Origin of the sequence: Pontibacter amylolyticus (assembly GCF_014638845.1) — a bacterium.
Lineage (GTDB): Bacteria > Bacteroidota > Bacteroidia > Cytophagales > Hymenobacteraceae > Pontibacter > Pontibacter amylolyticus.
Genome location: NZ_BMFP01000001.1, coordinates 1036681 through 1094351, shown reverse-complemented (window position 1 = coordinate 1094351; position 57671 = coordinate 1036681). Strand labels below are relative to the sequence as shown.

Sequence of the window (57671 nt, the reverse complement as noted above, 5' to 3'; positions counted from 1 at the left end):
GAGGCCATCATTGTGTGGCTGATCGAAAACCAGAGGATCGTGTCGAAAAACCGGATGTTTGAGATATACCTCAACATCATTGAGTGGGGGCCGGACGTGTACGGTGCCAAGGATGCCTCGCGGTTTTACTTTGGCAAGCAGCCCTCTGAGCTCAACCTGGCAGAGTCTATCTTCCTGACCAGTATTATACCTAGTCCCAAACGCTATAGGTCCTCCTTTGACAGTTACGGGAACCTGCGCAGCTGGAAGTCGGGCTACTATCGTCTGATCGGGGGGATTATGGCCCGGCGCGGCCTTATATCCCAGGCGGAGTACGAAAACCTGCAGCCGAACGTGCGACTGTATGGCCGCGCCCGCGACCTGATCGTGACGGCGCCGGACGCAGAGTATGAAGACACTACTGAGTTTGAACTGGAAACAATCGATATGCTGGGCTTTTAGGCCAGGACTATACCTGAAACAACGGCCGGCGCTTGTAAATGCGCCGGCCGTTGTTTTGTTTTGGGGCTGGCTATACCTGGACTTCTCAATCAACTAAGCAAAACATACCTGTGAGCACAACCCAAACACCCCTTCCTGACGATCCTAACCGCCAAGTGAACAAGCCCCGGTTCGGGGTACGGAGTGTGCAGGAACTACTCGTTCGTGCCGGGTTCGACTGGTTTTTGCTGGCGCTGATCGGCATGATCGTGTTGGCTTGGCTCTGGCCCGAAGGCGGCATAGACCGGGAGCCAGTCTCGTTGAGTGATGTGGCAGGTATAGGAGTTTCGCTGATCTTCTTCTTTTACGGGCTGCGCCTGAGCCCCGAAAAGCTTCGGGCGGGCCTGGGCAGCTGGCGACTCCACCTGGTGGTGCAGGCCTCCACCTTTCTGCTCTTTCCACTGCTCATCATGCCCCTGCGCGGCTTTTTTGAAGGCACTCCGTATGAACTGCTCTGGCTCGGGACTTTCTACCTGGCGGCTTTACCTTCCACGGTGTCTTCGTCGGTGGTGATGGTGTCAATAGCCGGGGGAAATATTCCGGCGGCTATTTTCAATGCCAGCATTTCGAGTCTGGTAGGTGTTTTTGTCACACCGCTGTGGATGGGGCTATACCTGACGGCCGGCTCCGGCGACTTCGATATGGGGCAGGTGATGGGCAAACTGGTCCTACAGGTGCTGCTGCCGGTTGCACTGGGCATTGTGCTGCACCGCTACTGGGGGGCATTTGCAGAGCGCAACCGAAAGCAGCTGCGCTTATCCGATCAAATCATCATTCTGCTCATCGTCTATACCTCTTTCTGCGAGTCTTTCGCCCGTGATATGTTCAGTGGGTATAGTATCGGAAACCTGCTATTGCTCGGCCTGGCCATGATCGGCCTGTTCTTTTTAGTGTATGGTATCGTGCATGTCATCAGCCGCCTGATGGGGTTCAGTCCAGCCGATAGAATTACTGCTATTTTCTGTGGCTCCAAAAAGTCGCTGGTGCACGGTACGGTCATGGCCAAAGTGCTTTTCCCCGATGCCAACATGGTGGGCCTGATGCTTTTGCCTATTATGATCTACCACGCCCTGCAGCTTCTGGCCTCCAGCGTGATCGCGCAGTCCATTGCCCGCAGGTATGGCTTGTCTGTAAAAGGGGAGTAAGACATAAAAAAAGGGCTGCCCTAAGTGGACAGCCCTTTTTGATACTATTGGCTAAATAGTTGAGGGTTGCTGTTATGCGACCTGCTTGACAGGTTTTTCCTTTCTGTTTTCCTCTTCTTTCAGTAGTTTCTTATCCAAAATGAACGGTCCGAACGGCAGGAGCGATGCGACTACGGCAGCTGCTACTTTCTTAATGGACCAGTTATGCGTCAGCGTCACTTCCAGTACCGACATCATATACAGCACAAACAGTACACCGTGTGCCCAGCCTGTATACTTCACCACCTCAGGTATACCTGCCATATACTTGATGGGCATCGCAATGCCAAGTAGTAGCAGGTAAGAGATTCCTTCGTAAATACCGATCGTGCGAAGTCTTGAAATAGGGGTTCTCATATGGTAATGCTTTTGTTCTGCTGCAATTTAGCACTTAACAGCCGAGTAACCCTAATCGTGCCATTGGAATGCAGAAAATTACGACAGACAGCAGGTATGGAAGTGTTATAGTTCAAATTAAAAGAAAAAAGGCTGCTCTAAAAGCAGCCTTTTCTAATGATGTATGTGACTATCTCCGATTACTCAGCTGGATCGAAATAAGCCCCCTCTGTAGAGGCTACCATAAATCCGTCAGGAGTTTTGGCTGACCAATTACCAGTAACCGTCTCAGCACCTTTAATTTCTTTTTCAAAAGTTACATAGTAGGTCTTTGTGCCTTTTGCAAGAGAAGTTTCATCCCAAAAAATAGTATAGTTATCGTTGTTGGTATGCTTTCTAACATTACCGTTCTCGCTTACACTCACGTTAGATACTTTTGCAGTCAGGCCGCCTTGGATGTGTACATTTGAATAAGCCTCACAGGTAGTTAGTGTGAACGCAACTTTCAATCTATACATGTTACCTCCAATGAGTTCTTTCTCAACAACAGTAGCTGTCATACCTTGAACACAGTCTGCTGTAAAAGTTACAGTGCCAGATTTGAAAGTGTTACTGAAACCATTATTTCCATTTGGAATGTAGTGAGCTCTGAATTCAAATGTTCCGGCTACATTAGATGTGAATTCGTGGGTATAGACACCTCCAGCTGTTACTGGATACTCATTTACCTTGGTCCAGATAGTTTTGCCTTCAGAATCAACACCTGTTGCCTGCTCTAGATGTAATTTACCATCTTTAGGTGCACTGGTACCAAAACTGATAGTGATTGTCACAGCATTGCCAATCATTTGTGTTGTTGGCGAGAAGCTTAGATTGATGTCAGCCTCTACTCTTGGAGTATTGCTTCCATTAGTAGCACCAACTTCTTTCTTAGCCGCATCAATAGACGTAGCGTTCATTCCTACTTCGTCAAGCTCCTTTGTGCAGCTTGTGAAAGTACCGGCTAACATGAGTAGCGCTGTGGTGAAAATGTACATTTTCTTCATTTTGATTTTTATAAAGGGTTAGTATTTGTGTATGGTTATATATTGATCTTTGATACTTTAACTTATGTTATTGTAAAATTGTTTCATTAAATTTTATTATTCAAATATCTAAGTAAAAATATTTTTATATAAACATCATATATTTATAATAGCGAGTGCTGGAATAGGATGGAAAACCTGCGGCTTCCGTGCGGCTTAGCGGCTGATTATTGGGTTGGATTAGTAGAATATGAAAAGCTGATCACTAGCAATTGCACAAAAAAAAAACAGCCTGACAGGTCTTCAATAAAAGAAGCTGTCAGGCTGTTTTAATCATCAAAAACCAGACTACGAACTCAGGCCGTAGTTGTAGAGGTGGGTACGGGCATATTGCGATCGCACTTCCTGGAAAATAGTCTTTACAAAGGCCTGGTCTATACCTGCGCTGCTGGCTTGGTGCAGGAGGTTTTCCAATACCAGGTCCCAACGCACCGGGTCCGGTGTCTCGGCACTCTTTTCAACCGGCTTGCTGTAGTCGCCGAGCTGTGCTGTGACTTTGGTGCGGCGCGATAACAAGGTCAGCAACTCGTCGTCGAGGTGCTCTATTTCCTTGCGGAGCTTTTCCATTTGTGTGTTTTGCTTCAGCTTTTCGCCTGGCGTATGCTGCTGTTTCAGTGCCTGCAGGAGCATGTGCAATTCCTGCGGCATGATCTGCTGCTGGGCATCGCTCAAAGCGGCGGCCGGGTTGTGGTGCGACTCTATCATCAGGCCATCGTAACCCAGATCGAGGGCGCGCTGGCTTACCGGGCGCAGCAGACTGCGGCGACCCGCTATGTGGCTGGCATCGCAGTACATGGCCAGGCCGGGCACCTGCTGGCGCAGCTCCAGGGCATGCTCCCACTTCGGGTGGTTGCGGTAAGGGGCGCTGTCGAGGGTAGAGAAGCCGCGGTGCATGGCGCCAAGATCCGTGATGCCGCTGATGTGCAAACGCTCCAGGGCACCCAGCCACAGGGCCAGATCCGGGTTAACCGGGTTCTTCACCAGTACAGCCACCTGCACCCCTTTCAGGGCATCGGCTATTTCCTGCACCAGAAACGGATTTACGGTGGTGTGAGCACCAATCAGCAGAATGTCCACACCCTGTTGCAGGGCTTGCTCGGTTTGTGTGGCGTTGGCAACTTCGCAGGCGGTGCGCAGCCCTGTTTCCTGTTTTACGGTGCGCAGCCACTCCAGCCCGATAGTGCCTACGCCCTGGAAATTGCCCGGGCGGGTGCGCGGCTTCCAGATGCCCGCTCTGAACACCGACACGCCTCTTACCTTTTTCAGGCCAAGGGCGGTTTGCAACATTTGCTCTTCACTCTCAGCGCTGCACGGGCCTGCAATCACAATTGGTCGCTTGCTGCTTACCAACTGGCTCTGTTGTCCTGCTAATTTCTTGCTGCTGTGTGCTGCTGTACTCATGGGTATTTGTGATTTAGAATATGCCTTAAAACAAAAAAGCCCCGCTTGTGGCGGGGCTCCTGTGGTACCTGTGTATGTTGATGTTTTACCTAACGCACAAAGTTCTACCAGGGAGCCCCGTTGGAGGCACCAGCTTAGAATTTGTAAAAATGGAGGCGTTAGCGAAAATCATTTCTTCTCAATTATTCTGCAATTGAAAGCAATTAAACTTACAAAAGCAAATATGTGGCGCTAATTTTAGTCAAAAAAATTAAGTGTCCGGATTAAGAAACGTCTGCATTAGGCGGCTGTGGAAGCTCGTCGTCCTTTTTCGGGAAGAGGAGCGAGGCCACAATGGATATCGTCAAAATACTGGCAACTACCAGCAGGGCGTAGCGCATATCCATGTGGTAAATGTCGCTCAGCAGTAGCTTGGCCCCGATGAAAACGAGGATCAGTGACAGGCCATAGTGCAGGTAATGGAACAACTGCATGATACCGGCTAGGGCAAAGTATAGCGCGCGCAAGCCGAGCAGGGCAAATACGTTAGAGGTATAGACGATGAACGGATCTTTTGAGATTGCCAGAATAGCAGGTATGGAATCGGCCGCGAACACCACATCCGTACTCTCCACCATAATCAGCACCAGAAAGAGCGGGGTGGCATACAGCTTTCCGTCTATTCGGGTGAAGAACTTGCCGCCCACGGCTGTCTTCGTAAAGCGCAACTTCTGGCTGGCCCACACAATTAGGGGGTTTTGCTCCGGGTGAAGCTCATCATCACTTTTGGTGAAGGCCATCTTGATGCCCGTATACACCAGGAAAGCCCCAAGTATGTAGATGATGAAGTGGAACTTGGCAATAAGCGCCACACCCACCAGTATGAAAACGCCTCGCAACACCAAGGCGCCGATGATACCCCAGAACAGAATTTTGTGCTGATACTGTTGCGGTACCTTAAAGAAGTTGAAGATCAGGATAAAGACGAAGAGGTTGTCGACGCTCAGCGATTTCTCGATCAGGTAGGCGGTCAGGAACTCCATGGCAGGGCCAGAGCCCTTCCAGTAGTAAATGCCCACATTGAAGAGAAGCGAGAGCGCGATCCAGAAAGCGCTCCAAAGCAACGCCTCCTTTATCTTCACCACATGCTCTTTGCGATGAAACACAAACAGGTCTAGCCCCAGCAGCAGCAGGATAAACGCGTTGAATATGACCCAGAAAAGAATATCGTTCATAGGAGTAAGTGTTTAGCATGTTGGCCTACAAACATAAGTGGGCACAGCTATACCTAATCCGTAAAGTTAATTTATTTAGCGCGGGATGCACTGCTTTGCGGTGAGAATATATTTCCAAAAAGAGAGAAAGCCAGCATGGTATAGCCTGCGACTAGTAGCGATCGAAATGGCGGAAAAAGCTGTTCACCTTCATCCGGATCACCCCCAGCACCGCTTCCTTGAAGATGCCTTTCGACATCTTGGACTGGCCTTTGGTGCGGTCGGTGAAAATGATGGGCACCTCCTTGATCTTGAAACCATACTTAAAGGTGAGGAACTTCATCTCGATCTGGAACGCGTAGCCCACGAAGCGGATCTTGTTGAGCTGGATGGTCTCGAGCACTTTGCGGCGATAGCACACAAATCCAGCGGTGGTATCGGCGATGGGCATGCCGGTGATCAGGCGCACGTACAGACTGGCAAACCACGACATCAGTACGCGGCTCATCGGCCAGTTCACTACGTTCACGCCCTGCACATAGCGGCTGCCGATGGACATATCATACCCGTCTTCGGCGCATGCCTGATAAAGGCGCACCAAATCATCAGGATTGTGCGAGAAGTCGGCGTCCATCTCAAAAATCAATTCGTAACCTTGGCGAAGCGCATACTTGAAACCGTGAATGTAAGCGGTGCCCAGACCTAATTTGCCGGTGCGAGACTCCAGGTGCAAACGCTCGCTGAACTCCTGCTGCAGGCTGCGTACAATATCGGCGGTACCATCGGGTGAACTGTCATCCACGACCAGGAGATCAAAGGGGTGGGGAAGTGACATCACCTTCCTGATAATAGCCTCAATGTTTTCCTTTTCGTTGTAGGTCGGTACGATCACCAGCGAGTCATTCATACCGCAAATATAGCTATTAGGCTATTGAGCGGGAAGAGGGGCGTGTATTAATTTTAGTGGCGATGGCTTTGGCCTCGCTAACGCAGTCCGGTACCGAGACGCCGGCATACCAGTTTGCCGAGATAAACAGACCGTCCTGCTCTAGCACTTCTGCCATGTGGTGGGCATCCTCAATATACAGATCAAACTGCGGAAGCGCGTGCGGCCACAGATGCAGGTGCTGGTACACAGGGGCCAGCGCCTTGATCTGATAGGTATCCCGGAGCTCCTGGTGCACCTGCTCAAGCAGGGCGCGCTCGTCGAGCTGGGTATGCCCGGCGAAGCGGGCGCCGCCAACATAGGAGGTCATCATAACCTCATGCGGACGGCAGCGGTTCTCGAACAGAGAGCTCGTCCAGATAGAGCCCGAGGTGAAAGATTGCTCTTCCCAAGGGTGCAGCGCTCCGAAACCTTTTAGCGGGTGCCCTACTTCGGCGCGATTGTATACCGTGTGCACGACGGCCATAGGCGGGTAGTTGATGTTCTGCAGCGCCGCCGACATACCCGGGTAGGTAAACTCGATCAGTTCGGCAGCCTGATGGGCAGGCAGCGCAAGCACCAGGATGTCATACTCCTCGTTGTCGTGGTCGCCGTTGGCGGCGCAGCTGATAATGTACTTCCCCTTGATGCGGGTGATGAACTCAACCTTGTGGTCCAGGTGCAGCGAGATCAGCTTGTCGGCAATGGCCTGTGGCAGCGTGGACATGCCATTACGGAAAGAAAAGGCACGCTGAAACACGCCCCGCTTTTTTTTCTGCACCATACCTTCCAATACAGAACCATACTCGGTCTCAAGTCCTTTGAGCTCCGGATGTGCCTTGTTGACCAGCAGCTGTCGGGGGTCTCCTCCGTAAAGTCCGCTGATCAGAGGAGCGGCCAGGTAATCCATTTGCTTGACCCCGAAGCGGCGCTCAAAAAAATCTGATACGGTCTCATTTTCTACTTCGGCAGGCGGCTGTTTTCTTTCCTGCAGGATTCTGTATTTATCTTCCTTCGAAAACAGGTCGTTGACCAGAAAAGACTTGGGGCAGGAAGGGACGGCGTGCAGCTTGCCTTGGTGCAGTACATACCTTTTGTTATTGCGCGGGGTTAGCGGCTGTAGTTCGGTCTCCAGTTTGAGTTCTGTGATGAGCTGCAGGAGCTCCTCGTTCATTTGCAGGGTATTAGGTCCCAGCTCGAAGGTATAGCCGTTTTTGTGCAGGGTGCGCATGTTGCCGCCCACCTCGCTGCCGGCTTCAAACAGGTCGTACGCCACACCCTGCCGCTGCAGGTAATAGGCCAAAGACAGACCCGAAATTCCCGCCCCAATTATCGCTACTCTCATTTTTTCTTGCCTGTAAGCTCTAGTTATCTGTGCCTTAGTGGAGCAATATTGCTGCCAGGACATGCATATCCAACGTAATAATTCTAATTTTAGCGCCTGAACCTATAGATGAACAATGCAGCGAAAGTGCATATTCCTGGACCGTGACGGTGTGCTCAACCGCGAACGAGGAGACTATACCTATACCCTGGAAGATTTTGAGGTGCTGCCGGGCGTGCCGGAGGCTTTGGCGCTTTTGAAGCAAAACGGCTATTTGCTGATTGTGGTTACGAACCAGGGCGGCATTGCTAAGGGTCTGTATACCAAGGCCGATGTGATGGCCTGCCACCGGAAACTGCAGGAAAGCTGTGGCCATTTGATTGACGCGATCTACTACGCCCCGTCGCACCCCCGCTACTCCGAGTCCCTCTCCCGCAAACCCGACAGCCTCATGCTGGAGCGCGCAATAGCCAGGTATAGCATCGACCCCGACCAGAGCTGGATGGTAGGCGACTCCCACCGCGACCTGGAAGCTGCCGAGAAAGTAGGTATACGCTCAATCATAGTAGGCGATAAGTATGCTGCCGAGAGCTATACCTGGCAGGTAAAGGATTTGTTGGAAGCAGTGGAGCTTATACTTGGGGAGTGCTGAAGCCGACTCATGAAGCAGGTCTGCAGTTTGTCGGTTACTCGTTTTGGACTCTTAGCATTAACCCGTTCAAGGAAGGCTTACTTGTAAACCCGATTTTCATCGATAATTAAATATTGTCTATATTTAATGTATGATTTACTTACGTCTTATACCTAAGGGTTCACTGGTTTGCCTATTGTTAGTGTGCCTGGTATTTAGTGGGTGCAGCAAAAAGGGCTATGTCAATTTAGATTACCCACTGGCGCCAGAGGTATACCTGCCTGACGGTGTGAGAAAGATCGCGCTGGTGAACAGATCGCTCACGAGACCGGAGCATAAGCAGGGGAAAGTGCTGGAGGCCATTGTGACGGGAGAAATCCTGGGCTCTGACCGATTGGCCTCCGACGAGAGCCTGAAGGGAGTGTTCGACAGGATCAACGGGTATATCGGCATACAGGCTGTTATACCGCCCCAAACCAGGCTATACGGAACGGGCACCCGCGAGACGCCCGAACTGCTTGACTGGCAGTTGGTACGGGACATCTGTGCTGCCAGCAACGCGGACGCGCTACTCGTGCTCGAAACCTTCGACTCCAACTCCGATCTGTTGCTATCGACGGTTGGCAACCGCGTGACGGCGGCGCTGGGAAATAATGTTCCTATACCTGCTGTTCCAAACCAGGTCAGGGTGAATGTGCTCACTTTCTGGCGGTTGTATGATCCTGTCTCCAAAACCATCATCGATCAGCAGCAGGCAAGGAGCTTCCTGACGTTCAATGGTGTTGGCAGCAGCAATCTGATGTTACCCCCGCCTGAAGCGCTACACAGCACGGCCTACGAGGCCGGGCGCAACTACATCGGACGTTTTCTGCCACGATATTATACCGTTAAGCGGGAGCTTTACAAAAAAGGAAAAGGGTCCAGCAAACAGGCATTCAGGGCGGCGTTCAGGAGCTCCGAAGTCGCAAATTGGCAGGGGGCTATGGAAAGCTGGAGTGCCATCTTGAACCAGGCCAGTCGCAAGAACGCCGGGAAAGCCTGCCTCAACATGGCCGTTGCGCACGAAGTGCTGGGGAATACAGATCAGGCCCTGCAGTGGGCTAAAAAGTCGTACGAGGTTTATGGCAACAAGCTCGGAAGAGACTACGCAAACATATTGCTCAACAGGAAAAGGCTGGAATAGCTTTATCCGAATGCAAAGCGAATTCCTTATAAATTATTGACGAAGCTTAACTATAGCATCCATGACAGAACTGACAGCAAAAGCCACGATTCAAATCCAAAAGCCGGTTGAAGAAGTTTTTGAAGGAATTGTAAATCCCGAAAAAATGACGAACTATTTCATTTCGGAGAGCAGTGGGCGAATGGAGACGGGAGCGGAACTGACCTGGAAATTTCCTGAGTTCCCGGATGTGTTTCCGGTGAAGGTGAATAAGGCCGAAGCCAACCGTTTGGTTTCCTTCACCTGGGACGAAGAAACCACCGTGAACATTGTACTGGAAGCACAGCCTGACCAAAGCACGGTAGTAAAAGTGACCGAAGGCGCAAAAGCATTCAATGAAGAAAATCTGAAATGGGCGATTGGAAATACCGAGGGCTGGGCAAATTTCCTGGCCTGTATGAAGGCTTACCTGGAGTATGGCATACAACTACGGAAAGGAGCATTCGACTTCATGAGAAACGGTTAGCACCCCTTGAAGAGGGTAAACTGTGCTGACAGCCAGATTGCTAACCGGTAAATGAAGGTTTAAGCAGGAAGGGCTGAAAGCCAGTAGGTTATCAGCAGTTTGTAGAACCAAATTTGGGATGGGAGAAATACTGTGCAAAGTTGACCAGAAACAAAAAAACCGGCCTTCAAGCCGGTTTTTTTATATCCAGAGGCAATCGCGCGGATTAGCCTTTGATCACTTCAGTTGCCTGCACAAGGTCAGTTGCGGGGGCGTTCTGCTCGGACACCTCCACACTGGCAAAGTTGTAGGCTGGGCAGTAGGTCTTGCAGGAAGTCATACCCAGAGCCAGGATGAATGCGCCGAATGCTGCTAATTTCTTCATGGTAAAATATTTAAATAAACGATGGTAAACCAAAAATACAATTTTTACTATAAATGCAAAACAGTATACGCAAATTTAACGACCGCAGCCTTAAATTTCGTATCCCAGTATGTTCAGCATCGACTCATAGGTCTGCTCCGGGGCAAATTGCCAGCTTTTGAGCGTACCGTCTTCCTCGCGATCCACCAGTATGTGCTGTGGTGAAGGGATCAGGCAGTGCTTGATGCCGCCGTACCCACTCAGTTGCTCCTGGTAGGCGCCTGTATGGAAGAAGCCGATGTACAGCGGCTTATTATCCTTTGGTACTTTTGGCAGGAACACCTGGAACGAGTGCATCTCTGAGTTATAGTAATCCTGGCTGTCGCAGGTCATGCCGCCCAGCTGTATTTTGCGGTACTCCTTGTCCCAATGGTTGATGGCCAAAAGCGGCCAGCGCTGGTTCAGTGCCCAGGCGTCCGGCAGGTTTGTGATAAACGAACCATCGATCATGTACCATAGTTCCTTGTCGTTCTGGAGCTTCTCATCCAGGATGGAGTAAATGTTGGCCGCGCTTTCGCCTACGGTAAAGATACCGAACTCCGTGAAAATGTTAGGCTCCGGCACACCCTCCTCCTGGCAGATGCGCTTGATCGTGCGCAGGATCTCCTCAGTCATGTACTGGTAGTTGTAGTCCGCCTGAATGGAGGTTTTGATCGGGAAGCCGCCACCGATGTCGATGGTGTCCAGCTCTGGGCATACCTTCTTGAGCTCACAGTACTTGTGCACAAAGCGGCTCAACTCCGACCAGTAGTAAGAAGTGTCTTTTATACCTGTACTGATGAAGTAGTGCAGCATTTTGAGCTCGAAGCGGTCGTCTGGCTTGATCTGCTGCTCATACAGGTCGATCACGTCGTTGTAGCGCACACCCAGGCGCGAGGTATAGAACTGAAACTTCGGCTCTTCGTCAGAGGCGAGGCGCATGCCTACCTTGGTCTTCACTTTTACGTGCTCCTTGTAATAGTCAATCTCGCCGATGTGGTCGAGTATCGGCATACAGTTCACAAAGCCGTCGTTGATGAATTCCGTGATCCACTCGCGGTAGCGCTGGCGTTTAAAGCCATTGCAGATGATGTAAGTGTTCTTATCGATTTTGCCCTTTTTGTAAAGTGCCTTCACGATCTGCATATCGTAACCAGAAGAGGTTTCGATGTGGATGTCGTTTTTGAGCGCCTCCTCCATTACAAAAGAGAAGTGCGAGGCCTTGGTGCAGTAGCAGTAGGTATAAGTACCCTTGTAGTCAAGCTTCTGGATGCCGTCGTTGAACAGACGTTTCGCCTTCTGTATCTGCGAACTAATCTTGGGCAGGTATGTTAATTTTAATGGAGTGCCATACTGTTTGATCAGGTCCATCAGCGGGATGCCATTGAAAAACAATTCGTTGTTCTCTACGGTAAACTCGTCTGTAGGAAAGTCAAAAGTCTGGTGAATCAGGTCGGTGTATTTATCCATTCTGGTGCTTGTGGGCTTAAGAAAACATGCAATATTGTTCGTTATTTACCATCTTTGCAAAAACTTTGTTTAAATTATAAGAATCGTTCAGTTATTTATTCCTATCACGCTCTTTAAAGCGGGAAAATAAATAGAGTGGAAGAGCGGTGCGTGTGCATATTTATTTTGCGCGCCTCAGCATGGGCAGGTCCGTTGCATGCTACTTGCTTTGCCATCCTGAAATGATTCTTGTAACGAGCGGAGAGGGCGTCTTCATTTGACTGTGAAGTATCCTTCCAAAAGCGAGGATACACGAACTTGATTCAGGAGTAGTAGAGAGAAGGCAGCCAGGGGAAGAAAATGCTGCGGAGACCCGGCCGAATAACTTTAGACCACCAATTGCCTATGAAAAAGATTAAGCTGATAGAAGTACGCTCAGAACTCGGCGCAGGCACGCGCGGAGCCAATATGGGGATAGACGCGTTGCGGGTAGCTTGTTGGGACAAGGGTTGCGATTATTTCAAGCGCTTCAACTCTATCAGTGTGCCTGACCTCAACTATACCCTGTTCGATAAGGACGTGTTCCCGAATGCGCACCGCATCGACAGCATCCTGACCGTGCAGAAAAACATTGCCAGTGCCGTCGTGCAAACGCTGGAGCTGGACATGTTCCCCTTGGTGCTTTCCGGTGACCACTCCAATGCGCACGGTACCATAGCAGGTATAAAAGCCGCTTACCCCGACAAGACCCTGGGTGTGATCTGGATAGACGCACACGCCGATATCCATTCGCCGTATACCTCGCCGTCCGGCAACGTGCACGGCATGCCAGTGGCCATGGCCCTGAACATCGACAACCTGGAGCGCCAGATAAACGACCCCGAGCAGGAGACGATCTTCTTCTGGAACTCGCTGAAGAAACTGGGCTTTGACGGCCCGAAACTCAAGCCGGAGCACCTGGTCTACATTGTGGTGCGCGACACGGAGGAGCCGGAGGATTTTCTGATCAAAAAGCACGGCATCAAGAATTTTACCTATGCCGAGTTTACCCAGAAAGGGCCGGAGCAAGTGGCTGCCGAGGCGCTGGATCGCCTCCGTGACTGCGACATCATCTACGTGTCCTTTGACGTGGACAGCCTCGACTCGAAGTTTTCGAAAGGAACGGGTACGCCAGTGGAAGTGGGTTTAACTGTAGAAGAAGCGAAATTGCTGAACTACCACCTGCTGCAGGACCCGCGCATCGTTTGCTACGAGATGACTGAGATCAACCCGACGCTCGACACCGAAAACACCATGGCCGAGAACGCCTTCGATATACTGGAGACCGCCACCGACGCCATTTTACACCGGGAATTTAATAAAACAGCTATACATTAATCTACTTAATGCAACTTCAAAACGCCATCAGCCAGCGCATCAGCCAAGCATTGGAGGCTTTGTTCGGCCTTACCGTTGACGCTTCTACCATCAGTCTGCAGCCTACCCGCAAGGAGTTTGCCGGCAGCTTCACCTTCGTAACTTTCCCATACACCAAGCAGGCCGGCAAAGGCCCGGAGCAGATCGGGGAGGCGCTGGGTGCCTACCTGAAAGAACATGCAGACGAGGTGAAGAACTACAACGTGGTAAAAGGCTTCCTGAACCTCGAGATTGAAGAGCAGGTATGGGTGCGCCTCTTCCGCGACCTGATGACCAACCCGAGCCACGGACAGGCAGCCGACTCCGGCAAAAAGGTGATGTTGGAATACTCTTCGCCCAACACGAACAAGCCGCTGCACCTGGGCCACCTGCGCAATAACTTCCTGGGCTACTCCGTGTCGGAGATCATGAAGGCCAATGGCCATAACGTGATGAAAGCGAACCTGGTGAACGACCGCGGTATCCACATTTGCAAGTCCATGCTGGCGTACCAGCTGTTTGGCAACGGCGAAACACCGCAAAGCAGCGGCATCAAAGGCGACCACCTGGCCGGCAAGTACTATGTGCTGTTCGACAAGGCCTACAAAGAGCAGATCGACGAACTGATAGCGCAAGGTATGGACAAAGAGGAAGCCAAGAAAAAGGCCCCTTTGATTCTGGAAGCTCAAACCATGCTGCAAAAGTGGGAACAGGGCGACGAGGAAGTAGTGTCGCTTTGGAAGACCATGAACGGCTGGGTATACGAAGGCTTCGATGCGACCTACCGCAACATCGGCGTTGATTTCGATAAATTCTATTACGAGTCCGAGACCTATACCTTAGGAAAAGAGCGCGTGGAAGAAGGACTGCAGAAAGGCGTGTTCTTCAAAAAGCCAGACGGTTCTGTGTGGGTGGACCTCACCGACGAAGGACTGGACGAGAAGCTGTTGCTTCGATCTGACGGCACATCGGTATACATCACGCAGGACATGGGTACGGCCGAGTTGAAGCACAAAGACTTCCCCTACGATCAGTCTATCTACGTGGTGGCCGACGAGCAGAACTACCATTTCCAGGTACTCAAAGCGGTGCTCAAAAAACTGGGCAAGCCCTACGCCGAAGGCATCTATCACCTGTCGTACGGCATGGTGGATTTGCCATCAGGCAAAATGAAATCCCGTGAAGGCACTGTGGTAGACGCAGACGAACTAGTGCAGGAGATGATCGACACGGCTCGTCAGCAGACTGAGGAATTGGGTAAGATAGAAGGTTTCACGCCGGAAGAAGCGCAGAAGCTGTACCATACCCTGGCAATGGGCGCCCTGAAGTACTTCCTGCTTAAAGTGGACCCGAAGAAGCGCATGCTCTTCAATCCGCAGGAGTCCATCGACTTCCGTGGCAACACCGGTCCGTTTGTGCAGTATACGCACGCCCGTATCTCGGCTATTCTGCGCAAGGCTACTGAAATGGGTATAGCCGTAGATGCGACTGCCTTTAGCGACTTCAAAAACCTGCACGAAGCGGAGCAGGAGGTAATCACGCTACTGGTGAGCTATCCGGAAGTAGTGCAGGAGGCAGGCAAGCTGTATGCGCCTTCCGTGATCGCGAACTATGCTTATGAATTGGCGAAGGCCTACAACCGTTTCTACCAGGAGATCTCAATCTTCAACGAAACCGACGAGCAGGCCCGCAATTTCCGCATCGCCCTCTCCTCCATGGTCGCCCGCTTCGTGCGCGAAAGCATGAGCCTGCTGGGTATTGAAGTGCCGGAGCGAATGTAAGGGTCATAAGTATACAGGTATGGCGCGAGCGTCCTCGCTCGTGCCCATTATAGTGAGGCCTCTGGCCCATAGTGCTGTACCTGGATTATACCGCCAGTTTGGGCTTATTAGTAACTGCTGGTTGAGCTGGCCACTAACTAACCACAAGTTGCGCTAGTGCTGAACTTGCGGTATGGAAAACTTTGAATGGGCCAGAGGCCCCATGATAGTAGACACGAGCGAGGACGCTCGCGCCATAGTGAGTAGAAACAAATACAAGATTTTCCGGTTAAGCCGCATATACGTATACCTTAAGCAAAACAAAAATGAAGCGCATCGCACAACTTTTGACAGTAGGCCTTGTATTAGGTGTATCAACAGCCTGCACAGGCGGATCATCCAACACAAACCAGAAAAACGATATGGCAACAGAGACCAACCAGCCGGCGCAGGCCAACGGTTTCTACTCTTTCAAAATTGAGAGCCTGGAGGGGAAGGAAATTGACTTTTCGAAGTTCAAAGGCAAAAAGGTGCTGGTTGTGAACACCGCGTCGGAGTGCGGCTATACCCCGCAGTACGCCGACCTGCAGAAGCTGCACGAGACGCATGGCGATAAGGTGGTGATCCTAGGTTTTCCGGCCAACAACTTCGGTGGTCAGGAGCCAGGTTCTCAAGAAGAGATCGCAGCCTTCTGCCAGAAAAACTACGGGGTGACGTTCCAGATGATGGAGAAGGTGTCGGTGAAAGGCGATGACCAGCACCCGCTTTACCAGTGGCTGGCCAAAAACAGCCCGAACCACGAGGAGCCGGGCTGGAACTTCAGCAAATACCTGATCGATGAGAACGGCAAAGTAGTGGCCTTTTACCCATCCAAAGTGAAGCCGATGGGAGAGGAGATCCTGGCGGCCATTCAGAAGTAATGTGACAGGTATAGCTATACCTGATTTTAGAGAGATACCTTGAATACAACACATCACATGCCGCAGAATCCAGGTCTGGTCAAGGCCTGGATTTCCGCTTTTAGGCCGCGCACGCTGCCCCTGGCTTTTTCCTGCATCGGTATGGGCGGTTTTATGGCCGCTGCCTACGGGGCTTTCGACGCCGTGGTGGTAGGCCTCTGCGTGCTCACGACGCTCTTTCTGCAGATCCTCTCCAACCTGGCTAACGACTACGGCGACTCCATACACGGGGCCGACAGCGAGCACCGGGAGGGACCGAAGCGGGCGGTGCAGGCAGGCATTATCAAAGCCGAGCACATGAAAAAGGGGATGGCCGTGTTCAGCCTACTCTCGCTGGTGACGGGTTTGCTGCTGTTGTGGGTGGCATTTGGAAAGGAGGGAATCTACCTGTTTTTGATCTTCCTGGGTCTTGGCCTGGCCTCTATCTGGGCAGCCATCAGCTACACGGCTGGCTCCAACCCTTATGGCTACGCCGGGCTGGGTGACGTGTTTGTGTTCATCTTCTTTGGCTTGGTAGGCGTGCTGGGTACTTTTTTCCTGCAGACGCGGGAGTTGGAGCCGCTGGTGATACTGCCGGCCATGGTCTGCGGCTTCTTCTCGATGGCGGTGCTCAACGTAAACAACATCCGTGACATCAACTCCGATGTGCTGGCCGGCAAGCGCTCTATACCTGTTCGGATCGGCCCGAAGCGTGCGCGCATTTACCATATTATTTTGCTGATGTGCGGCGTGACGTGTGCTTTTGCCTACGTGCTGCTCCACTTCTACAGTGCCTGGCAGTTCCTATTCGTGCTGGCGCTGCCGCTCGTGATCTCAAACGGGGTGAATGTATGGCGCAAAAAGACTTCCGTCGAGCTCGATCCATACCTGAAGCAGATGGCCATCACGACCATGCTCTTTGTGCTGCTCTTCGGCATCGGGCAGGTGCTCTAGCCGAAATGCATTGGCGGCTATACCTGCCATACCCTGCGCGCACTGCTTCCGTAAGAAGGTATTTACCTTTTTAATCTTGATGACATGGAAAAACGCAAGCTTGGTAATTCTGGCCTGGAGATAGCATCCCTGGTTTTTGGCGGAAACGTGTTTGGCTGGACAGCCGATGAGCCAACCTCCTCCCAGCTGCTGGATGCCTTTGTGGAGGCCGGTTTTAACTGCATCGATACGGCCAACTCATACTCTTCCTGGGTGCCCGGCAACAAGGGCGGTGAGTCAGAAACCATCATCGGCAACTGGTTGAAGCAGCGTGGAGGGCGGGAAAAGATCATTATTGCCACCAAAGTGGGGGCCAAGTTGGAAGGCAAGGGTGGCCTGGGCAAGGACTACATCCGGCAGCAGGTAGAGGCCTCCCTCAAACGACTCCAGACCGATTACATAGACCTGTACCAATCGCACTACGACGACCCGGAAACCCCCATCGAAGAAACCCTGGAGGCTTACGCCAAACTGATAGAGGAGGGGAAAGTACGGGCTATCGGGGCCTCCAACTTCAGCGGCGAGCGCCTGGAGCAGGCCCTGAAGGCAAGCGAACAGAATAACCTGCCGCGTTACGAGAGCTTTCAACCGGAGTACAACCTCTACGACCGCGAAGCCTACGAAAAAGAAATAGAGCCGATCTGCACTAGGTATGGCCTTGGCGTGATCAACTATTACGCGCTGGCCAGCGGCTTCCTGACAGGCAAGTACCGATCCGAGGCGGATCTGGGGCAGAGCCCACGAGGTCATGGCGTGAAAAATTATCTCAATGAACGCGGATTCCGCATTCTGCAGGCGCTGGATGAAGTGGCCGAGCAGTACAGCACTTCGCCAGCCAGTGTTTCGCTTGCCTGGCTGATGGCGCGGCCTAGCATTACGGCTCCCATCGCCAGCGCCACAAAACTTAAACAGCTAGAAGATTTGGTAAAAGCCGCCAGCCTCAGACTGGACCAGGCTGCCATTAATAGATTGGACGAGGCGAGTGCTTATTAAACGAATGCACTAGGTATCGCACTAATTGACAAGAGCCGCTCTATTAGCAGCTCTTGTTGTTTTATGGCGCTATCGGCTAGATAACTACCAACACCGCTATACCTGCTTGTTTCCTATAGACGATGCAGGAAGCAGGTATAGCTTAAAATCAGATATGGATCAGCGGGGCAATAAGTCACTGCTCTGAATGCGCCTGCCGCCTTTTTCAAGCAGGTCCTTTCGGGCCGCTTCGTAGCTTTCCGGGCTGATGGCGCGAATGGCGTTCTCCAGCACAAACGTTTCAAAGCCTTCGTCCAGGGCATCTATGGCGGAGTAGTACACGCAGTAGTCGGCGGCCAGGCCTGCCAGGTATAGCTGCGTCACGCCTTTGCCGCGCAGGTAGTCGGCCAGCCCGGTGGACTTGAGCCGCCCGTTGTCATAAAAACCGCTGTAGCTGTCAATTTCGGGGTTGGTGCCTTTCCGGAAAATCGCTTCTATTTTATTTACTTCGAGGGCAGGGGCTAGGTCGGCGCCAGGTGTACCTTGCAGGCAGTGGTCAGGCCAGAGCACCTGCGGCAGCCCGAGCAACTCGGTTGTCTCAAATGGGTTTTTGCCTTCGTGGTTGGAGGCAAAGCTCTTGTGATCGGTCGGATGCCAGTCCTGTGTCGCCACAATTAAGTCAAAATGGTCCTGGATCTGGTTCACGATCGGGATGATCTGATCCCCTTCTGGCACACCCAGCGCACCGCCGGGAAGAAAATCGTTTTGTATGTCGATGAGCAGTAGTGCTTTCATTGTATTGAGAAGGTATAAGTAGAAACCTAAAGGTATAGGCTAAGTTAAGCAATTGCCATCAAACCTGCACCCACATATACCTGTTCTCAGGTCTTTTGTCTTTTGTCAAAAACTCCTTTGTCCATCAAATCAAAGCCCTTCCGTCAGGTTAGCCAGCGGCGGTGAGTGGTCTTCCTGGTAAATCTCGAAGTAAACGGTGTCGCCGACTGACTCCACCACATTTGCTTGTTGGATGACGCTCTGGTAAGTATCATAACAGCTTAGCGCCTTTTTCATGATCTCCACATCCTCGGGCCGGAGTTTTACCACACAGTCGATCAGGGCGGGGGCACTGTGCTTCAGCAGGAATTTGCCGGACTGCAGCGGTTGTTCTGTTTTGTTGGGAAGGGTCAGGAAAGCGAGTCGCTTCAGGTAATCAGCGCCACTGTCCTTCAGCTCCAGGTAGACGCGCTTAACCACGGCGTGCATCACCAGGTGGTCGTGAAAACCGCTCACACCATGCACCGGGTATGACACGATCACCTGCGGTTCTATCTGACGGATGTGCGTCTCCACCACCTTTTCAATCTCGCGCGGGTCCATCTCGGCCAGTTTACCGTCGGGCATGTCAAGCACCGTCATACCTGTGAGTCCCAGCACCCGCTCCACGGCCAGCATCTCCTTATACCTGACATCCCCCATCGCCTCCACGCTCAGGCCCAGCTCGATCCGCACCTTGGTAGCTCCGCCCCTGGTGAGGGTGAGCAGGTATACCTGGTGGCCTTGCTGCAGCTGCTGCCACATGACAGGGGCGGGACCGAACGAATCGTCGTCCGGATGCGGGAAAATGTAAAGGATGCGCATGGTGTTGATTCTCAGGTATAAGCTCGTGTATTTTAACGAGCAGATGCGCAGGAATGGTTCGGAATAGCAAGAGCCCCTACCGGAACCAGCTTTTAGTAGTTCGGGTAGGGGCTCCTGCGTTATCCTGGGGCCTAGTTGGCACCGCCGCCTTGCTGCTCGCCGGCTTTCACGTCGTCGTTTTTGATGCCGCGCTTCTTGCGGGCAATGTCTCCCTTCAGCTTACCGAAGCGGTAGTTAAAGCCCAGGCTGTAACGACGCATTAAGAAGATATTCTCCTGGTTCTGGGTGAAGCGCGGGTCGTTGATCTCGTTCAGGGAGCGGCGGTTTTTCTGGAACGGGCTGTTCACCGAGAAGCTGATCGTCGCCTTGTTGTCTTTCAGGAACTGCTTGTTCACCGAAATACTGTTCCACACATACCCGGCAGAGCGGCCCTGCAGCAGGATGCGCGAAGAGTAGTAGCCAATGTTGCCGCTGGCACGCCAGCCTTTCTCGAAGCGGTAGCTCGTGTAGCCGAACACATTGTAAGTGAAGCCCTCGTTGTTCTGAGGCAAGCCGCCGATCACGCTGGTCAGCTTCACATAGTTAGTAGTGGAGTTCAGGTTGATGCTCAGTTTCTTAAACAGCGTGGTGTTTCCGCTCAAAGAGAAACCGTAGGTCTGGTTACGGCCGATGTTGCCATACGTAGTGCGGGCCACCGTATCAGCGCCAAGCGTGGTATAGCCTTGGATAGAGTTGTTCGTAAAGTTGTGGAAGACACTCGCATTGATGGAGGTTCCCTTCACAAAGGTGTTATAGGCCAGGTTAAACACATTGTTCGTAGCCGGTTTTAGCCTTGGATTACCGAAGCTGATGTTGAGCGGGTCGATCTGGTTCACGTACGGGTTCAGGTAGTAGAGGCTCGGCCGCTCGATGCGCTGGGTATAGGACAAACGCATGGTGCTCGTTCCCTTCAACTTGCGTGACAGGGTGATGTTCGGGATCAGGTTGAAATAGTCCGGGGTGGCCACCGTGCCGGATGACTTGAAGTTGGCGTCCAGCTTGGTCTCTTCCAGACGAGCACCGGTTTTCAGGCCCCAGTCGCCTTTTTTGAGGCTCAGCGAGGTATAGGCCGCGTAGATATCCTGGCGGTACTCAAAGTTATTGCTCAGGTTCGGGTCGATCACAAAGTTGCCCGTTTCAGGGTCGCGGTTGCTGTAAAAGTAGTCGCTGCTGTTCAGGCGGAAGATCGTTTTCACACCCAGTTCAAGCGTGTGATTTTTGATCGGCTGCACATAGTCCGCCTGCATGGTGTGCTCCACAGAGCTGCCGTCATTATCCGTCTGGCTTATCTGGCCGTTGAAGTTAAGCACCGGATCCAGGATGAAATCAGAGCCGCTGCCATTGCCGCTGTTGCTTAGTCGGTAAGAAAGCGTGAACAGCTGGTCTTTGCTTTTCTTGAACGTGCGCTGGTAGTCTGCTCCGAAGTCGCTGCCCTTCCATGTGAAATCACCGTTGTTCAGACGGGTATAGGCCTGTGTCAGCGCGCCGGTGGCATCGTACAGGTCAACACGCTGCGTCAGGAGGCTATTGCCTCTGTTCAGGTTCATGCCAAAGTTAGCGGTGAACAGGTTAAGCGTGTCCATTTCGTAGCTGAACTCCCCGCTGGCGTACTGATAGGTGTTATCGTTGCGGCTCTCACCCATCTGCTCCAGTACGGTCTGGCGTATTTTGTCTTCCCGGTACAGGTTGTTGCTATTGGCAGGGCTGTTATAAGTGCCCGTTCCAAAGTAACCGGAAAAGCCCGCCTTGCCAGCTTTGACCGTCAGGTAGCCGCCAACGTTCGTTCCCTTCGGGGTAGAGGCCTGCACATTCACCGAGCCGTTATACCCGGCGATGTTTTTCTTGTGCGTGATGATGTTGATGATACCGCCCACGCCTTCAGCCTCGTACTTGGACGGCGGGTTGGTGATCACTTCGATGCTTTTAATAGAGCTGGCCGGCATGCTTCGGAACACATCCTTTGGGCTGCGCACGAACAGCGAGGAGGTTTTGCCGTTGACGAGTACGCGGTAGTTGCTGTTGCCGTTCAGCTTGATGTTGTCTTCCGCGTCCATACTCAGCAGCGGCACCTTACGCAGCATGTCCAGCGCCGTCATGGTCTGGCTTTCGGGGTCAGCGTCCACATTGTAGGTAATCTTGTCGATGTCCTGCTCTACCAGCAGCTTCTCCGTCACGACCTGCACTTCCTTCAGTTGCTTGGCCGATGACACGAGCGACAGTTTGCCCAGATCGATGGTGGTGCCGGTAAAGGCCGGGAGTGGCAGCACTTTAGTTTTATAGCCTACATAGGAGAGCACCAACTGGTACTGCTTTAGCTCAAGGCCGGTCAGCTCAAAGGCCCCGTTGTCTTTTGTGAAAGTGCTCTTGATGGCCTGGTTTTTCCCCGCTTCCTGCACCACCACTGTCACATAGTCCAGCTTAGCTTGCGTAGCAGAGTCGGCTACTATACCTTTGATAGTGCCTGTCGGCATTGGTGACTGGGCAAAAGCCGAGGATGTCAGGCACCAGAGCAGCGCCAGCAGTAAAGTTTGCTTCATGTTAGATTAAAATTAGTTAAGTGACACGATCATTACCATCAGGCTGTAGCGGCCCCGACTCCACACCTCACTTTAACCAGAACTGTCAACAGATGCTGTGGAACATAACAGTAACGATCAGGAAGGTATAAAATAATATATATTAATCTCTGAATATTATACAAAAGCCCGTTTTCTATAGATGAAAACAAGCGGTGCTACTGACAGAGCAGCGCCTTAAACAGAAAGGGCCACCCCGGTAGGAGTGGCCCTTTCTGTTTAGTTATTGTCTTGCGGAACCGGTGGGTTGCTGTTCTGCGGGTTTGTATTACCCGGCTTTTTGCGGTTTCGGTTCCTGCTGCGATTGCGGTTTGGTTTCTGGCCGCCTTCCTGCCCCTCGGCTCTCGGAGCGCCTTGCTCCGCTCTAGGCTGTGGAGAGGCTGCTTTTATCGGGCGGCTGTTTCCGTCAGGTCGCGGGGCAGTGCCTTCCGGCTTTGGTCCTCTGCGTCGGTTGCGATCTCCACCGCCACCTGCGCCGGAACGCTGGCCGCCGCCCTGTCTGCCACCACTGGCTCTTCCGCCGCCCTTGCCTCCGCGACCAAAATCACGGCGTGTCGGATCGAAAACCGGAGCCGGGCCAAAGCCCTCCGGAAGCGGCAGTTTCGGCAGGTCGCGCTCTATGAGCTGCTCCACTTTGCGCACCCGGTACATGTCGTTCTCGTTTACAAACGTGATCGCCATACCTGTAGAGGCGGCACGAGCCGTACGGCCCACACGGTGCACATAGTCCTCCGCATCCTGTGGCATGTCGAAGTTAAGCACATGGCTCAGGCTGTCGATGTCTATACCTCTGGAGAGGATATCGGTAGCCACCAGAATCTTATATTTTTTGTTCTTGAAGCCCTGGAGTGCCTTCTCGCGCTCTTCCTGGGTCAGGTCAGACATAATGCCCTCGGCCTCGAAGCCCATCTTGCGCAGCGAGCGCACGATCTGGTTCACGTTCGACTTACGGGAGGTAAAGATGATCATGTTCGACACCTCCAGTTCCCGGATCAGGTGCTCCAGCAAAGGAAGTTTCTGGTTGTCGTAAGTCAGGTATAAACGCTGGTCTATACCTTCGGCAGGCTTCGAAATAGCCAGGTTGATCTCTTCAGGCTGCTGCAGAATCTGCTGCGACAAGTCACGGATTTTCTTCGGCATGGTGGCCGAGAACAGGAGCGTTTGACGCTCTGTAGGCAGCGCACGCACAATCTTCAGGATATCATCCATAAAGCCCATGTCCAGCATCTTGTCAGCCTCGTCGAGCACCAGGTACTTCAGTTGGTCAAGTCTTACATAGCCCAGTGCCATGTGCGACATCAGGCGGCCAGGTGTGGCGATGATAATGTCAGCACCACCTGTGAGGGCGCGTTTCTGCTGCTCCCACTCGTCGCCTTTGCTGCCACCGTAGATGGCGATAGAACTTACCGGGGCAAAATAGCCCAGGCCTTCCACTTGTTCATCTATCTGCTTTGCCAGTTCGCGGGTAGGAACCAGAATCAGGGTGCTGGTGAAATCGTAGTTGGCGTGCGAAATACGATCGATCAGTGGCAGCAGGTAGGCGGCTGTCTTGCCGGTACCTGTCTGAGCGCAGGCAATAATATCTTTCTGCTCTAATATAAGCGGAATGGCCTGCTGCTGTACCGGGGTCGGGGTATTGTAGCCCATCGACTCAATTCCGGTGATCACGTCTTCGTGAAGGTTAAATGAACGAAAATCCAAAGTTATCTCCTTAAAATTATTTTTATGGCCTAGCGGCCTTTAAACCGCATTTATAGGGGTAAAGATACGATTATTATACCTTATTTGAGAAAAATTTAAAAGTTGATGTTATTTATATTGAAAATTATATTAATATTGCATCGTCAATCAGTAAAGAATATAACGATACATTTAAAAAGTTGACACGGCATTCGAAAAGTTCAAAGCATTAGAAAATCGCTATATAGATAGAATGCTTTAAAATAGAATATAAATCAAGAATCCTTTTTTGAATTATAGTACTTAAGTTATATTTAATTTTATTTACATAGATTTTTTTATATTAACGCCGAAACATTTGATTAAGGTAGGCGTAAACAAGCCCAAAGTGATATAAACAATCATCTTAAAACATATAAAAGAAAGATTTATTTAAAATTAAAATGAAAAAAGCTATACAAGAATCTCCGAACTTCTATCTTCTACTGGGTGTAAACATCATCAACGCTATCTTTATTTTGATATAGCACACCTCCTGATCGGAACCTAATTACAAAACATAGCCAAAACATACTGGCAGCTCTTCCTCGGAAGGGCTGCTTTTTTTATGCCCTTTTTGATAGCTTTGTTTTTAAAGTAGCAGCCTGAGGCTACGGCGCGTTATACCCTATACCTGAAGAAGATGGCAGAACCTGTTTTTAACGATATGCTGGTGCTCGAACTGGCCAGTGTGCTGGCGGGGCCGAGCGTGGGACAGTTTTTCGCAGAGCTGGGTGCCACAGTGGTAAAACTGGAAAACGCGGCGACCGGAGGCGATGTGACGCGCACCTGGAAACTGGCAGCCGAGCAGGGGAAAAGTGAAGTGTCGGCCTACTTCTCGGCGGCTAACTGGGGAAAGCTCTCCATTGGGCTTGATATCACCCAGTCACATGCACTGGAGGAGGTACACAAGCTAGCTGCTAAAGCCGATGTGGTCATCGCCAGCTACAAGCCCGGCGACGCGGAAAAACTGCAGGTAGACTACCATACCCTGGCCCAACTCAACCCCAGGCTAATTTATGGGCACATTACCGGATACGGCCAGCAAGACCAGCGGGCGGGGTATGATGCCGTGATCCAGGCAGAGAGCGGGTTCATGCACATGAACGGATCACCGGACGGACCTCCCACCAAAATGCCCGTGGCGCTGATGGATATGCTGGCAGCACACCAGCTGAAGGAAGGCCTCCTGACGGCGCTGTTGCAGCGGGAGCGCACCGGCAAAGGGAGCTATGTACAGGTTTCGCTGTTTGATGCGGCCGTGTCAGCGCTGGCCAACCAGGGAACGAACTACCTGGTGGCAGGGCACAGTCCGCAGCGTATGGGGTCGGAGCATCCCAACATTGTGCCTTACGGCAGTGTGTATACCTGCAGAGACGGGCTGCAGCTCGTGCTCGCCATAGGCGACGACCGGCAGTTCAGGCGCCTGTGCCAGGTGCTGGGCGATGCTGCACTGGCCGACAACCCCGACTTTGCCACCAATGGTGCCCGAGTACGGAACCGGATCGCGGTAAACCAGCAACTGGGACAGCTGATCAGTCAGCACGAACGCGATGGGCTGCTGGGGGAGCTGCATAGGCTGCATGTGCCGGTTGGCGCCGTCAACAGCGTGCCCGAAGTATTTGCGCAGCCGCAGACCCGGCGGATGCTGCTCACCCAACCCAATGGCCCGAGTGGCATCAGGCAGGTGGCTTTTGTGGTGGAAGGGGCGAGAGCTGAAACTGTAACGCCTCCGCCAGCCTTCGCCCAGCACCAGGACCAGGTGCTGGGGATGCTGGAAAGTCCTGGCCAGTAAGGCAGGCACTCATGCATCAGCCATCAGACCACTGGCTTGTACCCGGTCGGGAGGCCAGAAAGTGAGCAGAATAACTATTTCCCAAGGATTAGAGTAAAAAACACAGCACCCGAGAAAAACAAGTATGAAAGATAGACTCGACGATATAATACAAGGACTGCAGCAAAAGTCAGCTACCAAGCAGGCTATTTACCGCAATACGTACCAAACCTTTACCCGCATGAAGGAGCTCTCACAGGAAATTGTGGACGAGCTGACGAACCGCATCACGACGCACAATGCCGATGTGGTGATCGAGTACAAGGCCATCAGCGACCTGGAGTTTCAGATAAAGTTTTCAGGCGATCTGCTTGTGTTTGTGATGCACTCTAACATCATCACCTTTCCGGACGACTACGAGATCATGCGAAACGACTACGTGGACGAAGACTTCAGACGTCGCTTCTTCGGGCACATCATGGCCTACAACTTCATGGCCGACACCATTAAGTACAACCGCCTCGACGACCCGGGTTACCTGGTGGGCCGCATGCTGATCAACATCGAAAACCACTTTGTGATAGAAGGGGTGAAGCAGATGGACTTGTCGTACGACCGCATGGCCCGCAACGTGATCAGCGATGACATGCTGCGCCTGATCGTGGAGAGCGCCATGGTCGCGGCTGTGAACAACGACCTGATGGGGCAGGATGTGTCGGATATTGAGCGCATCACCTACAAGCAGAAGCTCGAAAACTCCCAACTGTCGAGACCGCGCAAACTGGGCTTCCTGATTAGCCACGAGCTCACGCACTAGCCAGCCAGGTATAGCGAAGCAAGCCCCGCCTGCGGTAGGTATAATCTACCTGTCGCAGGCGGGTCTTGTATTTAGAGCTAAGTGGTAACCATCAGCGTTTCCTGGGTGCGCAGCTGCTGCAAGGCTTCCGCTATGGCTGGAAGACTCCCGAGCAACTGCTCAAAGCTGTGGATGCAGAAGTACTGGCTCTGGAAGGTCTCTTTTATATAAACCGTGTCCAGAATGTGGTTTACATCGAAGTCAAGCTTCACACTTTCATCCGAAACGGACAGGTTGCTCTCGCCAACGGACGAGAGGATGCCGGCGCCGTAGATTTGCGCCTGCTGGCCCGGCTTGCGGAATAAGCCAAACTCAATGGTATACCAGTAGATGCGCGTGAGGCGGTCAATGATGTCAGGGCGGTCGAGGTGGGTGAGGGCCAGTTCGGAAAGCTTTGCCAGAAACTCGCAGTACACGGGTATAGTGAGCAGCGGCACGTGGCCAAACACGTCATGGAACATATCGGGCTCCTCGAGGTAGTCGAGCTGGTCCATGCGGCGCACCCACACGGTGGCCGGGAAGCGCTTGCTGGCGATCAGCTGAAAGAACAGGGCATCGTCGACGATGCCGGGGGCTGCCACCACCTCAAATCCGGTCAGCGGCTTGAGTCTTTGATTGATCTCGTTGAAATCAGGTATACGGTCGCGGCTAAAGCCCACTTTGTCAAGCCCTTCCATGAACTCGGGGATGGCCTTGCCGAGGAGGTTGCGCAACTGGCGGTCGTAGAGGATGGCCCATACCTGGTGGTTCTCGGACGTGTAGCTGCTGTAGTTCTGTGTCAGGTTCATGGCTGTCATATGGTTTGATTTTAAATTTTGGGGATAGGTATAAATGAAAAAAGCAGAGCTTTCGCTCTGCTTCAGTTGTATCAGTTCAGGTTTGCCTGTGGTGGGGCTTTTCCTGTTTAGGTGCGGTTTGTGAGTCGCCTGATTGCCTGAGAGAGCGCAGTAGAGCAGCGGTAATAATAACCGTAGCAATAATAGGCGGCACGATAGCAATCAGCGGAAACAGCATGCAGCAGCACGTTGCCGAGTGGCAAAGGCAATGGGAGGGTTGCTATGGCTGCTGGTGTATGCATTTGTCTATTGATGTTCGCAATAAGGATATTCTTGGGCATAAACGCAAATTATTATGCCGGGTTTAGTGAATTTTTGAGATCGCGCTGGCGGCTTGCCTGAACTTTTGCGGGATTCGTATACCTAAGGTATAGGATTTTAGGTTCTTTTACTTGTGTCAGGTATGGGCGCACTCCCGGAGTTTATGAAGCGGTGGCAGGCAGGTTGGCAACACATGCTGCTGATCTTGACTGTAACGGCTCTGCTCAGCTCCTGTGCCGCATCGGGTGCGGGGGGAGGGGCCGGCGGGCTGCGCTCCGAGAATGTGATCATCCTGGTGATCGACGGGGTGCGCTACTCCGAAACCTGGGGAGCCGTGCCGGGCCTTATACCGAACATGTCTCAAAAAATGGTGCCGCAGGGTACCTTTTGCAATAACTTCCGAAACGAAGGATACACCTATACCAACTCCGGCCATACCGCCATCACGACAGGTATAAACCAGCCCATCGATAACTACGGAACTGAGCTGCCGGCCAACCCTTCCTTCTTTCAAATTTGGCTCAAGCAGACGGGCAGGCCCGCCACCGCCGCCTGGATCGTGTCGAGCAAGGACAAGCTGGATATCCTGGGCAACACCCTGAACCCCGAATGGCACAACCAGGCGCTGCCCTCTCTCAACTGTGGCATCAGCGGGCCTGGCAGCGGCTACCGGGCCGACTCCCTGACTTTGATTGAGGTGCTGAAGGTGCTGAAAACCAATCGGCCCAACTTGATGCTGATCAACTTGATGGAGCCTGATGGCTATGCCCACGCCGGCAACTGGGAACACTACCTGCGTGGCATCGCCCGCGGCGACCGCTATGCCAAACAACTCTGGGACTTCCTTCAAAAAGACAGCCACTACCGCAAAAAAACGACCCTGCTGATCACGACGGATCACGGTCGCCACCTGGATACGGTGGATGGCGGCTGGATCGACCACGGCGATGATTGTGAGGGCTGCCGGCGCATAAGCCTGCTGGCACTTGGGCCGGACTTCCGGAAGGGCGGATTTGTGGAGACCAAGTATACCTTGGTGGACATCTCGGCCACGGTGGCTCCGATGTTGGGAATAGCCTTCCCGCAATCGGAAGGCACGGTCATGAAAGAACTGTTTACGCGTCGCAGCTTGCGCAGGCTGCCTGCAGGCAACGTGCCTGTTCCCTGATACTGACTCTTAATGCTACGGGCTGCATCGTTTATTCTCTCGTCCAATGGCAGCTTCCCGAAATATTGTTGACTTTAGTTATAGGCTATACCTGTTGCTATGGGCTGTTGTGCTGTGTCTGCCACTGCAAGGGATGGCACAGGTATACCAAACCAAAAAACCAGGTATAGCAGCACAGCAAGGTGAGCAGGCGTATAAGTCAAAAGACCTGTTTTCGGAGGATTCGCTGCTCAAGTTTACGCTCGTGGTTAACTACCAGAAGTTGCTGAAGGACCGTGGCGAGGAAAGAAAGTACCATGCAGCCACGCTCTCGTACGCCGATAGCACAGGCGCTAAGGTGAATGTGCCGCTTCGGGTAATGGTGCGGGGCAACCGCCGCCGCGATGCCAGCGTCTGCCGCTTCCCTCCGCTCATGCTCAACCTCGTGCGCAAGCAAATGCCAAAAGGGACCATTTTCGAAGGGCAGAACAAGCTGAAACTGGTGACGCACTGCATCGACGACGATTATGTGATCAAAGAGTACCTCGTCTACAAGGTATACAACATTCTGGCGGAGGAGAGTTTTCGGGTGCGCTTGTGCCAGGTGACCTACCAGGACAGCACCGGACGGCGGAAAGAGGAAGTGCGATATGCCTTTCTGATAGAAGATGACAAGGCGATGGCCAAACGCACTAAATTGAAACTTATACCTGCCAAAAGGGTCATCGGCATGGCCCACATGGAGCAGAAGGCCATGGCCCGGCTGGCCCTCTTTCAGTACATGATCGGCAACACGGACTGGTCGGTGCCCTACCGCCACAACATCGAACTGCTGGCGCCTGACTCCCTTTCAGCGCCCATACCCGTCCCTTTTGACTTCGACTACGCAGGTATAGTGGGCGCGCCATATGCCACGCCACCTCCTGAACTGGGTATAAAATCGGTGAAGCAGCGCCTGTACCGGGCATATGAATTTCCGGAAAATGTGCTTCGGGAGATGGTCAATACCTTCAACTCCTACCGTACCCCGATCTACGCGGTCTACAGGCAGTGTGAGCCCTTGAGTAAATCAGCCTTGCGGCAATCGATCAGCTACCTGGATAGTTTTTACGAGATCATCAACCACCCACGTAAGTTTGAGCGGGAAATCGTGAAGGTGGGGGAGCGCAACCAGAAAGCGTACGTGACGGTGAGAGGCCTGAAATGAAATCGCCGAATCAGACAGGCTGCTTCGGCGATTTTAAGGTATAGCAATGCTGTGAATTACATGATTTCGGATAACTCGAGCCAGCGCATCTCCTTTTCCTCCAGTTGCTCGTTCAGCTGCTCCAGTTCTTTGGCCCAGGCGTTCAGCTGCTCGTGGTCGGTGGTGGTGCCGGCGTTCATTGTTTCGATCAGTTCTGTTCTGCGTTCCTCCAGTCGTGGCATTTCCTTTTCCAGTTCTTCAAATTCCTTTTTCTCCTGGTAAGTCGGTTTGCGTTTGCCTTCCGGTTTTTCCTGTTTCTGTTCGACAGCGGGAGCCGCTGGTTTTGTCTCCTGCACCACTTTTTCCTGCTCTTTCAGCCACTCGCGGTAGTCGGTGTAGTTGCCCGGGAAGTTGCGAATCTTGCCTTCGCCCTCGAACACAAACAGGTGCTCCACCAGGCGGTCCATGAAGTAACGGTCGTGCGACACCATGAGCAGACAGCCGCCGAAGTTGAGCAGAAAGTCCTCCAGGATGTTGAGCGTGATAATGTCGAGGTCGTTGGTAGGCTCGTCGAGGATCAGGAAGTTGGGGTTCTTGATCAGCACGCGCAGCAACTGCAGACGGCGCTTCTCGCCACCGCTCAGCTTGCTCACAAAGGTATACTGCTGCGGCGGCGCAAACTGGAAGTGCTGCAGAAACTGGCTCGCCGTGATCACCTCGCCATTGGCCATCTCCACGACTTCAGCAATTTCCTTCACGATGTCGATCACGCGCTGGTCTTCTTTGAAAGTCAGCTCGTCCTGGGTATAGTAGCCGAATACGGTGGTCTGGCCGGCATCAATAGTGCCACTGTCGGGCTGCAGTTTGCCCGTGAGCATGTTCAGGAAGGTAGACTTGCCGGCACCGTTCGGGCCCACCACACCGATGCGGTCTTTCTTCTTGAACACGTAAGAGAAGTCGTCTACGATCTTCTTGTTGCCAAATGACTTCGAGATGTGGTCTACTTCGATGATCTTGCCGCCCTGGCGTGTGGTTTTCACGGAGAGTTCCAGTTGTGGACCTGCCGTTTTCTTGGCTGCCTTCTCTTTCAGTTCCTCAAAAGCGTCTACCCTGTACTTGGCTTTCGTGCCGCGGGCCTTTGGCTGACGCCGGATCCAGTCAAGCTCTTTGCGCATCAGGTTGCGCGCCTTCTCGGTTTCGGCTGCGGCCATTTCCTCGCGGGAGGCTTTTTTCTCCACAAAGTAGCTGTAGTTGCCTTTGTAGGTATAGAGTTCGCCGTTGTCGAGCTCGGCTATTTCGTTGGCCACCTTGTCGAGGAAGTAACGGTCGTGCGTCACCATCAGCAGGGTGGTGTTCTGGGTGGAGAGCAGGCCTTCAAGCCACTCAATCGTGTCCAGATCCAGGTGGTTGGTAGGCTCGTCAAGTATCAGCATGCTGGGCTCTTCGATGAGTACACGCGCCATGGCCACCCGCTTTCGTTGGCCGCCTGAAAGGTGCTTTATCTGCTTCTCCAGGTCGTGTATACCTAGTTTGGAGAGGATCTGCTTGACCTTGATCTCGAAATCCCAGGCCTGTAGTTCGTCCATGCGCTCCATCAGGTGCTGCATCACTTCTGCGCTGGTGTCCGGGTGGGAAATGGCCACCTCGTAGTCGCGTATGGTGTCGAGCACTTCGCCCTGTCCGCCGAAAATGGTTTGCTGTACGGTCAGCTCCTCGTCAAACTCAGGGTTCTGACCCAGGAAACCGATGGTGATTTCTTTGCGCACGCTCACGCTGCCTTCATCGGGGGGCAGTTTGCCTGCCAGCACATTCAGCAGGGTGGTTTTGCCGGAGCCATTCACGCCTACCAGCGCTACACGCTGCCCCTGGCTGATACCGAAATTCAGGTTTTTGAAAAGCCAGCGTTCGCCAAAGCTTTTCGATATATTATCTGCGGATAGGTAATTCATACAGCAAATTTAGGCATTTCTACGCTATGCAGCAGGCAAAATAAAACAGGCTGACCTGGTGGAGTCAGCCTGTTGCGTTACACATGGTTTATGTGGCTTATTTTAGAGGATCTTCGTGCGCTACATGGGTCTTGTATGCTCTGCTTGGCGTACGGTGCGTGGTCAGCGAGGCCAGTATCGAGAACACACCGAAGATCAGGTGTGGCGTATAGATACGGTCAGCAAAGCCAAACAACCAGGGCGACAGCGCCAGGATGACACCTATACCAAAGTCCATCATCAGGTGGGACTGCATCGGGATTTTTTTCACCAGTCCCATTTCAAAGTCTGTGAAGATTGTTTGCAGTAGCACGATGGCACCGATCACAACCGGTACCCACGTCTCGGCACCACCGGCGGCAAAGTCAAACAGCCAGGGCGATGCGATCAGTAAAATACCATATAAGTAGTCCAATATGCCGTGAAAACGGGTTGGGATAAAACGCATGAGTACCTCCTTTCTTGTTGTTCTACAAGGTAAGGTATACGTTTCTAGAGTAGGGGTGTTGGATATATAGAAGAAAAATAGTGCAATTTACTGTTCTGTCACTACCAGGGTGCGGGCCACGTAATCGTGCAGTGCCTGCCTGCGGCGCGTGAACTGTATGAGCAAAAAGCCCAACAACAGGGGGAGCGCAGAGAGGATACGTGAAAAATAGCGCACATTTGCCTGCAGAAGAGAAATGCGCTTGCCACGGAGGTCCGTCACTTTAAGGCCTAAGGTAAACTTACCAATGGTAGCCTGCTTTGGGGAGGCCTCCAGCAAGGTATAGTATAGCCAGTGCAGCACCGGGAAGTACAGGCTGTAGAAGAACAGCTGCAGGACTGCTTCAAACTCCAGAAAGCTGATACCCCCGTCATACACCACCTGCTTCCAGGTATTGAACTGTAAAGAATACTCGGCCATAGAGTAAAGTATGATCGAATACCAGAACACCAGTATGGTCGTATCGATGAGGAACGCCACAAAGCGGCTGATAAAACTACCATACAGGGGAGCGCGTTTCACGACTGGTGAAGCGGTCGACATGATGAATGCAGAGTCGGTGATAGCTGTCGGCATAAGGGTTAGGCTAAGAGGTGGATACTCTGCTTTATCCGCTCTGTTGATAAAGCCAACGTGGTGTCGTGTTCAGCTACTTCAGTATTAAAATAGCAACTCCCTTTAAGTAAAGTAGTTAAATATAAGCAACTAAAGTTTATTAACAAAATATATTGTAAAAATAATATTTAACGTTCTATTGAAGCTGTCAGCCTGTTTCTTAACTCAATTATAAGTTTGAAAAATTCAATGGGAAATACATATTAAGTGAATGATCTTTAAACGATGGTGAACAGCTTATTTTACCGGTTTTAGCATAACTTAGCACCGTATGGGAGATAGAAAAAACGCATACCCTATCGGGGTTTTTGATAGTGGCATCGGCGGACTGACGGTGGCGCAGGCGATCGTGGCGGAACTGCCACAGGAGAAACTGGTGTACTTTGGCGACACGGCGCACCTGCCTTACGGCGATAAGTCGACTGCCGCGATCCAGGCCTACGCTGTCAAGATCTGTGATCTGCTGCTTCGGCAGCACTGCAAAGTAATCCTGATTGCCTGTAACTCGGCCTCGGCAGCGGCTTACGAGCTGGTGAAGGAATATGTGGGCAGCAAGGCCCGCGTGCTGAACGTAATAGATCCGGTAGTGGAGCACATTGGCAAGACCTATGCGGGCAAAACGATCGGACTCATCGGCACGAAGCAAACCGTCAACTCAAATGTATACCTCAAAAAAATTGATGGACTGGATCTGGATATCACGCTGAAGTCGCACGCCACGCCGCTGCTCGCCGCTATGATCGAAGAGGGCTTCTTCAACGACTCTATCTCGGAGAATGTGATTCACGCTTACCTGTCGGCGCCAGAACTGCAAGGGATAGAGGCGCTCATACTAGGCTGCACGCACTACCCGCTCATCAAGAAACAGATCGAAAACTACTATAAGGGCAAAGTGGATGTGCTCGACGCCAGCCAGATCGTGGCAAAACACGTCCGCAGGTTTTTGGAGGCCAACGACCTGACATCCGGCGAACTGCTAAGCGACCATGCCTTTTACGTCTCGGATTTCACCAGGTCGTTCGAGGAAAGCACCCGCATCTTCTTCAAACGACAAGTGCACCTGGAGCACTACCCGCTGTGGGAGTAGGGGAAGTTAGAAAGGTATAAAGTTAGAAAATTAGAAAGTTAGAAAGTTTGTAGCGACGTTATACTGTAACGTCGTTTCCGTGCAGTAATTCAGCACTGGTTCACCGGCTCTTTCGGACATCCATGTCCGAAAGCCATCTGTTGGGGATGTCCACATCCCCGTATGCCGCTCTTGTTTTCAGGTATAGGGGACACGGATGTCCCCGGCAGGAATACTTTCGGACACGGATGTCCGAAAGAGCGCTCAGAGCGCTAATACAGATCGCGACCTGTCCGCGTCAGGCAACGGTATACCTGTCCGAGCCCTGCAGGAGCATACCTTTTTGAATTGTGCGCCGAATCCCCTTCTCGGAAGATGATGGTTAATCGTGCACCCAACAATTAACAATTAACCATTTAACAATTCAACCATCAAACCCAAACCCCATCCTTCCAAAAATCCCGTAAAAAGAGTACCTTTATACTGCAACCGAGAAAATCTTATGAAGAAGCGATATTTGACCGTAGGGGACTTTAAGCGAAACGCCTTTATTGTGGCCGCTGCCGCTACGATGGGATTGACCAGCTGCGACTCCAACACGCAGCAAAATGACGAGAGAAACGCAAGCACGGAAGTGCCAGCACCAGATGGCATAGTAACTGAACTGACTGAAGAAGCACCCGACCAGTGGAAGATCACCGATGAGCGCACCACGGCGCCGGGCCATAGCATGGCCATCCTGAAGTACAACGACGGACGTGTGGACACGCTGCAGGGCCTGGCGCTCGAAAATCAGATGAAAGACCTGGCTAACAATCAGCAGCAGTACAACCAAGGGAGTGGCTTTGGAATGGGCAACGTACTGTGGTGGAGCGCCATGGGCTACATGGCCGGTCGCATGATGTCGCCGAGACCTGCCTACTACGCCAACCCCGGTGTGATGAACAACACGGCTGCCTGGCGTCAGAACGTGCAGACGTACCGTCAGCAGTCAACTGCGCCGCGCACAGGCCAGAGTGGCTACTTCCGCGGACGCAGTAGCGGAGCGGGCGCTTAAACTGACCAAAGCTAGACTAGACTCTTGCCTCCCACAGGTATAAACATTATACAGGTATAGCTTTATACTTCTTACAGGCTATACCTTGTTTTGAAGGTATCCGTATGAGCCGCCATGCTTGTGCCGATACCTTCTTTCGCGTTTCAACTTATTTAGATCAAAGCATTTCATGTCAGATAATTCGAAGACGAGCATACAGATAAAAGCCCATAAGGGCGATGTGGAGAAGGCCGTACGCGGACTGGGCTGGGAATGGTGTGTAGAGGACGGCTGCGCCAATTACGTGCCCGGCGAGGCGGTGGTCATCACAGAGGACGAGGCCGAAGAACTGCTCGATGCCGCCAGCGCACTTCATACCATGATGGTGCAGGCGATCCCAAAAGACCTTCCGGATGCTTTCCTGCAAGTGCTGGGTATACCTGAAAATTTATGGCAACTGGTGCGCCTGTCCTGGAGCGACGACCGTCAGGTGCATCTGTATGGCCGCTTCGACCTGGCCATGACGCCGGATGGTCCTAAAATGCTGGAATTCAATGCCGATACCGCCACTTCTATATCTGAAACGGCCGTGGTACAGTGGGCCAGTCTGGCCGCTGCCGGGAAAAATGACGCATTGCAGTACTCCGGTTTGTACGAAGCCCTGGTAGAACAGCTTAAGGTATGGCGCGAGCGCAACGAGGACTTGGCTCCGGCCTTGCTGGTAACTTATCTCGGAGCCAGCGCCGAAGACGAAGCCAACTGCTCCGTTTTGACGCAAGCCGCGAACGAAGCCGGTTTTGAGGCCCATCTGTGTCCGATCGAGGAGGTAACTTTCACAGCAGAAGGCGAGGAAAAAGGTGTGTGGGCACAAGTAGAGGCGGGACAGTGGCGGCAATTTCCGTTCCTGTTCAAACTCCTGCCCTGGGAGCAGATTGCCTGGGAAGAGCCCGAACTCCTGAAGACCTTGACCCTGCTTGCCCGCTCCCGCACCGTCACGATCGCCAACCCCGCCTATACCTTGTTGTTTCAGAGCAAAGGTATGCTGGCCTGGCTTTGGAAAGCATTCCCGTACCACCCGCTTTTGCTGGAGGCCGATATCGAGCCGCTGACGGGTAAGTATATCAAAAAACCCTACTTTGGCCGTGAAGGGCAGAGCGTGGAGGTCGTAGACCGCGGGCGTGTAACGAAAGTGCGCGGCGAGTATGACCAGCAGCAGCAGGTATTCCAGCGCTGGTGCGAACTGCCCGAAGACAGCAACGGCTACCAGTACCAGGCCGGTGTGTTCTGGTCAGGTGAAGGGGCCGCCATCGGTTTCCGACGCGAGAAGGGCATCATCACCAACCTGTCGCAATTTGTCCCGCATCTGGTAGAGGGGTAATATTTAATAGAAATCGATAAAGGTAGAGCAATGTCAATAGAATCAGAAGAGGATCTGGTAGGTATAAAGAAGGTGAGTGAAGCCGTGGCCCTGACCCTCAGGCAAATGCAGGAACATGCCAAGCCAGGTATGACGACGAAGGAACTGGACGAATTTGGCTATAGCATCCTGCAGTCTTACAAGGCGCAATCGGCCCCCAAAATCACCTATGACTTCCCCGGCTATACCTGCATCAGTATCAACAATGAGGCGGCGCATGGTATCCCATCCGATAAAACAGTGCTGAAAGATGGGGACCTGGTGAACATTGACGTGTCTGCTGAGCTCGATGGCTATTATGCTGATAACGGTGGCTCTTTTATTTTGGGAGAAGACATCAACGGCCTCAGCAAATTAGTAGAGACGTCTGTCACGGCGCTGCACAAGGCTCTTCAGGAAATAAAAGGCGGCAAAAAGATAGCCGAAATTGGCCGCATTATAGAGACAGAGGCAAAGAAGAATGGCTTTAAGGTGATCAAAAACCTGGTCGGCCATGGCGTGGGGCGCAGTTTGCACGAGGAGCCACACGAGATTCCCTGTTTCTATGACAAGTTTGAAACCCGAAGGTTCCGTAAAAACACCGTGGTGGCCGTAGAAACCTTCATCTCGACCAAAGGAAGCTACGTGAAAGAGAAAGGCGACGGGTGGACACTATTGGCCGATGCGGGAGCTTACGTAGCGCAGCACGAGCATACCATCCTGATCACGGACGGAGAGCCGATCATCCTGACAGCCGCTAACGGCATTTAACTGAGTGGTGGCTTGGCACATTAGCACATTAAAAACTACCTTTGCACGTTCCTAAACCCTGACTGCCTATGCTCGCCTTTCTGCTGACACTTATGCTCTTGCTGGGTATCGTCATTGTGTTGGCGTACGCAGAGCGTAAGGTGGCTGCTTTTATGCAAGACCGCATGGGGCCAACCGAAGCCGGACCCTACGGCTCGCTACAGTCGGTGCTGGACGTGCTCAAGCTGCTGCAGAAAGAAGACATCGTGCCTGCCGCCGCTGACAAGAAGCTGTTCAAGCTGGCACCTATTCTCATCTTCGCCGCCGTTTTCGCAGGTTTCGCCGTCATTCCTTTCACCCCGGATCTTATACCTGCCGGCATTGGCATCGGCGTGTTTTATTTGCTCGCTATCATCTCGCTCGATGTGGTGGGCCTGCTGATGGCTGGCTGGGGCTCCAATAACAAGTACGCCATGCTGGGCGCCATGCGCTCCGTGGCCCAGATCGTGTCGTATGAAATACCGGCCGGATTGGCGATCCTTTCTGTCGTGATGATCTGCCAGTCGCTCGATTTTCAGGAGATCAGCTACCAGCAAGGTATACTGCTCAATCGTTTCCCCGGACTTGAGTTTGAAAAGAACTGGCTTTTTGGCATCGAGGCCTTAGGTATAAATACCACGAACATAGGCGGCATCACAACCTGGAATATTTTTCGTGCGCCGCTATTGCTGGTAGCTTTTGTGATCTATTTCATCGCATCGCTGGCCGAGAGCAACCGTGCGCCGTTTGATATACCTGAAGCGGAATCGGAACTGGTGGCGGGTTTTCACGTGGAGTACTCAGGTTTCCGGTTTGCAATCCTGTTTCTGGCCGAATACAGCATGATGGTGCTGGTCAGTCTGGTGGCCGTTATCCTCTTTCTGGGGAGTTGGAATACACCGCTGCCGAACCTGACCGCACTGAAGTTGGCCAATTGGACGACCGGCACGGTAGGTGAGCTGTCAGGTGTACTGTGGGGCGGTTTCTGGCTGCTCAGCAAGACTTTTGTGCTGCTGTTTCTGCAATTGCAGATCCGCTGGACGTACCCGCGTTTGCGTGTGGACCAGTTGATGTACCTGTGCTGGAAAGTGCTTACGCCTGTAGCTTTAGGCATCGTGCTGCTGGCAGGTATCTGGCGGTTGCTGATGGTGTAAGTTTGGGAGTTGGAGAGTTTAAGAGTTTAAAGTATTTGGTAACTGAGTTACTGCTAGGGAAGGGTAGAGGTTGGTTTCGGCTTCAACCCGTACTTTTAAAATATGGAAAAATCGTCCGTTCAACATAAAACTGGTTTCTGGGAGGTGGTGAAGTCGCTTCTGAGCGGCTTGCAGCTGACCTGGCGGCATTTCCGGAATGCGGATAAGCGACGCGCGCCTGTGCCGGTCATGGACGAGAGCTACTTTAAGCAACCCGAGGGACTGGTAACGCTTACCTACCCCTACGAGGCTATACCTGTTCCGGAGAACGGACGCTATAGGCTGCACAACGAGATCGACGATTGCATTGTGTGCGATCTTTGTGCCAAAATCTGTCCGGTAAACTGCATCACCATTGAGTCAGTGAAAGCGACGGAGGAGATCGGGATGACGTCGGATGGCACCAAAAAACGCCTTTACGCGCCTGTGTTCGATATCGACATGGCCAAGTGCTGTTACTGCGGCCTCTGCACCACTGTCTGTCCAACCGACTGCCTGACCATGACGCCCGTGTATGATTTCGCTGAAGTGGACATCAAAAACATGATCTACCACTTCACAGACCTGACGCCGGAGCAGGCAGAGGAGAAAAAGCAGCTGTTGGCCAAACAGCAGGAAGAAATGGCCGCTGCCAAATCCGCTGCCCTGGCAGCCCGGAAACAGCAGTAAATAAATTGCTACATTGTTAAAAATTGGTGGCTACTAAATAGGTCTCAGGTTGACAGTCAATGTTTGACCGAATTAGCTTTAATTAATAAGCGAGAATTCAGGAAATGCTTTTTTATATCTTCGCAGCGGTAGCCGTACTTTCGGGAGCCTACATGGTGCTGACGCGGAACCTGCTGTACGCCGGTTTTTCTCTGCTGCTCACCTTGTTAAGTATAGCCGCCATTTACGTACTGCTCTTCGCCGATTTTGTAGCCGTCACACAACTGATGGTCTACGTAGGCGGTGTACTCGTGCTGATCCTGTTCGGTATCATGCTCAGCAGCCGGGTGCACGATAAGTCGGTGATGTCAGAAAATACGAATGTAGGGTGGGGCATCAGCATATCGCTGCTCACGCTGATTGGGTTGAGTTATACCATCTGGCAGGCAGGTTTCAGCTCGCTTCCATGGATACAGCAGGCTGATACTAATGTACTGGGCGGTCAGAAGAGCACCGTGCACCTGATAGGCATAAAACTGATGACTGACTTTGTGCTGCCTTTCGAAATAGCCTCTCTGTTACTGCTTATTGCACTAATGGGAGCCGCTTACATCGCCACTGACAAAGAGAAGGTATAATGTTTACTCAGATTCCTTTAGAACATATTCTGCTGCTGAGCGCTGCCCTGTTCACGATCGGTATTCTGGCTGTTATTACCAAGCGCCATGCCGTGGTGGTGCTGATGGGTATAGAGTTGATCTTTAACGCCGCCAGCCTCAATCTCGTCGCCTTCAGCCGCCACGATCCCACACTGCTACAAGGGCAAATGTTTTCCCTTTTCGTTATCCTGGTGGCCGCTGCTGAGGCCGCTGTGGCACTAGCTATCGTGCTCAGGGTATACCAGCATTTCAAAACGGCTAATCTGAATCAGATTACATCAAAAGAAGTGTAGCTCTGGTATTTTGCTCGGATAGTGGCCTGCCTTTGGTATAAACCTGAAAACTCCCGCGCTACCATTCCCACCTTGTTCAGATCAGGATAACTTGTCATTAAGTTTATCCATTTCGGTGTAAAATATCATCGTTTGCGATGGTCAGATAAAAGCGATAATTCGGTGTTTAAACATAAAAAATAGGGACTAATAAAAACGCATCTGTTTTGAACTTATGTGATTGTCAGAAAGTTAGAGTTTAAATTTATTTATAAAGGAGTTTTACTATAGGGATTTACAACTTTACTTTTAGCCATTACATGAAAACAATTATTGCCCGAGCCGTGAAGTCTGCGGTGATGGGAGTGCTGTGGATCACAGTTAGTTTTGCCATACCTGTTTATGGACAGGCAGTAGAGATGGGTCGGTTTGTTACTACCTATACTCAGGATTTTAATTCTTTACCCACTACTACCAGTTCTTCTGTAGTCACGGCTCAACTTGGTGAGGATGCGTTTATACCAGATGGTTGGACTGTCTATAGGATAAATTCCAAAAGTGAGATTGTGACTAATAATACTATTTTGGTTAATAATGGTTCTTCAAACACTGGCGGGCTTTATAGTTACGGTAATACTGGTACAACTGAAAGAGCACTTGGAGCATTGACTGCATCAGGAATCGAAATAACATATAATCTCTTACTGCAAAATACATCAGGCAGAGCTATCACAGCGCTAGACATTGCCTTCGCTGCCGAACAGTGGCGAGTCGGTAGCATAAATACAGATTTGCAGCGTCTGTTGTTCACTTATGCTATTGCTGAGTACCCGTCCTCCTTCAATCGGACAGGAAAACTCGGTTCACCAGGCTGGACCACAGTTCCATCCCTTCAATTTACTAGCCCGGTTGTCGGTGGAAAAGCGAGGCCTCTTGACGGGAACCTACCCGAAAACCGAAAAGAATTCTCATATACCTTGCCTGAAGCTATACCTGATGGATACTATGTCATGCTGCGATGGTACGACCCAGACGAATTGGAGCAGGACCATGGACTGGCGATTGACGACGTGAAAGTTAACTGGAATTTTGAAGCTGATTACATCCCGCTACCAGTCGAGCTTACCAAATTCACAGCCCGCACAATTGGCAAAGCAATTGAATTGAACTGGACAACAGCTTCCGAGAAGGACAGTCGCCACTTTGAAGTAGAGCGAAGTTCTGATGCGAAAACCTTTACAACTATTGGTATTGTAAATGCGCAAGGCACTACGAGCCTGACCACACACTATACCTTTACCGATCGGGAGCCACTGCTAGGCACATCCTATTATCGTCTAAAGCAAGTGGACGAAGACCTATCCTATACCTATTACCAAGTCGTGGCTGTCTCGAACCAGCAGGCTAGGTCTGCATCTGTATATCCGACGCTCGCGCAACAGGAGCTCATGGTAGAACTCCCGCTCGCACATTTAACTTACGATGCAGTGGTGTATGACAAGATGGGGCGTATGGTAATGCGTCAAAGTTTGAAAGGCTACGCTCATGTACTAGATGTCAGTCGCTTAGGGCATGGCAACTATACCTTAGTCCTTTCAAACGAAACAGGGGAGCGGCAGACTTTACGATTCCTGAAGAGGTAGTTATACCTGAGAAAGAATTGCTATATCTAAAGAAATGGCTATACCTGCCACAGGTATAAAAGCAGAAGGGCCAGTTATTTCTAACTGGCCCTTCTGCTCTGTATAAGCTGCTGTTTTTAAACGGAGAAGCTGTCGCCGCAACCGCAGGTACGGGAGGCGTTCGGGTTGTTGAAGTAGAAGCCCTTGCCGTTCAAGCCGTCCGAAAAATCAAGCTCGGTGCCGGCCAGGTATAGGAAGCTCTTCATGTCTACCACCACCTTAATGCCTTTGTCCTCAAACTCCTGGTCCATCGGCTTCACCTCGTCGTCGAAGTCGAGGTTGTAGGAAAGCCCGGAACAACCGCCTCCGGCTACAGATGCGCGCAGGCGAAACGTATCGTCGAGCTGAGCATCCTGCTTCAGCCTCAATACTTTCTCTTTTGCTTTATCTGATACTGTTATCATAACAATTCTTTCTTTAAGATACCGGATTCAGCACCACACTGAAAACAGTAATTGTGTTCATGTCCCGACCAAAGTATAATTTGTCGAGGGCCTCGTACATATTACGAGCCCGGAAGTAGGACGTGTTCAACTCCTTTTCTCCGCGGGCCATCCACTGCACGGTGTAGGGGCTCTCTTTCTCTTTGTAACTCTGCACGTAGTCCCACATTTTACGGAGCGTGTCCACTCTGTCATACCCTACTTCTGTGTGGAAGAGGAAAGACTGGTGGTGGCGCGGATTCACCGTAATCAGGTCTAGGCGCACTTTGTTATCCAGTTTTCTGAATTCGAAAAGCAGACTGTCACCGCTTAAGCCTAAGTGGTTTTCAATCTGCTTCTGAATACGTGCACTTTCTACATGCACCTCGGTCGTTGACTCCATGCGTGAGTCCAGGTCTTAGTGGTGAGACTTCGGCATTTCCAGCGCTGGAAGACCGTTCTTTACTCTGTAGTCGTTGATGGCAGACTTGATCGCGTCTTCCGCCAGTACAGAGCAGTGGATCTTCACAGGCGGCAACGCCAGTTCTTCCACAATGTCCATGTTGTCGATGGAAAGGGCTTCGTCAACAGACTTGCCTTTTAGCCACTCGGTAGCCAATGAAGAGGAAGCGATAGCAGAACCACAACCGAAAGTCTTGAACTTTGCGTCGGTGATGATCTGGTTTTCGTCTACTTCGATCTGAAGGCGCATTACGTCACCGCACTCAGGTGCACCTACCAGGCCAGTACCCACGTTGTTCTTCGCCTTGTCAAGCGTTCCAACGTTGCGTGGGTTGTTATAATGGTCGATTACTTTATCTGAATAAGCCATAGCTTTGTTTAATTACTAGTTAGTTAATGATGAATGATTAATATATGCTGAGCAATTATTCATTACTCATTTTACATTATTAATTAAATCTTAGTGGTCTGCCCACTCAATTGAGTTCAGGTCGATGCCTTCTTTGAACATCTCCCACAGTGGCGACATTTCGCGCAGTTTGGCAACAGCCTCTTTCACATGGTCAATGGCGAAGTCAATTTCCTCATCTGTGGTGAAACGGCTCAAACCGAAACGCAGCGAAGAGTGTGCCAGGTCGTCACTTAATCCTAACGCTTTTAACACGTAAGAAGGTTCTAATGAGGCGGATGTACAGGCAGAACCAGAAGAAACGGCAATGTCTTTCACACCCATCATCAAACCTTCGCCCTCTACATACTTGAAGGAAATGTTGGTCACGTGCGGCAGACGGTGCTCGCGCGAACCGTTTACATATGACTCTTCGATTGTCAAAAGCTCTTTCTCGAGTCTGTCGCGCATGGCTGAAAGACGGGCTGTGTCTTTTTCCATATCCTGCTTGGCAATTTCGCAAGCCTTGCCCAGGCCTACGATGCCTGGCACGTTCAGCGTACCGGAACGCATGCCGCGCTCGTGTCCACCACCGTCCATCTGGGCAGTCACTTTCACACGCGGGTTCTTGCGGCGCACATACAGCGCACCTACGCCTTTCGGACCGTACATCTTGTGGCCAGAGAAAGCCATCAGGTCGATGCCGTCAGCCTCTACGTCCACAGGAATTTTGCCTACCGCCTGCGTCGCGTCTGTAAAGAACAGCACACCGCGCTTCTTAGCGATTTTAGAGATCTCACGGATTGGCTGAATCACACCCACTTCGTTGTTGCCATACATGATCGAGATCAGAATGGTCTTGTCCGTAATGGCTTCTTCCAGTTGCTGCAGGTCAATCAGGCCTTCTTCGTTCACAGGCAGGTAGGTTACCTTGCCACCGATTTTCTCGATGTGCTTGCAGGTATCCAGCACCGCTTTGTGCTCGGTGGTAGCCGTGATGATGTGGTTCCCCTTCGAAGCGTACATCTCAAACACCCCTTTGATGGCGAGGTTGTCAGACTCCGTGGCGCCTGATGTGAAGATGATTTCCTTTGGTGAACAGTTGATCAGGGATGCGATTTGCTCGCGGGCATAGTCAACAGCCTCTTCGGCATGCCAGCCGAACGCGTGGTTACGGGAAGCGGCGTTACCAAACTTGCCAGTGAAGTATGGCATCATGGCCTCCAACACGCGCGGGTCAAGTGGTGTAGTGGCGTTGTTGTCTAAGTATATCGGAAATGTTAGCATATCACTATATTTTATCTCTTTTTGTCCTGTCTGATTAACAGTTGTGAGAAATTATTAGTTTTGAATCCCTGCAAAATTAACAAAAAAAGCTTACTTAGACTAATTACAAATTGAAAATGGTAAACGTAGAACATATAGGTATAGCAGTTAAAAATTTCAGCGAGGCAAATGCCCTGTATTTTAAACTGCTGGGCGTGGAGCCCTATAAAACAGAGTTTGTGGAGTCAGAGGCAGTAAACACCTCTTTCTTCAAGGTAGGCGGCACTAAAATAGAGCTTTTGGAGGGCACAACGCCCGACAGCGCCATCAGTAAATTCATTGAAAAGCGCGGCGAAGGTATACACCACATTGCCTTCGAGGTGGAGGATATACTGGTTGAAATGGAAAGACTAAGAAGCGAAGGCTTCACATTACTGAACGAATCGCCCAAAAAAGGCGCCGACAACAAGCTGGTGTGCTTCGTACACCCCAAAAGCGCCAATGGCGTGCTGATAGAACTGACGCAGGAGATTAAGTAAATTGTTGATTGTTAATTGCTGATTGTTTTTCTCAACAAGGTGAACAATCGTAATGAGAATCAACAATTAACAACCAACAATTAACAATTAAACTATGAATCACTTACTCAAAGCAATACAGGCAGCAGAGGACGAATTGCTGGTCGGCAACGTCATTTTATACCCGACCGATACGGTATGGGGTATTGGCTGCGATGCCGAAAATGCCCAGGCTGTCAAGAAGATTTTCAAGATCAAGGAGCGGGAGGAGTCCAAGTCGATGATTGTGCTGGTAAGCGACGTGGAAATGCTGCGCCGTTATGTGCGCGATGTGCCGGAGGACTTTGAAAAACTGGTTGAGTCACAGGAACGGCCAACCACCTTTGTGCTGTCGGGTGCGCAGAACCTACCCCAGGAGCTGATCGCCGAGGACGGCAGCATCGGCATGCGTGTCACCAAAGACGAGTTTTGCCACCGGTTGATGCAGCAGATCGGCCGCCCGCTGGTGTCTACCTCGGCCAATGTGAGCGGTGAGGTCGCTCCGAAAGCTTTCCCCGAAGTCTCTGACACGATCAAAGAGCGGGTAGACTACATCGTACAGTGGCGGCAGGACGAGGATGTGGAGTCGCGGCCATCGCGAATTATCAAGATTGATGAAAAGGGGAAACAGACCGTGATTCGGGAGTAGGGCATAGGTATAGCTTTAGTCTCAGGTATACCCATGCTGGATATGTTAGACTTCTGTTTGACTACAACTTACTTAAAATCAGTTTTTGATGAAAAAGGTGCTTGTCCCGACTCTAGTACTGCTGATGTTGAGCTGTAGTGGTAGGACGAGTGAACAAGTGTTGAAGAGAGCAGAAACTGAAAATTCAGCATTAGCTAACTCTGGAGAAGTTGCCTTAGAAAAGGATTCGACCTCACTTTATACCTTGGAGCCGGCCACGGAAGAGGACTTTCGCAATTGGGCTAACCATACGTTTGGTTTTGCGATGAACAGAGGTGACGCCCGCAAAGTTGATGGTGTCATCACCCTTAAGATCAGTGGGGAGTGGAAGCCCATAGCAGCACTAAAGGATACACTATCGGATAAAGATGACACAGCGTATGCAGCGTACAAGTATCTGGGCCAAAATAAGGAGCTGAACAAATATTTGGTTGCGGGACACTTCTACGAGCACTATGAAACTTATCTTGTAGACATGACAACAGGCGAGATAGCCGCAACATCATGGACTGAACCTGCCGTGTCGCCTGACTTGAGCTTCCTGGCTAATCTGTCAACAGCAACCATTATGGACAACGCTCCAAATGGAATTCAGGTATGGAAGGTGACTGAGAAAGGTGGGAGAGCAGCAATTGAAAAATACTTCGAGATAAATCAACAGGATTGGGAAGCTTTTGAAATGGTATGGGAATCACCTCGATCCATTATTATCAAAATGCTGCCAATGGAGCAGTTCGAAATGCTGTCAGGAGTACCCAAAAAGGACGAGTTCTCCTATTTACGACTGCGAATAAAGTAGTATTTGCATACAGGTCACAGTCTTTATATTCTGCCACGATTCGAACAGCTTCTGTACTAAACTTTTATGGACTGTTGTTATTTTTTAAACAAGCTCTGAATTTATCTCTTTATTTTTGCGCCTCGGGCCTGCGGTTCTGCATTCCCCGAGGTTTTGATTTTTTTGAATGGATACGATAAAATTACCAGAGCACCCCATATTCGATACGGTGGCCGCTGCGGCTGCGGAAGTAGGCGTAGACGCTTACGTGATTGGGGGCTTTGTGCGTGATCTGGCCCTGAAAAGGCCTTCCAAAGATATTGACGTGGTATGTGTGGGTAACGGCATCGAGTTGGCCGAGCGCGTGTCGCATAAGCTGCCGCACAAGCCCAAGGTGTCGGTTTTTAAGAATTTTGGGACGGCCATGCTGCGCTCCGGAGAGTGGGAGGTGGAATTTGTAGGCGCCCGCAAAGAATCTTATGTGGAGCACTCCCGCAAACCCGAAGTGGAGACCGGCACGCTGGAGGATGACCTGAAACGCCGCGACTTCACGATCAACGCGCTGGGTATAAGCCTGAACGAGAGCTCCTACGGGCAGCTGATTGACCGCTTCGATGGCCTGAAGGACATGAAGCGCAAGATCATCCGCACGCCGCTGGAGCCGGGCATTACCTTCTCCGACGACCCGCTGCGCATGATGCGCGCCATCCGCTTTGCCTCCCAGCTCAACTTCGACATCGCTCCCGAAACCTTCGACGCCATCATCGACAACAAGGAGCGCATCAAGATCGTGTCGCAGGAGCGGATTACCGACGAGCTGAACAAGATTGTGCTTTCGCCTAAGCCATCATATGGCTTTAAACTGCTGTTTGCATCCGGCTTGCTGCAGCTGATTTTCCCGAAAATGGCGGAACTGCAGGGGGTGGAGACGGTGAAAGGCAACACACACAAGGACAACTTCTACCATACCCTGCAGGTGCTCGACAATGTGGCGGAAGTGTCAGATGACCTGTGGCTGCGCTGGTCGGCCATTTTGCACGACATCGCCAAGCCCGACACTAAGCGCTACCACGAAAAAGTGGGCTGGACCTTTCATGGTCATGAAGAGCGTGGCGCCCGCATGGTGCCCAAGCTGTTCAAGGACCTGAAGCTACCGCTGAATGAGCACATGAAGTTTGTGCAGAAGCTGGTGCGCCTGCACCTGCGACCCATCGCGCTGGTAAAAGACACCGTGACCGACTCGGCCATCCGCAGACTCCTGTTTGAGGCAGGCGACGACATTGAGGCGCTGATGAAACTGTGCCGCGCCGACATCACTTCCAAAAATGACAGCAAGGTGAAGCGCTACCTGCAGAACTTCGACAAGGTGGAGAAACGACTGGTAGAGGTAGAGGAGAGCGACAAACTGCGCAATTTCCAGCCCGTTATCACGGGTGAGATCATTATGGAGACTTTCGATCTGAAACCTTCTAAAACGGTAGGAGAACTGAAAGAGGCTCTGACGGAGGCGATCCTGGAGGGGACCGTTAAAAACGAGTTTGGCGAAGCCTTCGCTTTCCTCCTGAAGAAGGGGAAAGAACTGGGACTTCGCCAGGTAAACTCACCAAACAGCTAATTAAACTATCACTCAGGTATAGAACCTGCAATAGGGTATAAAGTTTTATTTTGTACTAAGAGGCGGGTATAAGAAAAAAGGTATAGAAAAGGGATAAGCCAACCGGCCTATCCCTTTTTTTGTAAACATACTACATACGCGACACCTTGCTGGCGCCAGATACGTCTGTCACAACATTGCTTGGGTTACCCTTGTAGCGCACCTTGCTGGCACCTGCGGCATCGGCGCGCAAGGTGTTGGTTGCGTTCACGTCGGCAGAACAAGCACCAACGGCTTCTATCTCCACCGTATTGGCAACCAGTCTGGTAGCGTCCAGCTTACTGGCACCTGCAATGTCCATGTCCACGTTATCGGCGCGGCCTGTGAAAGTGCTCTTAGACGCTCCCGCGATGTCAGCTTTCAAACGGCTCACATTTACATCCACGAAAGCCTGCGTAGCACCTGTCAAGCCGAGGCTCAGGTCAGAGGTCTTGATGTGCCCGATATCCGCTTTGATGGCACCGTTCAGGTCGAGGCTGCGTAGTTCAGGCACAGTGATTTGAATCAGCACTAGCTTCTGCTTTTCAAAAAGCTTGATGGTGCGGTCTTCGTGCTCCACCACTAGCTCGCCCCCGTCTTTCCTAATTTCGAGCTTTTTCAGGTCGTCGGCGTCGCCACTGGCTGTTACGCTATAGTTACTGCCTTGCGTGATCTGCACATGGTAGGCACCGTTTACCGTGATGGCATCGAAATCGCTGAAGTCGTAGGTCTGTTTGTTCGAGCTATACTCTGCTTCGTTCATCAGCACGCTTCCGCCAGCACCCATCGTGGCAGCGGCATTGTAAGTGAAATCGCTGTCAGCTACATCGAGTGTGTCGGTGGCGCAAGTGATGCAGCTCAACAAGTTGCCCTTCACCTGCCAGAGGTTGCGCAGGGTTTTCTCGCGGCTATACTCTTCCTCGAAAGCACTGCTTGGCACCATGCGCAGGAAGTTGTTGGTCAGACGCAGTTGCTTGTCCTGTGGTATCAGCAAGGTTACGTCCATACGCTGGCTACGGTAAGCTGCCCCGGATGCAAACTCAAAGCTGTCGTCGAAACGCAGCGTAGAATCGGTCTGCACCACGCGGTAGGTCACCATGCGGGCATTTTGCTTTGCTTCGGCTTCGGTTTTGCCTTTGGCCTGCAGACGTTGCTGCACTTCCAGGTTAGAGCCAGTGTGGCCCTGCACATCAAAATAGATGCGGTTTTCATAAGAAGAGTTCGTGTTATACCCGTCCAGCGTGATGGTAGGGTATGGCCCTACCGGGAAAGACTGTGTCGTTACCACTTCGCCGGAGCGACGGAAGTTCTCAGCGTGCGCCGCAATAAAGGCGATCATGGTGAACAAGCTGATCAGCCAGATGCCGAACAGTGACCAGCCTACCAATGGGCGCATGAAGAAGCGTTTCGCCAGCAGGCCAATGGCCAGCAGGATCAGGAACAGGATGGGAATAAGGCCTACAAAAAAACCTGCCACCAGTCCGAGCCGGGGAAAGCCCTCCAGAAGCACGGAGGCCGGAAAATCACCCATCATGAACGCAGAATCGCCATCTACTACACCAAGCGTCACGAACAGCGAAGTGAAGAGCGCCACGGTCAGGCCAAGTGAGATAACCAGCAGGGTTATACCTGCAGCCACTCTGATCAGCGTGATCAAGACGCCCAGTACGGGTCCCAGACCACGACCGAGCCAGTTGATCACCTGCGAGATGATGCGAAAAGGCAGCAGCAATACTTTAGCGGCAGTGCTTTCCTCTCCGTTCTGGTCTTTCATGTTCAGGTTTTCCTTGAGCGTGTGCTCAATACTGGCCAGCGTAACGGGGTTTCCCTGCATTTGCATACGTTCGGTCAGGCTGGCCGCCTCCGGGACCGCTACCCAGAGGATGATGTAGGCCAGTATACCGAAGCCGCCTGCAAAGATCAGGGCCAGGAACAGGATGCGGATAACGGCCACATCCACACCGAAATACTTGGCGATGCCGCTTGCCACGCCCGCCAGTTTCTTGTCGTCGGGGTCGCGGAACAGCTTTTTCACCGTGATTTCAGGCAGTGAGTAGTTCACAGGCAGCGCAATCCAGAGGATGATGTAGAGGATCAGGCCGAAAGAACCTGAGATACCCTTCGTGATCGGAGTGCCTATTACCAGGAACACGAAGATCAAGCGGATCCACACCGGGTCTGCGTTCAGGTAGTTGGCTATGCCCGCTGCCACACCGCTCACTACTTTGCGGCTCACGTCGCGGTACAGGCGTCTTGGTCTGAATGCTGCGGCGGCTGCGGCGGCACCTCCGGCCCCTGCAAACTCGGGCTCAGGAGCTCCTGTGCTGTACGCTTGTCTGGCGTGCGGTATCTCCTGTTCCATCGGCTCGAGGATCTCGAAGTCGGTTACCTCACCCATCTGTGCAGTCAGGGCCTGCACGTCTTCCAGCGTGATGACCTGTTTGCCTGGAGAAAGGCGCGTTGAAAAGATCTCCGCGATACGTGCCTCAATATCGGCTACAATCTCCTCGTGCCCTTCGTAGCTCGAAAAGTAGTTGCGGATAGAAGCGAGATAGCGGCTCAGTTGCTCATACCCATCCTCCTCGATGTGGAAGATGATGCCTTGCAGGTTGATATTTATGTTCTTTTTCATGATTGCTGCGCTTTCTTGTTTTGCATGATGAATTCGGTGGAAGCTACCAGTTCGCCCCAAGTGTCCCGGAGCTGGTCCAGAAATGTGCGACCGGTCTCGGTCAGTGTGTAGTATTTGCGGGGTGGCCCGGAGGTAGATTCGACCCAACTGTAGTCGAGAAGCCCCGCATTCTTGAGGCGAGTAAGGAGAGGATAAAGGGTTCCCTCCACTACTATCATCTTGGCAGCTGTCAGCTCCTCCAACATATCGGACGCATATACCTCACCACGAGCGATAATCTCCAGGATGCAGAATTCCAGAATTCCCTTCCGCATCTGCACTTGTGTGTTTTCTACTTTCATGATGATTCCGTTTAATGTTGAAGCAAAGATATTAAAAGGTACTATGTAACGCAAGGTACTGTGTAAAAATAATTACGAAACTTTTTTCAAAGGGTTTAAGTGGCAGCAAATTGTGGATAAAAATGATTATTTTTGGATGCGAAAAAATGTCTCAAAAAGTCAACTAATTCAGTTTCTGAAGTGTTAGGAGGCAAATTGACATACCTGGAGAGCGGTAAATTTTTTTTACAACCGAGCGAATAAATTCTTTTTAAGACCACTGAAGTGACAGTATACCTGTGCCTATGAACAGATTTACCCTTTCTATATTTATTGTCGTGCTGTGTTTTGTGAGTGGGGCCGTGCACGCGCAGGTGTCCACGCCGAAGTACAGCAACGAGTTTTTGAACATTGGTGTGGGAGCCCGGGCGCTCGGCATGGGCAATGTGCAGGTTGCAATAGCCGACGATGCCACGGCTGGCTTTTGGAACCCGGCTGGACTTGTGCAGCTCCCAAACAGGTATAACATCGCCCTGATGCACTCGGAGCTGTTTGCAGGCATCGCCAAAAACGACTTTGGTAGCTTTGCTATGCCCATCGACTCCAGCAGTGCGCTGGCTGTTTCGGTCATCCGCCTTGGCGTGGACGACATCGTGGACACCCGCCGCCTGCAGAACGAGTACGGCTACATCCAGTACGACAGCATCCGCTTTTTCTCCGTGGCTGACTATGCCATGCTCCTTTCCTATGCCCGCAAGAGTAATTTGATACAAGGTCTAACATTGGGTGTGAATGCGAAGATCATTTACCGCAATGTAGGGGAGTTTGCCAACGCATGGGGCTTCGGGTTCGATGCGGGTGCTCAATTGAGGCGCAGTACCTGGCAGTTTGGCGTAATGGCCAAGGACGTAACGACTACCTTTACCGCCTGGACCCATAACGTAGAGGCGCTGGAGGCCACCTATCAGCAAACCGGCAACGACCTGCCCGAAAGCACAGCCGAACTCACGCTTCCTCGTCTGGTACTGGGAGCCGCCAAGAACTTCACTTTCTCTGATAAGATAACAGGTATACTGGCCACTGATGTTGACTTCACTTTCGATGGTCGACGCAACGTGCTCCTCAAGTCAGACTTTGCCTCCGTGGACCCGCATGTGGGGATGGAGCTTGCCTATGCCCAAACCGTGTTTGTGCGCGGCGGCCTGAACAACTACCAGCAATTCCGGAATTTTGACGGAGGCATGTCCTCCAAGGTACAGCCAAACTTTGGGGTGGGATTTGAGAACAATGGATTGAACATTGATTTGGCCATGTCGCGCATCAATGGCCGCGACGGCAACACGGCCAACGCGGCCGGGCTTTACTCCATTATCATTTCGCTAGGTTATTCTTTCAATTAAAGACATACGGTTTCAAGTTTTACAGCCGATGAAAATAAACAGACTCTTCCTTCAGTTTTTACTCGTTAGCGTGTTGGCCTTCGGTCTGCAGGCGACGGTACAAGCCCAGTCGCCTACGCCCTACGGCAACGAGTGGATTGACTACAACAAAACCTACTACAAGCTTAAAGTAGTGAACACGGGTTTACACCGCCTTAGTCATGGATTTCTGGACAGCTTGGGCCTGGCAGGTACCAATCCGCAGCATTTCCAGCTTTTCAGAAGAGGAAAGGAAGTCGCCATCCACGTAGCCGGCGAAGCTGACGGTAGATTAGATAGAGAAGACTTCATCGAGTTCTACGGTGAGCGCAACGACGGTAGACTAGATCAGGATTTATATAAGAACCCCGCACACCAACCGCATCAATTGTATAGTCTCTATACCGATACCGCAGCTTATTTCTTGACGGTAAACCCTGCTGGTGGTAAGCGTATGCAGCAGGTGAATCCTTCGCCGGCTGGGAAGACGCCGGAGCCGTATGTGCTAAGGAAGGTGACGCAGTATTTTGCGGATCGATATTATGATGGTCAAATTTATGGGAATACAAAATCACAGCTATCTTGGATGGACACTGGAGAAGGGTATACAGCAACAGGTAGCGCAGGCACAAAGAATTATAATATAGCTTCTATTACTAACTTAGCTACAACAGGTCCCAAGCCAATAGTACATTTTAATTTAATCGGTGTTAATGGAGAGTCTCAAACGGGAATAATTAGGGTAGTCCCATCAGCAGGAGGGGCAAGACAGGTATCTTCCTTTTTGTTTGGTGCCTATGGTTACCAACATGTGGGCGGTCAAATCGAATTTTCTGATGTTTTGGCTGATGGAAAAGTCACTTTCCAAGTTGTTCCAAATTCAGTACAAAAGAGCAATGTAAGTATATCAAACATGCGGGTAACTTTCCCGCAATTGCCAACCCTTTCTAATAACTCAGTAATATTTTTTACAGACTCTACACGTACTGTAAACCCTTATTATGATATAAGTCATGCTCCGGCAAGTTCGTTTGCATACGATGTGTCAGATCCATACAATCCTATCCGGATTGACGGTAATGTAGGAGCTAATGGCAAAGGGTTTGTGATTCCGACAAATTCGGGAAATTCTCATAAAGTGCTAGTTGCAAATACGGTTAAAGCATTTAAGCCTTCTGGAATTTCAGAGTTAGTACGCTTTCGTCAAATTAATCCTGCAGTTCATAACTACATAATTGTTACTAATAGGCACCTTATGAAAGTCGTAGCAGGCGCTACAAAGCCTGCCCCGCTTGAGTATGCATCATATCGGGCTTCTGTAGCAGGAGGTGGTTATGATACTTTGATGGTATACATGGATCAACTTGTGAATCAGTTTCATTATGGTGAATTCTCATCTAATGCTATTCGGAAGTTTATGTCCTATATGCTTACAGCTAATCGTCCAAAGCATCTGTTTATTATAGGCAAGGGTATGAAATATGCTCATGGAGATTATAGAACAATAGTAGCAGGCACTTGGAGTTTGTACCATGTAGATAAGAGGCACCCAAAGGTATATGAAATGGATCTAGTTCCTACTGGTATGTTACCGGCCTCTGATGTTTTCTTTACGGCTGATTTCAGAAACAACCGATTTGAACCCCGAGTACCAACAGGACGTTTGCCTGCAACTTCAGCTGAAAATATTATTGCGTATCTGAATAAGGTTAAGGAACATGAAGCATTGCCTGAAGGCCTAGCATGGCGCAAGAATATTTTACAATTAGGAGGTGGGTCTGGTACTACTCAGATAAACAAATTTAAACGTTGGCTTAATGAGCATAAAGTAGTTGCAGAAGGCCCTTCTTTCGGGGGGAATGTATTGGAGAAATATAGGTTCGATTCAAGTCAGCCCACAGCTTATGTAAATGTCTCCGAAGAAGTAAATGCTGGTACTTCTTTGATCACTTTTTATGGGCATAGTTCTGCCGATGTCTCTGATATTGAAATCGGATTTGCGTCTGCAAATTTGAATGGTTATAGAAATAAGGGGAAATATCCAGCCATTTTAATGAATGGTTGTTATAGTGGTGATTCGTTTTTCTATAATAGGGTTTCGTTTGGTGAGGATTGGCTGATAACACCAGATAGGGGAGCAATTTCATTTATGGCGCAATCTTATATAGGTGGTGATGATCCTTTAAACAAATTTTCAAAAGAATTTTATAATCTGGCTTTTAGTGAAAATGAGTTTTATGGAAGCACCATAGGTGACATACATAAAGAAACAATCAGGAGATACAGTAATAGCATATCAACTTTCAGTTCTGAGGAACAGGTTTCTACAATGACTCAGATGGTATTACAAGGAGATCCAGCAGTGAGGCTTTATGCACCAAGTAAGCCTGATTACGCTTTTTACAATAATAGCTATTCTCTAGAGGGACCCACAGGCGAATCTGCTACTGCTGTGTCTAAAAATTTTGTTCTCCGTGTAAATGCGATTAACCTCGGTAAAGCAATTAATGATTCCTTAACTATAAGTGTGAAGAGAATTTCGCCAAGTGGAAAGGAATCAGCGCTTATTTCGCAAAAGGTTAAGCCCATTTATTATAGAGGACAAATAGAACTGAATTTTCCAAATACTGATTCGACTGGGGCCGGAATTAATAGATTTGAAATCACTTTAGATGCTGCAAACCAATTCGAAGAATTAAATGAGGGTAATAATAGCCTAACTGTTCGTCATTTTTTGCCAAAATCTGGTATTTCCTTACTGGCACCTATGGAGTTCTCCCTAGTTAACAGTGAGTCCGTAGAACTTTTTGTACAGTCAACACAGCTTAGAGCAGAGCCTAAGGGAGTTTACTTTGAGTTAGACACTACGCTTACTTTCAATTCAACTATTAAAAAAACACACTCTGCCAAATCAGGAGCTATACCTTCTTGGAAAGTAGAGCTGCCAATTCAAAATTCTGATAAAGATAGTATTGTGTTTTACTGGCGAGCAAGATTTGATAGTTTTGATGCGGAAGAGGATACTGTATGGGTGAAAAGTTCATTCAGATATATTAAAGAAAGTACTGGTGGCTGGTCACAAAGTCACAAAGGACAATTTGTAAAATCAGATTTTGATAAAATTGAGTTAGATAAAGAAGGGAGGTCAAGTTTTAGAATCATTTCAAGGAACATCGAAATAAGAGCTGTGGGTGGAGAAATAAGGTTTAAGACTACACCATTTGGTATATACATAGATGGTGTGTCTGAAATTGATAATTCTTGCGGAAATTTCAATGGTTCAAGTGCTCCAAGAATGTATTTCTATATACTGGATAGTAAAACTTTAGAACTTACTACTGTTTCAGGATTCGCGCCGTGTAGGTGGATGAGCAATAATACTTATGAATTTGGAGATTTGAGTAATCCGACAGTTAGAGCAACAATACAGCGATTTATAGAGGCAATACCGGCTGGACAGCATGTAGTTGTGATGGGGATTAATAAGGTACCATTTGATTTGTTTTCAAATGATTTGAAAGCCGCATTCAGAAGCCTTGGATCAGAGTTGATAGATAACATAAAAACTAGTTATCCTTTTGCCATGGTTGGGCAAAAGGGTGGAGCTGTAGGAACTGCTAGAGAAGTTTCTGCAAATCTTGATAGTGAAACACTTCCTGCTTTTCAAGAAATACTACTCGAAACCAAGCTGCAAACTAATGGTACCAAAGGCTCCATTACTTCAACTCTCATCGGGCCTGCACTGAGTTGGGGCAGCCTGCATCATAATGTCGAGCGGTACAAAGCGGGTAACGATAGCTATAAACTGAGCTTGTTTGGAATTGGTGCGGATGGCAACCGTGAGCTACTGAATGATGCGGTATCTACCAAAGCGTTTGACTTAACCCAGGTAAATGCGACACAGTACCCATATTTACAGTTGCAGGCGGAATTGTCTGACACAGAAGACCGAACAGCACCTCAACTGAAACAATGGATGGTATATTACCAAGCGGCACCGGAAGGGGTGATAAGGCCGGATCTAGTGGAAGTGAGTGATAAAATAATAACACAGCAAGCGAATAGAGGTCGGATTGAGATGCCAATGGCGTTTCAAAACGTGACGCCGTATGCTTTCCGTGATTCCATAACGGTGGAAGTGACACTGACTGGTGAGCGGATAGAACCGCGCGTGTCACGATTCAAAATTGAAGCATTGGAAGGGAACAAAACGGCGACATTTAATTACACAATGCCGACAACCGATTTAGATGGTAATTATAGGTTGCTCATGTACGTGAACCCACAGTTTCAGCCGGAGCAGCAGTATCAAAACAATATCTATGAAGTGAACTTTGCTGTTAAATCGAAACTGCACCCTATTATGGATGTGGCTTTCGACGGGGTGCATATTATGGACGGAGAACTGGTGGCACCTAGTCCGCTTATCAGTATTACCATGAAGGATGAAAATAAGCATGTGTTCTTGGAGAATGCTGATGCGATGCATGTGACGCTTGTTGATGAAATGAACAACCAAAAGGATATCACAACAGGTAATAATCCAGGTGAAGTTCAGGTTTTCCCTGCAGATGAAAAGAATGATTTTCGTTTTGAGTATAAACCTAAGCGTTTAGAAAATGGCAGGTACAAACTGGTTGTTCGAGGAAACGATGTAACTGGTAAAGCCTCTGGTCTCTCTGCTTACGAAATCAACTTCGAAGTAGAGAACGAGTCGAAGATTACGAACTTCTACCCGTATCCGAACCCATTCTCTACCAAAACGCAGTTTATCTTCACCTTGACGGGCGGTGTAATTCCGGATCAATTCAAAATCCAGATCATGACCGTGACAGGCAAAATTGTGAAGGAGATTATGCGGGAGGAGATCGGTCCGATCCGTATAGGTAACAACAAAACGGAGTATGCCTGGGACGGCACTGACACGTATGGCGACAAACTGGCCAATGGCGTATACCTGTACCGTGTGGTGATGCCGAAAGATACTGAGGAGATGAAGCACATCTGGAAGAAAGGAGATAAGGGGTTTGTGAATGGTTACGGCAAGATTTACATTCTGCGCTAAGTTGTAGTAATATCCACCGCAACAAAAAAGGAGCACCTGTCAG

The 57671-nt window shown here is 50.8% G+C and carries 52 protein-coding genes (1 of these 52 running past the window's edge); 29 read left to right on the top strand and 23 right to left on the bottom strand.

The genetic code is table 11. The features are described from left to right. Both IEV97_RS04825 and IEV97_RS04820 read left to right on the top strand, forming a co-directional pair. Positions 1-441: the 3' end of a biosynthetic peptidoglycan transglycosylase gene (locus IEV97_RS04825; RefSeq protein WP_188500337.1), read on the top strand. It extends 1533 nt beyond the left edge of the window; only the last 441 of its 1974 coding nucleotides appear in the window; its start codon lies off the left edge, out of view; it ends in the stop codon at positions 439-441. A 185-nt stretch (positions 442-626) separates the two neighbouring features. Further along, positions 627-1625: a bile acid:sodium symporter family protein gene (locus IEV97_RS04820; protein ID WP_262890282.1), complete on the top strand. Its 999-nt coding sequence runs from the start codon at positions 627-629 to the stop codon at positions 1623-1625. 72 nt (positions 1626-1697) lie between these two features. Here the strand turns inward: IEV97_RS04820 and IEV97_RS04815 are convergent, their stop codons facing one another. The 6 genes from IEV97_RS04815 to hemG all read right to left on the bottom strand — a co-directional run bounded on the left by IEV97_RS04815 (position 1698) and on the right by hemG (position 7949). Beyond that, positions 1698-2021, bottom strand: coding sequence for a DUF3817 domain-containing protein (locus IEV97_RS04815; protein WP_188500336.1), 324 nt, complete (start codon positions 2019-2021; stop codon positions 1698-1700). Positions 2022-2200: 179 nt separating this feature from the next. Continuing rightward, on the bottom strand, positions 2201-3046 hold the full coding sequence (locus IEV97_RS04810; RefSeq protein WP_188500335.1) for a hypothetical protein: 846 nt from the start codon (positions 3044-3046) through the stop codon (positions 2201-2203). Between the two features lie 327 nt (positions 3047-3373). Beyond that, positions 3374-4486: a bifunctional 3-deoxy-7-phosphoheptulonate synthase/chorismate mutase type II gene (locus tag IEV97_RS04805; protein ID WP_229733796.1), complete on the bottom strand. Its 1113-nt coding sequence runs from the start codon at positions 4484-4486 to the stop codon at positions 3374-3376. A gap of 263 nt (positions 4487-4749) precedes the next feature. Then, positions 4750-5700 (bottom strand): TerC family protein, encoded by a 951-nt coding sequence (locus IEV97_RS04800; protein ID WP_188500334.1) that lies wholly within the window; start codon positions 5698-5700, stop codon positions 4750-4752. Between the two features lie 151 nt (positions 5701-5851). Next, positions 5852-6586, bottom strand: a complete 735-nt coding sequence (locus IEV97_RS04795; RefSeq protein ID WP_188500333.1) for a polyprenol monophosphomannose synthase — start codon at positions 6584-6586, stop codon at positions 5852-5854. A 16-nt stretch (positions 6587-6602) separates the two neighbouring features. After that, positions 6603-7949, bottom strand: coding sequence for a protoporphyrinogen oxidase (gene hemG / locus IEV97_RS04790; protein ID WP_188500332.1), 1347 nt, complete (start codon positions 7947-7949; stop codon positions 6603-6605). 115 nt (positions 7950-8064) lie between these two features. On the opposite strand from hemG, the gene IEV97_RS04785 reads away from it, so the two are divergent. From IEV97_RS04785 to IEV97_RS04775, 3 genes are all read left to right on the top strand, one after another. After that, entirely contained in the window at positions 8065-8580 is a 516-nt protein-coding gene (locus IEV97_RS04785) for a D-glycero-alpha-D-manno-heptose-1,7-bisphosphate 7-phosphatase (RefSeq protein ID WP_188500331.1), read from the top strand. 268 nt (positions 8581-8848) lie between these two features. Next, positions 8849-9742, top strand: coding sequence for a DUF6340 family protein (locus IEV97_RS04780; RefSeq protein WP_188500330.1), 894 nt, complete (start codon positions 8849-8851; stop codon positions 9740-9742). Positions 9743-9803: 61 nt separating this feature from the next. Beyond that, positions 9804-10247 (top strand): SRPBCC domain-containing protein, encoded by a 444-nt coding sequence (locus tag IEV97_RS04775; RefSeq protein ID WP_188500329.1) that lies wholly within the window; start codon positions 9804-9806, stop codon positions 10245-10247. 205 nt (positions 10248-10452) lie between these two features. Here IEV97_RS04775 and IEV97_RS04770 read toward each other — a convergent pair whose 3' ends face one another. Both IEV97_RS04770 and IEV97_RS04765 read right to left on the bottom strand, forming a co-directional pair. Further along, positions 10453-10611 (bottom strand): hypothetical protein, encoded by a 159-nt coding sequence (locus tag IEV97_RS04770; protein WP_188500328.1) that lies wholly within the window; start codon positions 10609-10611, stop codon positions 10453-10455. A gap of 90 nt (positions 10612-10701) precedes the next feature. Further along, positions 10702-12099 carry a type III PLP-dependent enzyme domain-containing protein gene (locus tag IEV97_RS04765; protein WP_188500327.1) on the bottom strand — a complete coding sequence of 466 codons (1398 nt, stop codon included), beginning with the start codon at positions 12097-12099 and terminating at the stop codon, positions 10702-10704. Between the two features lie 384 nt (positions 12100-12483). Between IEV97_RS04765 and rocF the strand changes: the two genes are divergently transcribed. From rocF to IEV97_RS04740, 5 genes are all read left to right on the top strand, one after another. Next, entirely contained in the window at positions 12484-13455 is a 972-nt protein-coding gene (rocF, locus tag IEV97_RS04760) for an arginase (RefSeq protein WP_188500326.1), read from the top strand. Between the two features lie 8 nt (positions 13456-13463). Next, a complete protein-coding gene (gene argS / locus IEV97_RS04755; protein WP_188500325.1) occupies positions 13464-15254 on the top strand; it encodes an arginine--tRNA ligase in 1791 nt (596 codons plus the stop codon). A gap of 401 nt (positions 15255-15655) precedes the next feature. Beyond that, positions 15656-16153, top strand: coding sequence for a glutathione peroxidase (locus tag IEV97_RS04750; RefSeq protein ID WP_229733795.1), 498 nt, complete (start codon positions 15656-15658; stop codon positions 16151-16153). Positions 16154-16210: 57 nt separating this feature from the next. Beyond that, the gene (locus IEV97_RS04745; RefSeq protein ID WP_188500323.1) at positions 16211-17125 is read left to right on the top strand and encodes a 1,4-dihydroxy-2-naphthoate polyprenyltransferase; all 915 of its coding nucleotides are present in this window, start codon (positions 16211-16213) and stop codon (positions 17123-17125) included. Between the two features lie 84 nt (positions 17126-17209). Further along, positions 17210-18157, top strand: coding sequence for an aldo/keto reductase (locus tag IEV97_RS04740; RefSeq protein WP_188500322.1), 948 nt, complete (start codon positions 17210-17212; stop codon positions 18155-18157). A 159-nt stretch (positions 18158-18316) separates the two neighbouring features. Here the strand turns inward: IEV97_RS04740 and pncA are convergent, their stop codons facing one another. From pncA to IEV97_RS04720, 4 genes are all read right to left on the bottom strand, one after another. Next, on the bottom strand, positions 18317-18931 hold the full coding sequence (pncA, locus tag IEV97_RS04735) for a bifunctional nicotinamidase/pyrazinamidase (protein WP_188500321.1): 615 nt from the start codon (positions 18929-18931) through the stop codon (positions 18317-18319). Between the two features lie 129 nt (positions 18932-19060). Next, entirely contained in the window at positions 19061-19774 is a 714-nt protein-coding gene (locus IEV97_RS04730) for a PIG-L deacetylase family protein (protein ID WP_188500320.1), read from the bottom strand. Positions 19775-19905: 131 nt separating this feature from the next. Further along, complete coding sequence (locus IEV97_RS04725) at positions 19906-22350, bottom strand: TonB-dependent receptor domain-containing protein (RefSeq protein WP_188500319.1); 2445 nt, start codon at positions 22348-22350, stop codon at positions 19906-19908. A gap of 258 nt (positions 22351-22608) precedes the next feature. Next, positions 22609-24036 (bottom strand): DEAD/DEAH box helicase, encoded by a 1428-nt coding sequence (locus IEV97_RS04720; protein WP_188500409.1) that lies wholly within the window; start codon positions 24034-24036, stop codon positions 22609-22611. 715 nt (positions 24037-24751) lie between these two features. Between IEV97_RS04720 and IEV97_RS04715 the strand changes: the two genes are divergently transcribed. Next, entirely contained in the window at positions 24752-25903 is a 1152-nt protein-coding gene (locus IEV97_RS04715; protein ID WP_188500318.1) for a CaiB/BaiF CoA transferase family protein, read from the top strand. 124 nt (positions 25904-26027) lie between these two features. Further along, positions 26028-26699, top strand: coding sequence for a hypothetical protein (locus IEV97_RS04710; RefSeq protein WP_188500317.1), 672 nt, complete (start codon positions 26028-26030; stop codon positions 26697-26699). A 77-nt stretch (positions 26700-26776) separates the two neighbouring features. Here the strand turns inward: IEV97_RS04710 and IEV97_RS04705 are convergent, their stop codons facing one another. Both IEV97_RS04705 and IEV97_RS04700 read right to left on the bottom strand, forming a co-directional pair. Next, a complete protein-coding gene (locus tag IEV97_RS04705) occupies positions 26777-27535 on the bottom strand; it encodes a phenylalanine 4-monooxygenase (protein WP_188500316.1) in 759 nt (252 codons plus the stop codon). 107 nt (positions 27536-27642) lie between these two features. Further along, complete coding sequence (locus IEV97_RS04700) at positions 27643-27816, bottom strand: hypothetical protein (RefSeq protein ID WP_188500315.1); 174 nt, start codon at positions 27814-27816, stop codon at positions 27643-27645. Positions 27817-27977: 161 nt separating this feature from the next. On the opposite strand from IEV97_RS04700, the gene IEV97_RS04695 reads away from it, so the two are divergent. Both IEV97_RS04695 and IEV97_RS04690 read left to right on the top strand, forming a co-directional pair. Continuing rightward, complete coding sequence (locus IEV97_RS04695; protein WP_229733794.1) at positions 27978-29003, top strand: alkaline phosphatase family protein; 1026 nt, start codon at positions 27978-27980, stop codon at positions 29001-29003. Positions 29004-29049: 46 nt separating this feature from the next. After that, positions 29050-30189 carry a hypothetical protein gene (locus tag IEV97_RS04690; protein WP_188500314.1) on the top strand — a complete coding sequence of 380 codons (1140 nt, stop codon included), beginning with the start codon at positions 29050-29052 and terminating at the stop codon, positions 30187-30189. A 56-nt stretch (positions 30190-30245) separates the two neighbouring features. Here the strand turns inward: IEV97_RS04690 and IEV97_RS04685 are convergent, their stop codons facing one another. The 3 genes from IEV97_RS04685 to IEV97_RS04675 all read right to left on the bottom strand — a co-directional run bounded on the left by IEV97_RS04685 (position 30246) and on the right by IEV97_RS04675 (position 33219). Further along, the gene (locus IEV97_RS04685; RefSeq protein WP_188500313.1) at positions 30246-32117 is read right to left on the bottom strand and encodes an ABC-F family ATP-binding cassette domain-containing protein; all 1872 of its coding nucleotides are present in this window, start codon (positions 32115-32117) and stop codon (positions 30246-30248) included. A 97-nt stretch (positions 32118-32214) separates the two neighbouring features. Then, positions 32215-32571, bottom strand: a complete 357-nt coding sequence (locus IEV97_RS04680) for an SPW repeat domain-containing protein (protein ID WP_229733793.1) — start codon at positions 32569-32571, stop codon at positions 32215-32217. Positions 32572-32691: 120 nt separating this feature from the next. Beyond that, the gene (locus IEV97_RS04675; protein ID WP_188500311.1) at positions 32692-33219 is read right to left on the bottom strand and encodes an RDD family protein; all 528 of its coding nucleotides are present in this window, start codon (positions 33217-33219) and stop codon (positions 32692-32694) included. Positions 33220-33529: 310 nt separating this feature from the next. Between IEV97_RS04675 and murI the strand changes: the two genes are divergently transcribed. The 9 genes from murI to IEV97_RS04630 all read left to right on the top strand — a co-directional run bounded on the left by murI (position 33530) and on the right by IEV97_RS04630 (position 41960). After that, positions 33530-34345 (top strand): glutamate racemase, encoded by an 816-nt coding sequence (gene murI, locus IEV97_RS04670; RefSeq protein WP_188500310.1) that lies wholly within the window; start codon positions 33530-33532, stop codon positions 34343-34345. Between the two features lie 481 nt (positions 34346-34826). Further along, positions 34827-35381 carry a Cj0371 family chemotaxis-regulating polar lipoprotein gene (locus tag IEV97_RS04665; protein WP_188500309.1) on the top strand — a complete coding sequence of 185 codons (555 nt, stop codon included), beginning with the start codon at positions 34827-34829 and terminating at the stop codon, positions 35379-35381. A 169-nt stretch (positions 35382-35550) separates the two neighbouring features. Beyond that, positions 35551-36738, top strand: coding sequence for a glutathionylspermidine synthase family protein (locus IEV97_RS04660; protein ID WP_188500308.1), 1188 nt, complete (start codon positions 35551-35553; stop codon positions 36736-36738). A 30-nt stretch (positions 36739-36768) separates the two neighbouring features. Then, positions 36769-37527, top strand: coding sequence for a type I methionyl aminopeptidase (map, locus tag IEV97_RS04655; protein WP_188500307.1), 759 nt, complete (start codon positions 36769-36771; stop codon positions 37525-37527). Positions 37528-37595: 68 nt separating this feature from the next. Beyond that, the gene (locus tag IEV97_RS04650) at positions 37596-38699 is read left to right on the top strand and encodes a complex I subunit 1/NuoH family protein (RefSeq protein ID WP_188500306.1); all 1104 of its coding nucleotides are present in this window, start codon (positions 37596-37598) and stop codon (positions 38697-38699) included. Positions 38700-38801: 102 nt separating this feature from the next. Next, complete coding sequence (locus IEV97_RS04645; protein WP_188500305.1) at positions 38802-39407, top strand: NuoI/complex I 23 kDa subunit family protein; 606 nt, start codon at positions 38802-38804, stop codon at positions 39405-39407. Positions 39408-39511: 104 nt separating this feature from the next. After that, positions 39512-40024 (top strand): NADH-quinone oxidoreductase subunit J family protein, encoded by a 513-nt coding sequence (locus IEV97_RS04640; protein WP_188500304.1) that lies wholly within the window; start codon positions 39512-39514, stop codon positions 40022-40024. Beyond that, complete coding sequence (gene nuoK, locus IEV97_RS04635; protein WP_188500303.1) at positions 40024-40338, top strand: NADH-quinone oxidoreductase subunit NuoK; 315 nt, start codon at positions 40024-40026, stop codon at positions 40336-40338. Before IEV97_RS04640 ends, nuoK begins: the two co-directional genes overlap by 1 nt. Positions 40339-40637: 299 nt before the next feature. Next, complete coding sequence (locus tag IEV97_RS04630) at positions 40638-41960, top strand: T9SS type A sorting domain-containing protein (protein ID WP_188500302.1); 1323 nt, start codon at positions 40638-40640, stop codon at positions 41958-41960. Between the two features lie 116 nt (positions 41961-42076). On the opposite strand, the gene IEV97_RS04625 is transcribed toward IEV97_RS04630, so the two are convergent. From IEV97_RS04625 to IEV97_RS04610, 4 genes are all read right to left on the bottom strand, one after another. Beyond that, positions 42077-42403 carry a HesB/IscA family protein gene (locus IEV97_RS04625; protein ID WP_018478385.1) on the bottom strand — a complete coding sequence of 109 codons (327 nt, stop codon included), beginning with the start codon at positions 42401-42403 and terminating at the stop codon, positions 42077-42079. Between the two features lie 13 nt (positions 42404-42416). After that, entirely contained in the window at positions 42417-42824 is a 408-nt protein-coding gene (locus IEV97_RS04620) for a hypothetical protein (RefSeq protein WP_188500301.1), read from the bottom strand. Positions 42825-42839: 15 nt separating this feature from the next. Then, a complete protein-coding gene (iscU, locus tag IEV97_RS04615) occupies positions 42840-43253 on the bottom strand; it encodes a Fe-S cluster assembly scaffold IscU (protein ID WP_018478387.1) in 414 nt (137 codons plus the stop codon). 90 nt (positions 43254-43343) lie between these two features. Then, positions 43344-44558, bottom strand: a complete 1215-nt coding sequence (locus IEV97_RS04610) for an IscS subfamily cysteine desulfurase (protein ID WP_188500300.1) — start codon at positions 44556-44558, stop codon at positions 43344-43346. A gap of 116 nt (positions 44559-44674) precedes the next feature. Here IEV97_RS04610 and mce point away from each other — a divergent pair, with 116 nt between their 5' ends. From mce to IEV97_RS04590, 4 genes are all read left to right on the top strand, one after another. Next, the gene (gene mce, locus IEV97_RS04605; RefSeq protein ID WP_188500299.1) at positions 44675-45076 is read left to right on the top strand and encodes a methylmalonyl-CoA epimerase; all 402 of its coding nucleotides are present in this window, start codon (positions 44675-44677) and stop codon (positions 45074-45076) included. A 94-nt stretch (positions 45077-45170) separates the two neighbouring features. Beyond that, positions 45171-45743 (top strand): L-threonylcarbamoyladenylate synthase, encoded by a 573-nt coding sequence (locus tag IEV97_RS04600; RefSeq protein ID WP_188500298.1) that lies wholly within the window; start codon positions 45171-45173, stop codon positions 45741-45743. A gap of 88 nt (positions 45744-45831) precedes the next feature. Then, complete coding sequence (locus tag IEV97_RS04595) at positions 45832-46581, top strand: hypothetical protein (RefSeq protein WP_188500297.1); 750 nt, start codon at positions 45832-45834, stop codon at positions 46579-46581. 166 nt (positions 46582-46747) lie between these two features. Then, positions 46748-48175, top strand: coding sequence for a CCA tRNA nucleotidyltransferase (locus IEV97_RS04590; protein WP_188500296.1), 1428 nt, complete (start codon positions 46748-46750; stop codon positions 48173-48175). A gap of 130 nt (positions 48176-48305) precedes the next feature. Here the strand turns inward: IEV97_RS04590 and IEV97_RS04585 are convergent, their stop codons facing one another. Beyond that, a complete protein-coding gene (locus IEV97_RS04585; RefSeq protein WP_188500295.1) occupies positions 48306-50825 on the bottom strand; it encodes a GIN domain-containing protein in 2520 nt (839 codons plus the stop codon). Beyond that, on the bottom strand, positions 50822-51166 hold the full coding sequence (locus tag IEV97_RS04580) for a PadR family transcriptional regulator (RefSeq protein WP_188500294.1): 345 nt from the start codon (positions 51164-51166) through the stop codon (positions 50822-50824). Before IEV97_RS04580 ends, IEV97_RS04585 begins: the two co-directional genes overlap by 4 nt. Before the next feature lie 284 nt (positions 51167-51450). On the opposite strand from IEV97_RS04580, the gene IEV97_RS04575 reads away from it, so the two are divergent. Both IEV97_RS04575 and porU2 read left to right on the top strand, forming a co-directional pair. Beyond that, the gene (locus tag IEV97_RS04575) at positions 51451-52545 is read left to right on the top strand and encodes a putative type IX sorting system protein PorV2 (RefSeq protein ID WP_229733792.1); all 1095 of its coding nucleotides are present in this window, start codon (positions 51451-51453) and stop codon (positions 52543-52545) included. Between the two features lie 28 nt (positions 52546-52573). Beyond that, on the top strand, positions 52574-57628 hold the full coding sequence (gene porU2 / locus IEV97_RS04570; RefSeq protein ID WP_188500293.1) for a putative type IX secretion system sortase PorU2: 5055 nt from the start codon (positions 52574-52576) through the stop codon (positions 57626-57628). Positions 57629-57671: the final 43 nt, after the last annotated feature.

What these genes read in the sequence shown, in the direction of transcription:
- IEV97_RS04620 (WP_188500301.1), bottom strand. Translation starts at nt 42,824, where the DNA reads ATGGAGTCAACGACCGAGGTGCATGTAGAAAGTGCACGTATTCAGAAG.
- IEV97_RS04775 (WP_188500329.1), top strand. Translation starts at nt 9,804, where the DNA reads ATGACAGAACTGACAGCAAAAGCCACGATTCAAATCCAAAAGCCGGTT.
- IEV97_RS04810 (WP_188500335.1), bottom strand. Translation starts at nt 3,046, where the DNA reads ATGAAGAAAATGTACATTTTCACCACAGCGCTACTCATGTTAGCCGGT.
- IEV97_RS04785 (WP_188500331.1), top strand. Translation starts at nt 8,065, where the DNA reads ATGCAGCGAAAGTGCATATTCCTGGACCGTGACGGTGTGCTCAACCGC.
- hemG (WP_188500332.1), bottom strand. Translation starts at nt 7,949, where the DNA reads ATGAGAGTAGCGATAATTGGGGCGGGAATTTCGGGTCTGTCTTTGGCC.
- iscU (WP_018478387.1), bottom strand. Translation starts at nt 43,253, where the DNA reads ATGGCTTATTCAGATAAAGTAATCGACCATTATAACAACCCACGCAAC.
- IEV97_RS04645 (WP_188500305.1), top strand. Translation starts at nt 38,802, where the DNA reads ATGGAAAAATCGTCCGTTCAACATAAAACTGGTTTCTGGGAGGTGGTG.
- IEV97_RS04705 (WP_188500316.1), bottom strand. Translation starts at nt 27,535, where the DNA reads ATGACAGCCATGAACCTGACACAGAACTACAGCAGCTACACGTCCGAG.
- IEV97_RS04725 (WP_188500319.1), bottom strand. Translation starts at nt 22,350, where the DNA reads ATGAAGCAAACTTTACTGCTGGCGCTGCTCTGGTGCCTGACATCCTCG.
- IEV97_RS04675 (WP_188500311.1), bottom strand. Translation starts at nt 33,219, where the DNA reads ATGCCGACAGCTATCACCGACTCTGCATTCATCATGTCGACCGCTTCA.
- IEV97_RS04650 (WP_188500306.1), top strand. Translation starts at nt 37,596, where the DNA reads ATGCTCGCCTTTCTGCTGACACTTATGCTCTTGCTGGGTATCGTCATT.
- IEV97_RS04730 (WP_188500320.1), bottom strand. Translation starts at nt 19,774, where the DNA reads ATGCGCATCCTTTACATTTTCCCGCATCCGGACGACGATTCGTTCGGT.
- rocF (WP_188500326.1), top strand. Translation starts at nt 12,484, where the DNA reads ATGAAAAAGATTAAGCTGATAGAAGTACGCTCAGAACTCGGCGCAGGC.
- IEV97_RS04665 (WP_188500309.1), top strand. Translation starts at nt 34,827, where the DNA reads ATGAAGAAGCGATATTTGACCGTAGGGGACTTTAAGCGAAACGCCTTT.
- IEV97_RS04685 (WP_188500313.1), bottom strand. Translation starts at nt 32,117, where the DNA reads ATGAATTACCTATCCGCAGATAATATATCGAAAAGCTTTGGCGAACGC.
- nuoK (WP_188500303.1), top strand. Translation starts at nt 40,024, where the DNA reads ATGTTTACTCAGATTCCTTTAGAACATATTCTGCTGCTGAGCGCTGCC.
- pncA (WP_188500321.1), bottom strand. Translation starts at nt 18,931, where the DNA reads ATGAAAGCACTACTGCTCATCGACATACAAAACGATTTTCTTCCCGGC.
- IEV97_RS04750 (WP_229733795.1), top strand. Translation starts at nt 15,656, where the DNA reads ATGGCAACAGAGACCAACCAGCCGGCGCAGGCCAACGGTTTCTACTCT.
- IEV97_RS04805 (WP_229733796.1), bottom strand. Translation starts at nt 4,486, where the DNA reads ATGAGTACAGCAGCACACAGCAGCAAGAAATTAGCAGGACAACAGAGC.
- IEV97_RS04815 (WP_188500336.1), bottom strand. Translation starts at nt 2,021, where the DNA reads ATGAGAACCCCTATTTCAAGACTTCGCACGATCGGTATTTACGAAGGA.
- IEV97_RS04740 (WP_188500322.1), top strand. Translation starts at nt 17,210, where the DNA reads ATGGAAAAACGCAAGCTTGGTAATTCTGGCCTGGAGATAGCATCCCTG.
- IEV97_RS04610 (WP_188500300.1), bottom strand. Translation starts at nt 44,558, where the DNA reads ATGCTAACATTTCCGATATACTTAGACAACAACGCCACTACACCACTT.
- IEV97_RS04710 (WP_188500317.1), top strand. Translation starts at nt 26,028, where the DNA reads ATGAAAGATAGACTCGACGATATAATACAAGGACTGCAGCAAAAGTCA.
- IEV97_RS04600 (WP_188500298.1), top strand. Translation starts at nt 45,171, where the DNA reads ATGAATCACTTACTCAAAGCAATACAGGCAGCAGAGGACGAATTGCTG.
- IEV97_RS04575 (WP_229733792.1), top strand. Translation starts at nt 51,451, where the DNA reads ATGAACAGATTTACCCTTTCTATATTTATTGTCGTGCTGTGTTTTGTG.
- IEV97_RS04660 (WP_188500308.1), top strand. Translation starts at nt 35,551, where the DNA reads ATGTCAGATAATTCGAAGACGAGCATACAGATAAAAGCCCATAAGGGC.
- IEV97_RS04640 (WP_188500304.1), top strand. Translation starts at nt 39,512, where the DNA reads ATGCTTTTTTATATCTTCGCAGCGGTAGCCGTACTTTCGGGAGCCTAC.
- IEV97_RS04745 (WP_188500323.1), top strand. Translation starts at nt 16,211, where the DNA reads ATGCCGCAGAATCCAGGTCTGGTCAAGGCCTGGATTTCCGCTTTTAGG.
- IEV97_RS04715 (WP_188500318.1), top strand. Translation starts at nt 24,752, where the DNA reads ATGGCAGAACCTGTTTTTAACGATATGCTGGTGCTCGAACTGGCCAGT.
- IEV97_RS04700 (WP_188500315.1), bottom strand. Translation starts at nt 27,816, where the DNA reads ATGCATACACCAGCAGCCATAGCAACCCTCCCATTGCCTTTGCCACTC.
- IEV97_RS04695 (WP_229733794.1), top strand. Translation starts at nt 27,978, where the DNA reads ATGGGCGCACTCCCGGAGTTTATGAAGCGGTGGCAGGCAGGTTGGCAA.
- IEV97_RS04800 (WP_188500334.1), bottom strand. Translation starts at nt 5,700, where the DNA reads ATGAACGATATTCTTTTCTGGGTCATATTCAACGCGTTTATCCTGCTG.
- IEV97_RS04590 (WP_188500296.1), top strand. Translation starts at nt 46,748, where the DNA reads ATGGATACGATAAAATTACCAGAGCACCCCATATTCGATACGGTGGCC.
- IEV97_RS04720 (WP_188500409.1), bottom strand. Translation starts at nt 24,036, where the DNA reads ATGGGCTACAATACCCCGACCCCGGTACAGCAGCAGGCCATTCCGCTT.
- IEV97_RS04690 (WP_188500314.1), top strand. Translation starts at nt 29,050, where the DNA reads ATGGCAGCTTCCCGAAATATTGTTGACTTTAGTTATAGGCTATACCTG.
- IEV97_RS04580 (WP_188500294.1), bottom strand. Translation starts at nt 51,166, where the DNA reads ATGAAAGTAGAAAACACACAAGTGCAGATGCGGAAGGGAATTCTGGAA.
- IEV97_RS04795 (WP_188500333.1), bottom strand. Translation starts at nt 6,586, where the DNA reads ATGAATGACTCGCTGGTGATCGTACCGACCTACAACGAAAAGGAAAAC.
- IEV97_RS04585 (WP_188500295.1), bottom strand. Translation starts at nt 50,825, where the DNA reads ATGAAAAAGAACATAAATATCAACCTGCAAGGCATCATCTTCCACATC.
- IEV97_RS04765 (WP_188500327.1), bottom strand. Translation starts at nt 12,099, where the DNA reads ATGGATAAATACACCGACCTGATTCACCAGACTTTTGACTTTCCTACA.
- IEV97_RS04595 (WP_188500297.1), top strand. Translation starts at nt 45,832, where the DNA reads ATGAAAAAGGTGCTTGTCCCGACTCTAGTACTGCTGATGTTGAGCTGT.
- IEV97_RS04770 (WP_188500328.1), bottom strand. Translation starts at nt 10,611, where the DNA reads ATGAAGAAATTAGCAGCATTCGGCGCATTCATCCTGGCTCTGGGTATG.
- map (WP_188500307.1), top strand. Translation starts at nt 36,769, where the DNA reads ATGTCAATAGAATCAGAAGAGGATCTGGTAGGTATAAAGAAGGTGAGT.
- argS (WP_188500325.1), top strand. Translation starts at nt 13,464, where the DNA reads ATGCAACTTCAAAACGCCATCAGCCAGCGCATCAGCCAAGCATTGGAG.
- porU2 (WP_188500293.1), top strand. Translation starts at nt 52,574, where the DNA reads ATGAAAATAAACAGACTCTTCCTTCAGTTTTTACTCGTTAGCGTGTTG.
- IEV97_RS04625 (WP_018478385.1), bottom strand. Translation starts at nt 42,403, where the DNA reads ATGATAACAGTATCAGATAAAGCAAAAGAGAAAGTATTGAGGCTGAAG.
- mce (WP_188500299.1), top strand. Translation starts at nt 44,675, where the DNA reads ATGGTAAACGTAGAACATATAGGTATAGCAGTTAAAAATTTCAGCGAG.
- murI (WP_188500310.1), top strand. Translation starts at nt 33,530, where the DNA reads ATGGGAGATAGAAAAAACGCATACCCTATCGGGGTTTTTGATAGTGGC.
- IEV97_RS04630 (WP_188500302.1), top strand. Translation starts at nt 40,638, where the DNA reads ATGAAAACAATTATTGCCCGAGCCGTGAAGTCTGCGGTGATGGGAGTG.